The 55,767-nt window shown below is 68.3% G+C and carries 59 protein-coding genes and 1 pseudogene (1 of these 60 only partly in view); 27 read left to right on the top strand and 33 right to left on the bottom strand.

Annotated elements, in window-relative coordinates; all coding sequences use genetic code 11:
• The 5 genes and pseudogenes from AB0F17_RS62440 to AB0F17_RS62420 all read right to left on the bottom strand — a co-directional run.
• On the bottom strand, positions 1-902 hold the 5' portion of the coding sequence (locus tag AB0F17_RS62440; RefSeq protein WP_358045812.1) for a site-specific integrase. It extends 1,729 nt beyond the left edge of the window; the window shows 902 of its 2,631 coding nt (coding positions 1-902); its start codon is at positions 900-902; its stop codon lies off the left edge, out of view.
• Positions 899-2,050 carry a tyrosine-type recombinase/integrase gene (locus AB0F17_RS62435; RefSeq protein ID WP_358045809.1) on the bottom strand — a complete coding sequence of 384 codons (1,152 nt, stop codon included), beginning with the start codon at positions 2,048-2,050 and terminating at the stop codon, positions 899-901. The genes AB0F17_RS62440 and AB0F17_RS62435 overlap by 4 nt, the downstream gene beginning before the upstream one ends.
• A gap of 120 nt (positions 2,051-2,170) precedes the next feature.
• Complete coding sequence (locus tag AB0F17_RS62430) at positions 2,171-3,520, bottom strand: transposase family protein (protein WP_358045806.1); 1,350 nt, start codon at positions 3,518-3,520, stop codon at positions 2,171-2,173.
• Positions 3,517-4,139, bottom strand: a pseudogene (locus AB0F17_RS62425) (TnsA-like heteromeric transposase endonuclease subunit). The gene AB0F17_RS62430 and the pseudogene AB0F17_RS62425 overlap by 4 nt, the downstream one beginning before the upstream one ends.
• A 428-nt stretch (positions 4,140-4,567) precedes the next feature.
• Positions 4,568-5,320 (bottom strand): hypothetical protein, encoded by a 753-nt coding sequence (locus AB0F17_RS62420; protein WP_358045803.1) that lies wholly within the window; start codon positions 5,318-5,320, stop codon positions 4,568-4,570.
• A gap of 506 nt (positions 5,321-5,826) precedes the next feature.
• On the opposite strand from AB0F17_RS62420, the gene AB0F17_RS62415 reads away from it, so the two are divergent.
• Positions 5,827-6,762, top strand: coding sequence for a hypothetical protein (locus tag AB0F17_RS62415; protein WP_358045801.1), 936 nt, complete (start codon positions 5,827-5,829; stop codon positions 6,760-6,762).
• 939 nt (positions 6,763-7,701) lie between these two features.
• Here AB0F17_RS62415 and ligA read toward each other — a convergent pair.
• Entirely contained in the window at positions 7,702-9,777 is a 2,076-nt protein-coding gene (gene ligA / locus AB0F17_RS62410; protein WP_358045798.1) for an NAD-dependent DNA ligase LigA, read from the bottom strand.
• A 172-nt stretch (positions 9,778-9,949) separates the two neighbouring features.
• On the opposite strand from ligA, the gene AB0F17_RS62405 reads away from it, so the two are divergent.
• Positions 9,950-10,321: a hypothetical protein gene (locus tag AB0F17_RS62405; protein WP_358045795.1), complete on the top strand. Its 372-nt coding sequence runs from the start codon at positions 9,950-9,952 to the stop codon at positions 10,319-10,321.
• A 138-nt stretch (positions 10,322-10,459) separates the two neighbouring features.
• Positions 10,460-10,873, top strand: a complete 414-nt coding sequence (locus tag AB0F17_RS62400) for a hypothetical protein (protein WP_358045792.1) — start codon at positions 10,460-10,462, stop codon at positions 10,871-10,873.
• A gap of 111 nt (positions 10,874-10,984) precedes the next feature.
• Here the strand turns inward: AB0F17_RS62400 and AB0F17_RS62395 are convergent, their stop codons facing one another.
• The gene (locus tag AB0F17_RS62395) at positions 10,985-12,466 is read right to left on the bottom strand and encodes a UDP-N-acetylmuramoyl-L-alanyl-D-glutamate--2,6-diaminopimelate ligase (RefSeq protein ID WP_358045789.1); all 1,482 of its coding nucleotides are present in this window, start codon (positions 12,464-12,466) and stop codon (positions 10,985-10,987) included.
• An 806-nt stretch (positions 12,467-13,272) separates the two neighbouring features.
• Between AB0F17_RS62395 and AB0F17_RS62390 the strand changes: the two genes are divergently transcribed.
• The 11 genes from AB0F17_RS62390 to AB0F17_RS62340 all read left to right on the top strand — a co-directional run bounded on the left by AB0F17_RS62390 (position 13,273) and on the right by AB0F17_RS62340 (position 20,009).
• Positions 13,273-13,677, top strand: a complete 405-nt coding sequence (locus AB0F17_RS62390) for a hypothetical protein (RefSeq protein WP_358045786.1) — start codon at positions 13,273-13,275, stop codon at positions 13,675-13,677.
• A gap of 26 nt (positions 13,678-13,703) precedes the next feature.
• Entirely contained in the window at positions 13,704-13,964 is a 261-nt protein-coding gene (locus tag AB0F17_RS62385; RefSeq protein ID WP_358045783.1) for a hypothetical protein, read from the top strand.
• A gap of 5 nt (positions 13,965-13,969) precedes the next feature.
• Positions 13,970-14,224 (top strand): hypothetical protein, encoded by a 255-nt coding sequence (locus tag AB0F17_RS62380; RefSeq protein WP_358045780.1) that lies wholly within the window; start codon positions 13,970-13,972, stop codon positions 14,222-14,224.
• A 121-nt stretch (positions 14,225-14,345) separates the two neighbouring features.
• Positions 14,346-14,933, top strand: a complete 588-nt coding sequence (locus AB0F17_RS62375) for a hypothetical protein (RefSeq protein ID WP_358045777.1) — start codon at positions 14,346-14,348, stop codon at positions 14,931-14,933.
• A gap of 124 nt (positions 14,934-15,057) precedes the next feature.
• Positions 15,058-15,228, top strand: a complete 171-nt coding sequence (locus tag AB0F17_RS62370) for a hypothetical protein (protein ID WP_358045774.1) — start codon at positions 15,058-15,060, stop codon at positions 15,226-15,228.
• Positions 15,225-15,389 carry a hypothetical protein gene (locus AB0F17_RS62365; protein WP_358045772.1) on the top strand — a complete coding sequence of 55 codons (165 nt, stop codon included), beginning with the start codon at positions 15,225-15,227 and terminating at the stop codon, positions 15,387-15,389. The genes AB0F17_RS62370 and AB0F17_RS62365 overlap by 4 nt, the downstream gene beginning before the upstream one ends.
• 88 nt (positions 15,390-15,477) lie before the next feature.
• The gene (locus tag AB0F17_RS62360; protein ID WP_358045769.1) at positions 15,478-16,236 is read left to right on the top strand and encodes a hypothetical protein; all 759 of its coding nucleotides are present in this window, start codon (positions 15,478-15,480) and stop codon (positions 16,234-16,236) included.
• Between the two features lie 565 nt (positions 16,237-16,801).
• The gene (locus AB0F17_RS62355; protein WP_358045767.1) at positions 16,802-17,314 is read left to right on the top strand and encodes a hypothetical protein; all 513 of its coding nucleotides are present in this window, start codon (positions 16,802-16,804) and stop codon (positions 17,312-17,314) included.
• Positions 17,311-18,000 carry a DUF6221 family protein gene (locus AB0F17_RS62350; protein ID WP_358045765.1) on the top strand — a complete coding sequence of 230 codons (690 nt, stop codon included), beginning with the start codon at positions 17,311-17,313 and terminating at the stop codon, positions 17,998-18,000. The genes AB0F17_RS62355 and AB0F17_RS62350 overlap by 4 nt, the downstream gene beginning before the upstream one ends.
• Positions 18,001-18,066: 66 nt before the next feature.
• Positions 18,067-18,969 (top strand): hypothetical protein, encoded by a 903-nt coding sequence (locus AB0F17_RS62345; protein WP_358045762.1) that lies wholly within the window; start codon positions 18,067-18,069, stop codon positions 18,967-18,969.
• Between the two features lie 221 nt (positions 18,970-19,190).
• Positions 19,191-20,009, top strand: a complete 819-nt coding sequence (locus AB0F17_RS62340) for a DUF5677 domain-containing protein (RefSeq protein ID WP_358045759.1) — start codon at positions 19,191-19,193, stop codon at positions 20,007-20,009.
• Between the two features lie 130 nt (positions 20,010-20,139).
• Here AB0F17_RS62340 and AB0F17_RS62335 read toward each other — a convergent pair whose 3' ends face one another.
• Together AB0F17_RS62335 and AB0F17_RS62330 are read right to left on the bottom strand one after the other, a co-directional pair.
• A complete protein-coding gene (locus tag AB0F17_RS62335) occupies positions 20,140-20,625 on the bottom strand; it encodes a hypothetical protein (protein ID WP_358045756.1) in 486 nt (161 codons plus the stop codon).
• Between the two features lie 220 nt (positions 20,626-20,845).
• A complete protein-coding gene (locus AB0F17_RS62330) occupies positions 20,846-22,087 on the bottom strand; it encodes an IS110 family transposase (RefSeq protein WP_358045753.1) in 1,242 nt (413 codons plus the stop codon).
• Between the two features lie 260 nt (positions 22,088-22,347).
• On the opposite strand from AB0F17_RS62330, the gene AB0F17_RS62325 reads away from it, so the two are divergent.
• Positions 22,348-22,599: a helix-turn-helix transcriptional regulator gene (locus AB0F17_RS62325; protein WP_358045751.1), complete on the top strand. Its 252-nt coding sequence runs from the start codon at positions 22,348-22,350 to the stop codon at positions 22,597-22,599.
• 202 nt (positions 22,600-22,801) lie between these two features.
• On the opposite strand, the gene AB0F17_RS62320 is transcribed toward AB0F17_RS62325, so the two are convergent.
• The gene (locus AB0F17_RS62320; protein ID WP_358045748.1) at positions 22,802-24,085 is read right to left on the bottom strand and encodes a hypothetical protein; all 1,284 of its coding nucleotides are present in this window, start codon (positions 24,083-24,085) and stop codon (positions 22,802-22,804) included.
• A 315-nt stretch (positions 24,086-24,400) separates the two neighbouring features.
• On the opposite strand from AB0F17_RS62320, the gene AB0F17_RS62315 reads away from it, so the two are divergent.
• Positions 24,401-24,688, top strand: coding sequence for a hypothetical protein (locus AB0F17_RS62315; RefSeq protein WP_358045745.1), 288 nt, complete (start codon positions 24,401-24,403; stop codon positions 24,686-24,688).
• Here the strand turns inward: AB0F17_RS62315 and AB0F17_RS62310 are convergent.
• Positions 24,685-25,113, bottom strand: coding sequence for a hypothetical protein (locus AB0F17_RS62310; protein ID WP_358045742.1), 429 nt, complete (start codon positions 25,111-25,113; stop codon positions 24,685-24,687). The two genes, AB0F17_RS62315 and AB0F17_RS62310, sit on opposite strands and share 4 nt — an antisense overlap.
• 84 nt (positions 25,114-25,197) lie before the next feature.
• Positions 25,198-25,599 (bottom strand): hypothetical protein, encoded by a 402-nt coding sequence (locus AB0F17_RS62305; protein WP_358045739.1) that lies wholly within the window; start codon positions 25,597-25,599, stop codon positions 25,198-25,200.
• A 159-nt stretch (positions 25,600-25,758) separates the two neighbouring features.
• Between AB0F17_RS62305 and AB0F17_RS62300 the strand changes: the two genes are divergently transcribed.
• The 4 genes from AB0F17_RS62300 (at position 25,759) to AB0F17_RS62285 (ending at position 29,532) form a co-directional block, all read left to right on the top strand.
• Positions 25,759-26,280, top strand: coding sequence for a DUF6624 domain-containing protein (locus AB0F17_RS62300; protein WP_358045736.1), 522 nt, complete (start codon positions 25,759-25,761; stop codon positions 26,278-26,280).
• Between the two features lie 172 nt (positions 26,281-26,452).
• Positions 26,453-27,703, top strand: coding sequence for a hypothetical protein (locus tag AB0F17_RS62295; protein ID WP_358045733.1), 1,251 nt, complete (start codon positions 26,453-26,455; stop codon positions 27,701-27,703).
• Positions 27,690-28,193, top strand: coding sequence for a hypothetical protein (locus tag AB0F17_RS62290; protein WP_358045730.1), 504 nt, complete (start codon positions 27,690-27,692; stop codon positions 28,191-28,193). Before AB0F17_RS62295 ends, AB0F17_RS62290 begins: the two co-directional genes overlap by 14 nt.
• A 274-nt stretch (positions 28,194-28,467) precedes the next feature.
• Positions 28,468-29,532 carry a phosphotransferase gene (locus AB0F17_RS62285; RefSeq protein ID WP_358045727.1) on the top strand — a complete coding sequence of 355 codons (1,065 nt, stop codon included), beginning with the start codon at positions 28,468-28,470 and terminating at the stop codon, positions 29,530-29,532.
• Positions 29,533-29,565: 33 nt separating this feature from the next.
• Here AB0F17_RS62285 and AB0F17_RS62280 read toward each other — a convergent pair whose 3' ends face one another.
• From AB0F17_RS62280 to AB0F17_RS62230, 11 genes are read right to left on the bottom strand one after another with little or no spacing between them, the layout of a single operon-like run.
• Complete coding sequence (locus tag AB0F17_RS62280; RefSeq protein WP_358045724.1) at positions 29,566-30,657, bottom strand: zinc-binding dehydrogenase; 1,092 nt, start codon at positions 30,655-30,657, stop codon at positions 29,566-29,568.
• A 17-nt stretch (positions 30,658-30,674) separates the two neighbouring features.
• On the bottom strand, positions 30,675-31,865 hold the full coding sequence (locus tag AB0F17_RS62275) for a DegT/DnrJ/EryC1/StrS family aminotransferase (RefSeq protein WP_358045721.1): 1,191 nt from the start codon (positions 31,863-31,865) through the stop codon (positions 30,675-30,677).
• A complete protein-coding gene (locus tag AB0F17_RS62270) occupies positions 31,865-32,251 on the bottom strand; it encodes a cupin domain-containing protein (protein ID WP_358045718.1) in 387 nt (128 codons plus the stop codon). The genes AB0F17_RS62275 and AB0F17_RS62270 overlap by 1 nt, the downstream gene beginning before the upstream one ends.
• Before the next feature lie 10 nt (positions 32,252-32,261).
• A complete protein-coding gene (locus tag AB0F17_RS62265) occupies positions 32,262-33,212 on the bottom strand; it encodes an aminoglycoside phosphotransferase family protein (protein WP_358045716.1) in 951 nt (316 codons plus the stop codon).
• Positions 33,209-34,189 carry a Gfo/Idh/MocA family oxidoreductase gene (locus AB0F17_RS62260; protein ID WP_358045713.1) on the bottom strand — a complete coding sequence of 327 codons (981 nt, stop codon included), beginning with the start codon at positions 34,187-34,189 and terminating at the stop codon, positions 33,209-33,211. Before AB0F17_RS62260 ends, AB0F17_RS62265 begins: the two co-directional genes overlap by 4 nt.
• On the bottom strand, positions 34,186-34,794 hold the full coding sequence (locus tag AB0F17_RS62255; protein WP_358045710.1) for a hypothetical protein: 609 nt from the start codon (positions 34,792-34,794) through the stop codon (positions 34,186-34,188). Before AB0F17_RS62255 ends, AB0F17_RS62260 begins: the two co-directional genes overlap by 4 nt.
• Positions 34,791-36,299 carry a hypothetical protein gene (locus AB0F17_RS62250; RefSeq protein ID WP_358045707.1) on the bottom strand — a complete coding sequence of 503 codons (1,509 nt, stop codon included), beginning with the start codon at positions 36,297-36,299 and terminating at the stop codon, positions 34,791-34,793. Before AB0F17_RS62250 ends, AB0F17_RS62255 begins: the two co-directional genes overlap by 4 nt.
• Entirely contained in the window at positions 36,286-37,161 is an 876-nt protein-coding gene (locus AB0F17_RS62245) for a glycosyltransferase family 8 protein (protein ID WP_358045704.1), read from the bottom strand. Before AB0F17_RS62245 ends, AB0F17_RS62250 begins: the two co-directional genes overlap by 14 nt.
• Positions 37,158-38,129, bottom strand: coding sequence for an NAD-dependent epimerase/dehydratase family protein (locus AB0F17_RS62240; RefSeq protein WP_358045701.1), 972 nt, complete (start codon positions 38,127-38,129; stop codon positions 37,158-37,160). Before AB0F17_RS62240 ends, AB0F17_RS62245 begins: the two co-directional genes overlap by 4 nt.
• The gene (locus AB0F17_RS62235) at positions 38,126-39,784 is read right to left on the bottom strand and encodes an adenosylhomocysteinase (RefSeq protein WP_358045699.1); all 1,659 of its coding nucleotides are present in this window, start codon (positions 39,782-39,784) and stop codon (positions 38,126-38,128) included. The genes AB0F17_RS62240 and AB0F17_RS62235 overlap by 4 nt, the downstream gene beginning before the upstream one ends.
• A 56-nt stretch (positions 39,785-39,840) precedes the next feature.
• The gene (locus AB0F17_RS62230; RefSeq protein WP_358045696.1) at positions 39,841-41,091 is read right to left on the bottom strand and encodes a helix-turn-helix transcriptional regulator; all 1,251 of its coding nucleotides are present in this window, start codon (positions 41,089-41,091) and stop codon (positions 39,841-39,843) included.
• Between the two features lie 223 nt (positions 41,092-41,314).
• On the opposite strand from AB0F17_RS62230, the gene AB0F17_RS62225 reads away from it, so the two are divergent.
• Positions 41,315-41,881, top strand: a complete 567-nt coding sequence (locus AB0F17_RS62225; RefSeq protein WP_358045693.1) for a hypothetical protein — start codon at positions 41,315-41,317, stop codon at positions 41,879-41,881.
• A 137-nt stretch (positions 41,882-42,018) separates the two neighbouring features.
• Complete coding sequence (locus AB0F17_RS62220) at positions 42,019-42,615, top strand: NUDIX hydrolase (RefSeq protein ID WP_358045690.1); 597 nt, start codon at positions 42,019-42,021, stop codon at positions 42,613-42,615.
• 175 nt (positions 42,616-42,790) lie between these two features.
• Here the strand turns inward: AB0F17_RS62220 and AB0F17_RS62215 are convergent, their stop codons facing one another.
• On the bottom strand, positions 42,791-43,390 hold the full coding sequence (locus AB0F17_RS62215; protein ID WP_358045687.1) for an NUDIX domain-containing protein: 600 nt from the start codon (positions 43,388-43,390) through the stop codon (positions 42,791-42,793).
• A 217-nt stretch (positions 43,391-43,607) separates the two neighbouring features.
• On the opposite strand from AB0F17_RS62215, the gene AB0F17_RS62210 reads away from it, so the two are divergent.
• A complete protein-coding gene (locus tag AB0F17_RS62210; protein WP_358045685.1) occupies positions 43,608-43,748 on the top strand; it encodes a hypothetical protein in 141 nt (46 codons plus the stop codon).
• Positions 43,749-43,796: 48 nt separating this feature from the next.
• Here AB0F17_RS62210 and AB0F17_RS62205 read toward each other — a convergent pair whose 3' ends face one another.
• The 3 genes from AB0F17_RS62205 to AB0F17_RS62195 form a co-directional block, all read right to left on the bottom strand.
• Positions 43,797-44,429 (bottom strand): 3'-5' exonuclease, encoded by a 633-nt coding sequence (locus AB0F17_RS62205; protein ID WP_358045682.1) that lies wholly within the window; start codon positions 44,427-44,429, stop codon positions 43,797-43,799.
• Positions 44,405-44,731 (bottom strand): hypothetical protein, encoded by a 327-nt coding sequence (locus AB0F17_RS62200; protein ID WP_358045679.1) that lies wholly within the window; start codon positions 44,729-44,731, stop codon positions 44,405-44,407. Before AB0F17_RS62200 ends, AB0F17_RS62205 begins: the two co-directional genes overlap by 25 nt.
• Positions 44,732-45,051: 320 nt before the next feature.
• Positions 45,052-45,213 carry a hypothetical protein gene (locus AB0F17_RS62195; protein WP_358045830.1) on the bottom strand — a complete coding sequence of 54 codons (162 nt, stop codon included), beginning with the start codon at positions 45,211-45,213 and terminating at the stop codon, positions 45,052-45,054.
• A gap of 12 nt (positions 45,214-45,225) precedes the next feature.
• Between AB0F17_RS62195 and AB0F17_RS62190 the strand changes: the two genes are divergently transcribed.
• Positions 45,226-45,717, top strand: a complete 492-nt coding sequence (locus AB0F17_RS62190; protein WP_358045827.1) for an NUDIX domain-containing protein — start codon at positions 45,226-45,228, stop codon at positions 45,715-45,717.
• 544 nt (positions 45,718-46,261) lie between these two features.
• Here the strand turns inward: AB0F17_RS62190 and AB0F17_RS62185 are convergent.
• Complete coding sequence (locus AB0F17_RS62185; protein ID WP_358045676.1) at positions 46,262-48,757, bottom strand: hypothetical protein; 2,496 nt, start codon at positions 48,755-48,757, stop codon at positions 46,262-46,264.
• A 310-nt stretch (positions 48,758-49,067) separates the two neighbouring features.
• Between AB0F17_RS62185 and AB0F17_RS62180 the strand changes: the two genes are divergently transcribed.
• The 3 genes from AB0F17_RS62180 (at position 49,068) to AB0F17_RS62170 (ending at position 52,222) form a co-directional block, all read left to right on the top strand.
• Positions 49,068-50,039: a hypothetical protein gene (locus AB0F17_RS62180; RefSeq protein ID WP_358045673.1), complete on the top strand. Its 972-nt coding sequence runs from the start codon at positions 49,068-49,070 to the stop codon at positions 50,037-50,039.
• Positions 50,040-50,225: 186 nt separating this feature from the next.
• Positions 50,226-50,963, top strand: a complete 738-nt coding sequence (locus AB0F17_RS62175; protein WP_358045670.1) for a TnsA-like heteromeric transposase endonuclease subunit — start codon at positions 50,226-50,228, stop codon at positions 50,961-50,963.
• Positions 50,960-52,222, top strand: coding sequence for a hypothetical protein (locus AB0F17_RS62170; RefSeq protein ID WP_358045667.1), 1,263 nt, complete (start codon positions 50,960-50,962; stop codon positions 52,220-52,222). Before AB0F17_RS62175 ends, AB0F17_RS62170 begins: the two co-directional genes overlap by 4 nt.
• On the opposite strand, the gene AB0F17_RS62165 is transcribed toward AB0F17_RS62170, so the two are convergent.
• The 5 genes from AB0F17_RS62165 to AB0F17_RS62145 form a co-directional block, all read right to left on the bottom strand.
• Entirely contained in the window at positions 52,199-54,313 is a 2,115-nt protein-coding gene (locus AB0F17_RS62165; protein ID WP_358045664.1) for a recombinase family protein, read from the bottom strand. The two genes, AB0F17_RS62170 and AB0F17_RS62165, sit on opposite strands and share 24 nt — an antisense overlap.
• A 28-nt stretch (positions 54,314-54,341) precedes the next feature.
• Positions 54,342-54,554, bottom strand: a complete 213-nt coding sequence (locus tag AB0F17_RS62160) for a hypothetical protein (RefSeq protein ID WP_358045661.1) — start codon at positions 54,552-54,554, stop codon at positions 54,342-54,344.
• Positions 54,555-54,618: 64 nt separating this feature from the next.
• Positions 54,619-55,122, bottom strand: coding sequence for a helix-turn-helix domain containing protein (locus AB0F17_RS62155; protein ID WP_358045658.1), 504 nt, complete (start codon positions 55,120-55,122; stop codon positions 54,619-54,621).
• Positions 55,123-55,308: 186 nt separating this feature from the next.
• Entirely contained in the window at positions 55,309-55,563 is a 255-nt protein-coding gene (locus AB0F17_RS62150; protein WP_358045656.1) for a DUF5372 family protein, read from the bottom strand.
• Positions 55,560-55,767, bottom strand: a 208-nt coding sequence (locus AB0F17_RS62145) for a hypothetical protein (RefSeq protein ID WP_358045653.1), incomplete at its 5' end; no start/stop codon positions are given. The genes AB0F17_RS62145 and AB0F17_RS62150, both read right to left, overlap by 4 nt.

Genomic DNA, 55,767 nt, shown 5'->3' with positions numbered 1-55,767 from the left:
GCCTCGCGGCTGACCGCCTTCTGCAGAAGCCGTTCCTCCTCGGGGCCCGCGTCCGTCAGCGACCGGAGGCCGTGCTCGCGGGCAAAGTTCGCCAAGCCCTGCCAGGTGACCAGTTCCCAGCGGCCGTGTGCCTTCTGGGTATAGGCGAACATTCCCCACTTGATCTCGGCCCGCAGCAGCGGATGCAGTCCCCGCAGGTTGACCTGCGCGGGTCGGAGCACCGCCACGGCACTCGCGCACCAGCGCTCGAAGGCGTGCTCGTCCTCATAGCTGACCGGCGCGACCAGCCCGCGGCGTCCATAGCGAGTGCCCCACTGCGACGGCAGGGCCGCTCCTCCTGGCCTGCCATGCCTGCGGTAGCGGCGCTCGTGCCGGAAACACAGCCCGAGCGGGGAGTCCGCCAGTTCCGGGCAGACCTGGACCCGGCAACTGCCGAAGCCAGGGAGCGGGTGCTGGTCGAGGAGCCAGGCATCAAAGTCGGCATCGCCGTCACGGCGGCCGCGATGGTTGTACCAGCGGAACTCGTGATAGTGGCAGAGTTCCAGCGTGAGGTGTCGGGCGGGGCGCTCGGGGCAGATCCCGCAGGTCCGTTGCTCCACGCCATCCCCAAGGCCGACGGACGGCGCGGTGCGGAGGAACTCGGCTCGCGTTCCTCCCCAGGTGCGGTGGTCGCGCCAGAGCATCTCGTGGGATGAGCACAGATCGCCGTGGCCCATCGTGGACCGCTCGCAGTCAACGCAGAGGCAATTCCACCGGTAAACGGGATGGTTCGGTGGGACCTTGATGATGTCCGGGCGGAACAGCGGGTCGAACGACGGGGTACTGATCAGTGCGGTGAGGATCTCCAGCCGGTCCCGGCCGGTGCGGATGTCCGGCTGCGGCAGCAGGGTTGTCACGGTCACTTCGGCTCACCCCAGACCGTGCGCAGGGCGGCGTCGAACGTGGAGTCATGGAGGTCGACGTGGCCGTAGACCTCGTCGACCGTAGCGGCCGAGGCCCAGCCGCCAGCGTCCCGGGCTATCAGCAGATTGCCGTCGGAGGCATCGAGGACCGCGGAAGTGAACGTGTGCCGGAACGCATGGGGTTTCACCAGCCCGAGCCCGGCGCGTTTCCCGGCCCGACCGAGCATCCGACGGGCCCCGACCGGCGCCCATGGCTGCCCGACGCGGGCGCCGTGCAGCTGGACCAGGAGCATGCCGTGTCCGGCTCCGCGCGGGTACTCGCTGGTGAGGTACTCGAAGTAGGTGTGCACCATCTCCGGGCTGACCCGCTTGATCAGCCCGCCGGTGACCGTGCCGTGTTCGACCCGCCAGGAGTGCTTGGTCTTGGCCTCGGCCCGGTTGGGATTCTCCGGCCGGTGGCAGACATGCAGATGAGGGCTGCGGCACTCGTTGCAGGCCGCGTTCTCCCGCAGATGCAGGTCGACCATGTGCAGCCCGCACAACTCTCCGATCCGCAGCCCGCCATCAGCCAGCCAGGTCACCACCATCCGGTCCCGGGCCGAGTTCACCGCCTCCAGCAGCCTCTCCCTCGCCCCGTCGGGCAGCATCTTCGGGTGCCTGCGGTGCGGCCCCTTCGGCGCGAGCGGGTTCGCCGGCATCACAGATTTCACGTGCCCGAGGAACGAGCGGCGACGGTCCACCCGTGACGGCAGCCGCGTGCCGTCGAGCTTCTCACCGAGGTCGACGTTGACGCCGAGGGAGGCTTGGTGCAGGTAGAAGCCCTTCAGGCAGGACGCCGCGATGGACAGCGCGGACCGGCCGTAGGGGCGCTTGCCCACCCGCCACGGCTCCCCGAGCGGCATATGGACCTCGGCGCCGACGATGCCCATGTACCGTTCCAGGTCACGCAGTTGGACCGTGTCGAAAGCCAGGCACTCGCGCTCCAGCCACCGCAGATGATCCACCAGGTAGTACGCGTACGTCTTCTGCGTGCCTGAGCCGTCATGGACGCGCAGGAACCGGTCCGCCTCGGCGTGGAGGGTGCCCTCCGGCCAGACGATGGTCCACGACCTCCATCCGCCCTTCCGCTCGATCCGCTGGACCCTCAAGTCCCCAACAACAAGCTGCCGTACCACTCGTCCTCCGTACCGACTCCAGAACATGACGAACGTCCTGAACCCGGTCGGTAAACAAGCCCATGACGTCCACGCCACAGGCTCGAACGGACATCACGAACAGCACAAATCACGGTCGGTAAAGTCCGCGACAATCCACTCATCCAGCATCTCCTGGAGCTCCAGCATCGACCAGACCGCCTCGGTCTCGGCGTTCTCGCCGCGGTTCTCCACGCTATTGCCGACGAAACCCGCGACGTACTGGGCGAACAGGGTGTCGACCGAGTCAAAACTCTTCTCGACGGTTCCCTTCTCCCAGGGCGAGCCCTTGTGGGTCGGCTGGTGGTTGATGCCCATTGCCCGGCAGGCGTTCCGGAACGTCTGGGAAGTGAACGCGTTGCCGTGGTCGAGCACGATCGTCTCCGGGACGATCACCGGCCGGGCCGCCGCGTGCTCCAGCCGCTCGTCGATCGCCGTCAACCGGCGGTGCGGCAACACCGACCGGGACATCCGCAGCGCGTCCGTCCAGCCCGGCCGCATCGGCTCCGGCGTCAACGACCGTGCCAACAGCACCGCGGCGTCAACCGCCTTCGTCGTCGGCCGCAGCACCGCCGCCGGGATCGTCCGGGTCGCCAGATCGATGATCCACGTGAGTTCGACCTTGTCTTCCAGCCCGTTGTCCAGCACCACCCGGACGTTGAACGGCGTGGAGTCGATCTGCATCCACTCGCCTGGCCGCAACGCGCTCACCCCGCCGAACAGACGATCCGGCGCCTTAGCCGCCGACCTGCGAGTGCGAGCCGACCCGAACGTGTGCTTGCCCGCAGAGATCCGCTCGACCAGCCGGTAGAACGTCGTGCGCGGCGGGATCAGCGTCGTGATCTCCTCCTGGGAGAGCCCGTGATGGTCGGCCAGACGCTGCCGGACCCGGCGTTGCAGCCGCCCGACCGTCCCCGTCGACCGGTCGGTCTCCTGGCCCACTGCGAAGCCGATGGCCTCCACTAGCCGTTCATCGGTGTTCACCGGCCGGGCGCGGGTCAGCCTGCCATCCAACAGGCCCACCAGACCCTCGGACTCGTAGCTTTGCCGCATCCTCTGGAGCTTCCGCAACGTCACCACGCGGCCCAACTCCTCCAGCTCGGCGACCTTCGCCAGCTCGCGCTGCCGCAAGCTTCCCGAGCCGTCCAAGACCTCCAGCACGTGCCGCTCCCACCAACAGGCCTCCTCCACCGCATCGGCGGGGACCCGGGCCAGCAATCCTTGGTCGGGAAGCGGTGCGCGGAACCCGCTCACCACCGCGAACCCCGGAGTGACGAAGAGCGCCGAACGCTCCATCACGACCTCGTGGCCGGTCACATCCGTCAACGAGATCGACGACCCGGAGACGTTCGTGATCGTGTGCTCTGCGTCGCCGAGCCGGATCTCGTCCCCGGCCCGCAGGCCCGGCGGCCGTGACACGCTCATCCTTCACCTCCGCGAACACCCACCAGCGTCGTGCCGGCCAGCCGCTCCCCGCTCAGATCAGCGGTCAACGTCCCCGTCCAGAGCAAATGGAACACCGTCGGCAGAACCGCGATCCGGTCCCCGACCCGCTCCGCGGTCGCCAGCAGCGGCCCCGGCCGAGCAAACGCCCGCAGCAACGCGAAGGAATAGTCGGGATTCAAGCAACGCGGATGCCGATACCCAGCCAGCCAGCGCAGATTCGCCGCCAGCACAGGCTCCAACGCACCCACCCGCCGATACGACCAACCCACCGCCTCACACGCCGTCCGAGTGGCTCGAATACCTCCGCGTCAGCCTCATCGATCCGGTCGTCAGGCCGGACGTCGATCACTATCCCCGACCCGTCGACCAGCCGCACGAAGTAGTCCGGAGCGTGCTTCCTCGGCCTACCATCCCGCCAGGCCAACCAGAACGGCTGAGACGAGAACGCCACCACGTTAGGAGAGAAGTCCAGGTGCATGACTTGATCGCGTTCCAGCCACGACTCGAACCCCACCAGCTCGCCCAACGTGGCCGACCACCACTCACCCGGAAAGTTCCGCTGGCCTCGGTAGGAGGGGAACCTGCGTACCGGCGCCATCCGCTCGAACCGAACACCAGCCGCCGCCGTCAGGGGCAACCGCCGCTCCCGGACCTCCGTACCCGTCGCGTCCAGAAACCACAGGAAGAACCCCGAAGCCGCAGACTCCCAGGGCTCGCCAGCACTCGCCTGTCGACCAACCTCCATAGATCGACAACGTAGCGATCATGCGTCAGGTAAGGCGGGACATTCGACGAATACGTCAGGAAAGCCGGGACTGCGTCAACTTAGGTGGGACGCAACATTAGGCATGCGAACAAAAATGACAAAAGAGCTAAACGGGGCAGTAAACGTCTTCTGTACCGTATAGCACCTTTTATGCTCTTTGTCCTGTGAAAGGGAGTGTCGGATCGGCAGCAGCCACGTTGCCAGTGGAGCAACGCGGATGCGGTCGGTGACGTGACTGGCGCCTGCCGGGTGGGGCTGAACTATTCGCTTGGGCTGCTGAACCGTGGCATGAATTTTTCTACCTGCCCCCGACGGCACTTCGACGTGTCCGGCCCGAGTTGTGAGCCGGGCTCGCGGGTCTCCCGCCAGGCCCAGTAGACGAACCGGTACCAGCCCTTCTTTCCCAGGGACATGTTCGCCAGTGCCAGCAGGAAACTGTGCGCGGCGTCGTCCAGGGGGATCCCATCCGCCAGCAGGCGGCACACCCCCCACGCGACTCGGTGTGCTGTTGCGGCGAGTCGGTTCCCCGACAGGTGGGGCCCGTTGTCCCCCGGCTGGCAGTCCACCCGGAAGCGTCGGCTCGTGCCCTCCTGGCGGGCCGCATCCAGCAGTGGCGAGTACAGGTTGGGCCGCTTCACGCACTGGTCGTACGGCTCCCCTCTGGACAGTCGTACGGCCAGCGCCCCCGCCGCGTAGCTGTCGGTGATCACGGTGATCTCTGCTGGAGCATCGGCCCCGCAGGGGTAGCGGGACAGCGCATGCCTGATGGCGTTCAATTCGGCGATGTCGTTGATGGTGGCGATCGCTTCATACCAGCCGTATTGTGCGCGTCCGTCTCCAGCGACGGTGGCCCACACGGCGTAGCCGCCAAGGTGCCCGCCGTGGCCGCCTTCTTCCACAGGTACGGTGACGGAGGCGTCGCAGCCGATCATCGTGGCCGGCGCGTCGATGCCGACAACGAGCCCGGGTAAGTCGTAGGGGCCGTGCTCTTGCACGGGGATGGTGAAGTCCACCCGCGAATCATGCCGGACTGGCACGGGTCCTGCGGGCGTTCCGTTGATCGAGGGCGGACGGGGCTGAGAGCGCCGGAGAGGAGCTTGGGGTGCGGTGAGGCCCCTATGGTCAGGTTGGGCGCGTTCGCTCGCTCTTGGCCACCCTGGGCGGCCAAGGGTAACTGTCCTGGATGGTGCTGTTGGTTTTATCGGGGGCAGCAGTTCGGTGCTGTGTTCGATTGTGAGCGTGGCGGTGCATTCACCCCCGCCTCGCTGGGTCGCCTTGCCGTCCACGGAGTCCCGAGTCTGGCACGGTGTGGCGACGCCGCTGCATGTGGCGGGCACGGCGGGGCGAGTTTGGATCGCACAGCAACATCGTAAATTAACTATCCTGCATCTATTTCTAGTAAGGTTTGGGGAGTGGTTGGCGCTCGCAACCTTCCCGCCAGCATCCGCTGCAATGACCCGCCAGTGGCGCGGGCGCCTGCACGACAACTGCCCTACTCACTCCTTCTTCAGGACGATCAATGCTGATTGCACGACTTCGCGATGTCTACAGACTGGGCGACCTCACGACTAACAGACTGAACAGGCTTGTCGGCGATGACGTCGATGCCTTCCACTGGCTAGTGGTGGCCGAGGCGGTCATGCCGTCGGCGCCGCCGAATGTCACCGCCTGGCTTCACCGTCCTGACCTCCTCCCCGCCTGGTTGGAGGCCCTGATCATCTACGAGGGAAGGCATCAGGTGGCGTGGTGGACGCGCCGGCTGGAACTCGGGAATGACGCCCTTGAGACGATGACCGCCCGGCAGGCATCGGAAGCGCTCCAGAGCCGCCTCGAGCAGGTGCGTCGCCTCCTCGACATCGACACGAATTTTCCCCAGGCCAATCCGGCTCAGGCCCAGGCGCTGACACGGCTCCGGGAGGCTCACGCTGAGGAGTACGACGAGATCGTCGCGCGCTTACGGCATGAGCATGGATTCGATGAGGCGGAGCAGCTTCCTGAGGCAGTGCAACGGCTCCTGGATCTACCCGACCAGGCGTTCTTGGATCTGGTGGCCGACGACGTGTCGGACCGAGCCGACGTGGAGGGACTGGATCACCATGCCGTCAACCGGAGGTGGAAGGCGACCCTGCGAAAGCTGGGTAACGTCAATCTGGTGGCGCTGGGGCAGCCGCCCGCGCCTGGCGGCGGCAACGTTGCCAGCTTCCGCGTGGCCGACAAGGCGTTGCCCGCCACGGTGCCGCCTGCCAGACGGGACGCGATTGTGCGAAAGTTGCTCTTCCTGACCTTTTTGCGGGTGCGCCTGCAGGAGGCCGTCTACCTCGGACAGAGGCGGCGGCGGGCACGCAACGAGCTGGTCACTTTCCCCGCCGACGAGCAGTTGCGCAACACCTACTTCCCGGAGTATGCGCGCTATCGGCTCGGCTGTGAGGAGCTGGTGGGCGCGACCAAGTCGTAGATGGTGACGGGAACGCCGCGCTGGAGAAGGTGCCTGTGGATCAGCGGTTCGGCCTGATCCCAGGTACCACCAGCGAGGTCGCACCCCACGCGCGGCCCATGAACGCTGGCGCCTCGTTCGGCGGCCTGGCGGCCGAGCTCGGCGAGGCAGCGGTCGACGGCGTCGTAGCGGATGATGTACTGGGCGCGCGCTGCCTAACGGTTGCCCACGCGAGGTCTGACGTTCCAGTACTTTGCCTTGACTGGACCTTTCGACTGGTCCCACAGGATTTCGTCGTGCAGGATCAGTGCCCATCCGCGATGAGGGATCTGGCAGAGATCCCCGACGCCGAGCTGCCCGAGCATCCGGACTACCAGTTCGGGCCACTCATTGTTGTGGAGTCCTACGAAGGGAGACGGACACATGAAGATCTTCAGCCGGCCGTACCCCCGCCAGTTGGTGTGGGTGTAGTCGACCGATTGTGCGGCCCACGCGGTGAAGTCGGCAGTCGTGCCGGGGTCAGGCAGTTTGAACTCCAGGCCGAAAGCGGGCTCGGGTCCTTCCAGAGTGACGCATCACGGGGACGCAGGACGGCATCGATTCGAAGGCTACGCCCCGAGCAGTGCACGCCCAGGACCTCGCGCTGGATGTTGAACCACTGGCCGAGTTCGCCTAGTGCCCATTCGGCCAATTCTGCTTCCCTGGCCAGCCAGGGATGGTCGAGGGGGAGCCTAGGACGAAGCAAGATCATTTTCCTTTTGCGGTAGCACTTCCGAGATTGGGCGCGAGCCCACCTGCACGGCTCGCGCCGAGCACACAAGTCAGGATCGAAGATGACCCGGCCCCTTCGGCGCGTCGCGAGGTCGGATCGCGACGGATCATCGGACCGCCTCCCCGGCACCGACGATTCAGGTTCGGAGCCGCCGGAGAGCGGGCACGGGCCGATCGTTGGAGGTTGCTCTACAGGAACGCCTCGACCTGGGTGGCGAAGTCGTCCGGGCTGATGACCTTCACGCCGAACGATTCGGCCTTGGCGCGCTTGGATCCTGCCTTCTCCCCCGCGACCAGCAGGCTCGTCTTCGCCGAAACTGAGCTGGACGCCCGGCCGCCGGCGCGTTCGATGAGCTCGTTCATCTCGTTGCGCGACAGTGAGGCGAGCGCGCCCGTCATGGTGCCGGTGACGACCACCGACATGCCACTCAGCGGAAGGGCGGAGGTTGGTGCATCGCCGTCTGAACTGTCGGCGGGGACCGCGCCCGGCTCGCTCATGTTGACGCTGGCGGCCTTCAGCTTGTCGATGAGCGGAAGCAGAGCCAGCAGCTCCGTCACCATGAGGGCGGCCTTCTCCGTGCCCATGCCGTCCACGGCCTGGATCGCCTCGGCGTCGGCCGCGAGCACGGCGTCCATCGTGCCGAAGTGTCGGGCGATGCGGCGGGACATTGACCTGCCGGTGCCTCTCACGCCCAACGCGCAAAAGACGCGGCTGAGGGGCTGGGACTTGGCGGCCTCGATCGCGGCGAGCAGCTTGGTGGTGCTGCTCTCCCCCATGCGGTCCAGCCCGATGATCTGCTTGTGAGTGAGGGTGAACAGGTCGCCGAAGTCGGCGATGAGGCCGGCGGCGAGCATCTGTTCGATGCGGCTCTTGGCCAGACCTTCGATGTCGAGCTGGTCGCGGCCCGCCGCGTAGACGACGGATGCCAGGACATAGCAGTTGCGCCCTTGGACGCACCGCCACCGTTCCTGTGATTTGTCGATGTCGCTGTCGCAGTTCGGGCACACGTCCGGGATGGCGATCGGCGTCTCGGCGCCGGTGCGCAGGTGAACGACAGGAGCCTCGATCCGCGGGATGACGTCGCCGGCCTTATAAACGGTGACGGAATCGAATAGGTGGAAGTCCCGGCCGACGATGAACGCGGCGTTATGCAGCGTCGCATAAGTGATCTTGCTGCCGTCGAGGATGACAGGCTCGAGGACACCGCGCGGCGCGATGATGCCGGTCCGGCCGACCGCCCATTCGACGTCGATGAGCTTCCCGATGACCTCGGTTGCGGGGAGCTTGTACGCGATCGCCCAACGGGGCGCTCGGGAGCTGAACCCGGCCTCGGCCTGGTCGGCGGCCAGGTCCGCGCGCACGACGATGCCGTCGATCCCGAACGGCAGATCGGCGCGGGCCACGGCGATCTCGCCGACACGCTCCTGGATGGCGGTCACGGTGGTGGCGACGACCCCGGCGACCGGAGTGGCTGCGGCCGTCTGCACACCGAGGCCCGCGACCATGGCCATGAGCTCGCTGTGCGGCAGGTCGCGGAGGCGTTCGGCGGCGTCGCCGGTGTCCTGCGGGGGCAGCGGGAGGGCGCCGTAGCAGAAGAACGTGAGTTCGCACGTGTACGGCCGGTCCTGGGCGCGGAGGGTACCGGCGGCGGCGCTGCGCGCGTTGGCGAACGCGGCGCCTTCGTGGGCGAGCCGCTTGGCGCACGCGTCGTCGAACTGGACCGTCGTCATCATGACTTCGCCGCGGACTTCCAGCGTGACCGGCTCCGCCAGCGTGGCCGGGAGGCCGACGATGGTTCCGATCGCGTGGCTGACGTCCTCGCCGGCGGTTCCGTTGCCGCGGGTGACGAGCTGGGCCAGGCGGCCGTCTCGGTAGCGGGCGGAGATCGCCAGGCCGTCAAACTTCGGCTCGACCGACCAGGCGGTGACGGGTCGGCCGAGACGGCGTTCCAGCCCGGCGGCCCAGCTGGCGAGGGTGTCCGGGGAGAACACGTTGTCGAGGCTGAGCATGGGGACGGTGTGCGGGACGTCGCCGATCGCAGCGCCGGCGGCGACCTTGTCGGTCGGCGAGGCGTCGTCGATCTGGTCGGGGTGTGCAGCCTCGTACTGGGCGATGCCGCGGGCCAGGGCGTCGTAGGTGGCGTCGTCGATCGGGCTGGTCCCGTCGGCGTAGTAGGCGGCGGCGGCCTCGCGAACGATCTGGACGGCGGCGAGGTAGCTGGCCTGGTCGGCGAGGTGGGTGTACGGGGGTGCGTCCGTGGTCATGAGGGTCATCGTGCCGGGCGTGACCGACAAACCGATAATCGCCTGTGCTCGCGGGGCCGGTTTCCGCTGTTGACGGCGGATGGCGGGTGCATGGAAGGGGCAAACTTGCCATTGAATTAACGCGCCTGTACTATTTTAAATGTAAGTAAGGGGAGAGTGAAGGGGAAGCATCATGACAAACCTGCTGGGGCACGCCCGCAACCTGCTAACCGCGATCGCCCGCCCGATCAAGGAGGCCGCCGACGCCCGCGCTGACTACGTCAAGGCGATCGCCGACCTGCGCGACGCTGTTATCGCCCACGCCGCACGGGAAGGCGTCACGGTTGAGGCGACCTGGCGCGGCGACATGGAGGTCCTACGTCTGGGCGGTGTAGAGGTCGCGCTGGCCAGCATCGCGGGTATCGCTCCGCCGCCGCCGATCGCGGTGCAGGTCAGCCTCGCCGACGGTCCGAAGGCCAACTGGAACCTCTACCCGCCCGCCGCCGACGACCTCCTGCCCGTCGTTGCCTACCTTCGCTCGGCCGCTGAGCGCCGACGCGGCTGAGCCCGCGCCGAAGGCGCGCCCTCACGGGGCGCGCCGTCGCGGCCATCTTCCGTACCTGCTTGTCCTGCCCCACGCTGGGCGCGACGCACTCAGGTCCGATCATGCGAATCCCCGCCTCGCACCAGCGAAAGAGTCACGATGACCGACGCCCGCCCGACCCCCCTGGCGGCAGGCATTTACGCCTTCCAGGTGCTGCTGCTCAACGCCGCAATCCACGAGGTGTTCAACTACCTTATCGCCAGCCCCCGCTGGGCAGACAAGCCAACCGGGGCCTTCCTCGACGGTCAGTTCGTCGGCTTCACCTTCGACTATGCCGAAGCCTCGGGCGCGAACGCGCTGCGCGTGCTGTGCCCCGTCTACAACAAGAGCGAGCCGTGGGAGCAGGTCAACGCCAAGCTCGTGAACGCCATCGTTCAGATCGCCGTCGAGGAGGTCGTACGGGACACCCGCGCCACCGACCGCGGTTGGGCCGCGCTGATCACCTACCTGGCTGGTATCACCGACTACCACCGCCCCACCGTCCGGAAGCTGCGCGCCGAGGCGGGATCATGACCCTTGCCGACGCCGTCCCCATCCTTTGGGCGACCGAGCCATCCCCTACCTGCCGGCCGGATGGTGGTCAGCGCTGGTGGAGGGACGACGCCTGTGAGTAGCGTCTTCCCGCTACGAGGACTGCGCCGAGCTGGCCAGCTCGCGGACCGTCTCCATGTCGTCGAAGTGCAGCTTACGGTCGCCGACGATCTGGGTCTTTTCAGCACCCTTGCCGGCGATCAGGATGACGTCATCCCGTGCGGCTACGGCGAGCGCTCGGGCGATGGCCTCGCGGCGGTCGGGGATCCGCTCGTAGGCGGTGCCCGTTGAGGCGAGGCCGGGGATGATCTGGTCGATGATGGCCTCGGGGTCCTCGAAGCGCGGGTTGTCGCTGGTGACGATCGCGTAATCCGAGATTTTGCCCACGACCTCGCCCATCGGGGCGCGCTTGATCGTGTCGCGGTCACCACCGGCGCCGAATACCGTGATGATGCGACCGGTGGAGAAGCCTCTGATCGTCATCAACACCTTCTCCAAAGAGTCGGTGGAGTGCGCGTAGTCCACGATCGCCGACACTCCGGCCGGGGTCTGGTAGGCCTGGAACCGCCCCGGGATTGGCGGCAACTCCGCCAGTGCTCCCAGGACAGCCTCCAGGTCGTGGCCGAGGAGGTGGCAGGTGGCGATCGTGGCCAGCGAGTTGTAGACGGCGAACCGGCCCGGGATCGGTACCCGCGCCTCGTGCTCGCGGTCGGCGTGGTGCAGGACGAACCGGGTGCCGGTGGAGTCCACCACCAGGTCGGTTGCCCGGAAGTCGGCGCTGGCGTCGTCGAGGCCGTACGTGGTCGTCGCGCCAGGCATGAGAGCGACGATGTCCGCGGTGACCGGATCGTCGGCGTTGGCCACCGCCTGCCTGCATAGGCCCCGGAAGAGCAGCAGCTTGGCGGCGGCGTACGCCTCCATGCTGCCGTGGCTTTCCAAGTGGTCCGGCGTCAGGTTCGTGAAGACACCGACATCGATATCGGCGCAGTCGACGCGGTGCCGGGTGAGGGCAATGGACGATGCCTCCATGACGACCGTGCCCGCGCCCCGGTCCCGCATGCACCGCATGATGTGTTGCAGGTCGATGCTCTCGGGGGTGGTTGGGGTGGTCTTGTCGACCTGGATCGGCTCGTGCGCGACCCGGTAGCCGTCGGTGCCGATGACACCGACCCGCTGCTTGGCCCCGATGCGCAGCACCGCCTCGATCATATAGCTGATCGAAGTCTTGCCGTTCGTCCCGGTGATGGCGGCGATGTCCATCTCCTGGCCGGGCTCCCCGTAGTACCTGGACGCCATAGTGGGAACCGCCGCACGCGTGTCGGCCACCTGCACCACGCACACGTGCGCGGGTACAGGCTCGACCGGGCGTTCCACCAGGACCGCGACCGCGCCGCGCTCGATGGCGTCCTGCACGTGCTCGTGCCCATCGCTATGGGTACCTCGCATGGCGATGTACATGGATCCGGCGGTCATCTTCCGCGAGTCGTAGGCGATGCCGGCCCGAACATCGGCCTTCTCTGGATCGCCCTGGATCACCTGGTGGTCGTATCCGAATATCAGGTCGGTGAGTTTCATCCACTCTCCCTTCGTTGGGGCTAGCCTGCCTTCGCAGGTCGACCTGTGTCCGAGCAACGCGCCGTCTCGACGGGCGGGCTATGTGACCTCAGAGTGCTGCGCCGTGGCCGCCCGGACGACGGGCGCGCCCATGCCGCAGGCGGGTAATTCCCGACGAGGGATGCAATCCTCGTGTGCGTTCGGCAAGGAAGCTTCCCTGTGGTCCTGCCGAACGTAGCGTGTCGCCGATGGCCGTCACCCCGGCCGAGGGGCGAGCCGATGACACGAGCGGTCGTGAACCACGAACTCGAAACACTGCTCGCCGAGTCCGGCCTGGCTCACGCCGCACTCGCCCGCCAGGTCGTCCACCTGGGGCGAACCGAGTATGGGCTGCGACTTGCCTACGATTACCGCTCGGTAGGCCGTTGGCGCGGTCTTCACGTGTCACCGTGATCTCCCTTGGTGTCGATAGCCCTGCTGGTACACGTGGTCGCAGTACCAGAGTCCACGTCTGTGACGATCTCCTTCTGTTCAGGACCTCGACATTGACCATGACAGCTCTCATCAGCCTGGCGACTCTTCTAATGGATTGGCTGATGAAGGGCGATCGGTAGGCCGCGATCCCTGCTGCCCGACCACCTTCCGTGTGGGGTGGCCAGGCAGGTGACGCGTCGGAGTGTCCGTGGGGGTAAGGCGCCGATCTCGGACGCCCCCGTGGCATCTCATGGCCACCTCGACTCTTAATTAATGATCCTGTACTATTGATAACGTAATTCAGGGGGGTGCCCGTTGCCTCCCTCTCTCCCGCCCGACCGTAGGAGATCGCTGTGAGCACGAAGTCGTTCGTTCCGTTCGACGCCGACCGCGAGACGTTGGCCATCTACTTGGAGCACAGCCCTGATTGGGAGCAGGCGGGCACCGCATTTGCTGGGGCTGTCCGCCTGTACGACACGGTTGCCGAGCGCCACCTGATGCACGCCGACCTGGTCGCTATCCCGTCCGTCCGCGTCCGCACGCCTCGCGATACCGAGCAGATCGAGTGGGAGCGCAAGATGTGCGCCAAGGCGGCGCACCGCATCAACGCGCACCTGCTCGGCCTGCCGTATAAAACTCCGCGCAAGGCGGTGCGGCGTCTGGCGCAGGTCATCCAACGGGCGCAGACCGACGACACGTTCCGCCCCTTCGCCGACATTGCGGCGGGGCGGTTGGACGAGCGCGCGGGATCAGTGTGAGGCGTCCCGTAAACAGATTCCGGGAGGTGTTCGACCGCCTCCCGGAACTGCCCGAGGTCGACCTGGCCGTTGACCCGCTGTACTTCGTCGGGTGGACGTGGTGCGTGTGCGGGATCCGCCTGACGTGGTCAAACACGCTTCAGACTCCGGTCGAGGACCGGGACCCGTGCGACAGCGTCGTGGCCATGGGCCACGTCGCCGCGCTGGTGACGTGCTCGCAGACGTCTACGAGGCTGCACGAGGCCGACTACTCCCCCTCCGTCGACGACTTCTACGCCTGGGGATGAGCGGCATGAAGCAGCCACGGCCGAGCGGCTCCCACGTGATCGGAGCCGCCGCCTTGGAGGTGCTGTTCGCCGAAGCGCGTCGGGCTCGCCCGACAGCCCGGGCGGTGGCCCTGATGCAGCGCATCGGTGACCTCGAAGTCGCGATCTTGAAGGGGCTGGCCGACGCCGCCGAGATCGCCGAGTACGTCGCCCTGGCCGCCGCACTGCACGCGTGGCGGCAGGTGGCGTGGGCGGCGGCGCGTCCGCCTGGCCAATTCTGAATATGAAGAAAGGACCCATGCATGAAGCGCCTTCACCGAGTCGTCCGCCAACTCTGGGCGTGGCGACAGGCCCGGTGCGAATATCGCGTTCTGCGACCAGGGCCGTGCCGCGCATGTCCAGGTGCACATTCGGATTCACCCCGAGGATGACGAGTGGACCGGCCTCGACGGGGTTACAGGGATCAAGACCGTCGTCCCGATCACCCCCGCAGGGAAGCGCTACGTGCGGCGTCTCCTCGCCGACATCGAGAGGGCGTGCATCCGCGCGGTGCTTGCCGCTCGCCAAGAAGAGACCGAGGTGCGGATCACCGACATATCCCACAGGGCGGCCGTGATGCGGTGGCGTAGGACGCCGATGCGAGAGCTCGCCAAGCTGGCCACCGTTCTCGCCCGTTCCGATATGCGGCGCCGTACGCACTGGCGGCTCCTTGCGGGCTGCGACTGGTGGGCGGTGCTCCTGCTCACGCGGGGGCGCGAAGGGCAGCGGGCCGAGTATCCGGGCGCGGCGCCGATTCGGCTGGGCCGCGCGTGGCTGGAGAAGACCGGCGACGGTCTAGCGGGCGAGGACCTGCTGTACCTGCGGATCGCCGAGCGGCTGCTTGCCCACCATGCCCACGGCGGCCTGACCGCCGAGGCGGCGGCTTCCATCGCCGCCAGCGTGGCGGCTGAGCTGGTCCGTGACGGCCTGGACCTGACGGCCCAGCAGTGAACGTCGCCTTGTACTGGGTGCGAGGCGACGTTAACTCCACTTTGTGTTCTACTCCGTTCCCTCCTCCCAAAGGCAGATGCCCTTGAACGACTCCGCCCCAGCGGGCCGCTCGCACTCTCAAACGATGATCGACCGCCTGATGACCGTCTTCCTGCGCGAGGTGGAAACCGGGCGGGACCGGCCATACACGCTTGCGCCCGGTGAGTTCCCCAGCAAGATCGGGGTGTTCTGCGACGAGTCGGGAGACCGGTGCCTCGCCTGCAGGAGCGCCTCCCAGCCGCTGGCGGTGTCGTGAAGAACCCGCAAGCCGCCGCCGAGCAGGCCATCCGCGACTTCCCGTTCTGCGACTACGGTCTCAACGGCGTGAGTCCCGAGAGTGAGCACGCCGAATGGGTGCCTGACCTGGCCAAGGCGGTCACCGCTGCGATCGACCGGCAGGCCGGGGAGGCGCCGTGATCGGTGAACGGATCGTCTGCGTACGCTGCGCTGCCCGACGTCGGCCAGGCCGCTCCGGCGTCGGTGGCTCGTCACGTCGGGAGCCACGATGAGTGTCGAGGTGCGCCGGGTGCCGCTCAACTTCGACGCGGCGCTCGGCAAGGTGTGGAACGGATACATGCTGCCAGAGGAACTGCGGCTGCTGCCCTGCCCAGCCTGCCGCCGGGGATACACGGCAGCCCGGGAATGGGTGGACGCGCTGGCCTTCCTGCTGCTGATGCTGCCGGATGAGACGCCGGCGGCCGCCGTGCGCAAGCGCGCACGCGGAAGGTCGGCGGCCATGCACCCATTCGTTGCCTCGCTGATGGAACGGCCCAGCGAGCGACCTGACGACGGTATCGAGGAGCTGACCGCTGGCTTGGCAGGCAGGCCACCGCGAGATGGCGATCATGACGACCTCGACGTGATGAAGGCCAGCCGTGCGATCGTGGCAGCGGCCGGGCTGGACCCGGACGTGTGGGGTGTCTGCAACCGCTGCGGCGGCAGGGCTCAGATCGAGGCATACCCGGGACAGCGGGACCAGGCCGGCGCGTGGGAGCCCACTCCCCCGCCTTCCGGTGAGGGATGGCAGCTGTGGAACACGGCCGGCGATCCGGCCCCGGTGACGCCGGTGTTCGCCAATGCCGACGAGCTCGTCGACCACCTGGTGCGCCACGACGGCTACCGGGAGGCCGCCGCCCGCCAGGTGGTGGCCGACGGGGGAAGCGTCGGGTCGCTGTGGATGATCGGCGGGCGGAAGCTCCATGCGGCTCGCGACGCGGATCAGCTCGCGGCGCTCAAGCGGCCGGCGCCGGAACGTGATGGCTGATCATCTGGTGGCGCTGCTGCTTGCTGTCGTGTGGGTGATCGTATGCCGACGGATAAAGCGTTCGCGGCGAGACCCGTGGTTGACGGTGGATGTGGCGGTGCGGCGTGCGGAGGCGGCCGCGGATCGCGCCGAAGCCGCGGCGACGCGGGCCGTGTTGGCCGCCCGCGTCGAAGGGGCGGCTGTGTGGCGCGGCCCGGGACGTACGCCGTGACGGGACGGGTGGCAGAGCACTGGGCGTCCGACGCACGGACGTCGGCGTGCCCGTCGTGGCGGCACGCTGTCGAAGACGTGTGGGCGGCCTATGGCGGCCCCATGCAGCTTGGCCCCGGCCAGGAGGTGGAACGGCACACTCGCTTGTGGGTGTCCTTCCACGCTCGCCTGGCGGACGGCCGCGACATCGTCACTGGCCGGCGCCATCTGCCGCCTGAGGGAGTTGCCGCTGCCTGATGGGGCGTGACGGGCGAGCGGCGCGCCGCTCGCCCGGGCGTCCGGCCGCGGGGGCTGCCGGACTGGGAAGACAAGGCGGCGCGCCCGCAGACCGGGCCGCCGCGGTGAGGGGGTTGGGTTGGCGCTGCTCGACATGGCCGCCCGGCACGTGCCGGCGGGCACGAGACCGGATCGGTACTCCTATGTGGTGGTCCGGGCCGGGCTTCTTGAGCGGTCAATCAGTGACGTACGTCGCCAGTTGGAGCGCGAGCTCGGCGAACCCTTCGTCGTCGTCACCTACCAGGCGAACGCGCTGGAGGCGGACGAGCGTCCGCCTATGCTCGACCGGTTGGATTCGACCACCGCGTGGCTGGTGGCGTTCGGGTTCACCTATCGGGCGATCCCTGGGAAGACGAAGTGGGTCGTGATCCGCGCAGCTCGCGATCTGCCGACCGGGTTGATGCCGCCGACGTGGGAGGGGCGGCTGATCCCTCGCGCGAAGGTGCCCTCTGCTGGGGTGCCGGTGATGCTTCACATGTCTGGCACCGAGCTTGAGGCGGTGTTCGCCGCGGCGGTGGCCAAGGCGACGGGAGAGGTGGAGATGCACGGCGACCGCGTTGCCGAGGTGTACGAAGTGGCGCGGCCATCATGAGCACGGAGCCGGATGAGGTGGAGCGTCTGCTGCGGCGCCTGGACGACGATGAGCGGGCCGCAGCCGCCGCCGGCAGCGGCGAGTGGGTGCTCGGCACGGACCACCAGGAGCTGTTCGTGGCCTCAACGGCGCACGGCGGCGGGCACGCGCCACCCGGCTGCCGGGTGGCGGAGTGGACGTACGTGGTCAACCCGGGCCGCCCGAAGGACTGGCTCGGCTGCGACATGAGCGGGCCCGCGCACGTGGCGCGTCACCACCCGGCACGGGTGCTGGCCGAGGCCGCAGCGCTGCGGCGCATCCTGGCTAGGCATCAGCCGCATCGTGTGGTGCTGACGAACGTGGACGGCGACGACCGCGAGTACATCGAATGTGCGCACGACGGCGACGACTGGCCCTGCCGGGACGTACGTGACCTCGCAGGATCGGGCAGCGTGGACGGCGGCCCGCCGATGGTCAACCCGCCGAGAACGGTGTGGCTGCTGCTGTCGGACACCGGGCCCGGCTCACGCGGCGACCTCGAGGAGTACGTCCGTGCGGTCATCGGGCAGCGGACCACGCCCAACAGCGACATCACGGTGGACCGGCTTGCCCACGGCCTGGTGTACTCGATCCTGCATCGGCTGGGCGGCTACCCGGTGTGGGAGGACTCGCGCGGCGCGGCCGTGCTGGAGGAGCAGCCGCGCTGACGTGCGCATGTACGTCCAGTGGCGGCCGGCATCGGCGGAGGGCGTTGTGATGATCAGGGTGTGGGTGTGCCAGCGGTGAGCCGCATCTACTTCACTGCGCTCGCGGGGCGGGCCGAGTTGATGGGCAGCGAGAACGTCCACCTGGGCTGGCTGTGCCGCCGGATCGCGGGTGATCTGCTTACTGCCGACGGGTCTGAGCTGCTTGAGCGGCTGCGGTCGCTGACGCCGCCGGATCACTACCTGGCTCGTGATGACGGGACGCGGGGCTGGGCGTCTGCCTACCGGGCGTGCTTTGGCTACGACGACAGGCCGCTCCTTGTGTACGACGGTCACACGCTGTCCACGTTCGAGATGGCGTTCAACACGGCGCTGCAGCTGGGTTCCGACGCCGTCCGGCTGGCCGCCCGCGTGTATGCCCAGTCGGAACTGCACGCCTTCGTGGAGGGTGGCAACCGGGCATGGCTGGCCGGTCTGATCGACGCGGGGCTGGCCGAGGACGTGCTGCGGTGGACCCTCCCGCGGCAGGGGCGGCCCAGTCGGGATCCGAGCGGCTGGGCACAGGTGGCCTCGTTCCTCCGTGAACGTGACGACGAGCCGGTCGTGCTGTCGTCCACGCTGGCCGGCTCATGGTTTCCGTCCGCGGAGGTGGCCGGATGGCGACCCCCCGCAGATGCGGACCTGACGCCGCAGAGCTGGCGCGGTGGGCCGGAGTGGGACGAGCTCGATGACAGCGTCCGCGCCGAATATGAGCACATGACGATCGAGGAGCTGTTCGACGAGCTGCCCGACGTTGTGCAGCATCGGCTCGGCATGCAGGAGCTGCGCCGGCGCTCCGACGGCGGCATGCTGCTGGAGTTGGAACCGGCCGGGTGGGAGACGTTCCGGTTCGGGCATTGCCTGTCGCTGCTGGACGTGGCGGCCGCCGATTGGCGTGAGCGCATCGAGGCCCAGCTCGGCGCCGCAGTCTGACAGTGTGGGACATGTCGCGTTATCAACGCCTGCGCCTGCTGCCGTACCGTTGATCATGGAGGCCGGTCAAGGCTTCCGCGGCCCCCAGACGGCGCCCCCTTTCTGCACGCTGTCCAGGCCGACGAAGACTGCGGTCGCGCCGCAGCCTCGTCGGCCGCAGCTGGCGAGGGGTCCTCCAGAGCGGACCGGGGCCGCCCCCTTTCTTTTCACAGGAGTTGCACGTGACGTACGCGCTGAACCAACCGCAGGCCGTCTTCCGCCGCGCCAAGCACTTCGGCGAGAAGCTGCTCGCCGCCGGCGACCAGATCGTCGCCGCTGGCGAGGCGCCGGTGCTGGAGCCGTACTGGCCGATCTTTCCCACGATGTATGGCTGGTGGCGGTTCATCAACCACAGCGCCCGCCTGCTGTGGCAGGCGACCAATGCGGGCTTCTCCGTGGAAGTGATCGCGTTGACGCGCAACATCACCGAGCACGCGTACGCAATGGCCTGGCTGGCCGACGTGGGCGAGCCCGGCCTGGCCGCGCTGGAAGGCGCCCAGCACTTCGCGCATAGCAAGATCCTCGAAGAGGCGAAGAACGCCAACTGGCCGCTGCCCGCCGATGAGGAGCCGCTGTCCGCTTCGCACGTGCCCGCCGACCCCGTGGAGGCCAAGCGGCACCGGTCCATCATGGGCGAGATCTCCCATTTCCAAACGCTGGCGGCCAAGTTCGGCCCCGACGAAGGGCCGGGAAACAGCATGTACGTTGTCTACCGGCACCTGTCCGACTACACCCACGCCGGTGTGGCGACCGCTGGCCGGTACGCCGAGTCCATCGGGAACGGCATGTTCCAGCTGACGGATCGGGCCGTGACGCCGGGCCCAGCGAACGCCATCTGGGCGACGGTCAGCCTCATCCAGGCGGGCGCCATCTTCTCGCCGATGTTGGTCGGCGATCCGATGCGTGACCTGTTGGAGAAGGCGGCCAACGACATGGGACTGGGGTCGCCTGAACGCATCGTTCCCCGCCGCAAGGCGAAGGCAGGCGAGGAGACGGTTTAGCGGCGTGGGTGGCCCGAGGAGCGAGACGAGGAAAGCTCCTGCTTCGTCGGGGCTGCCTGCTGATGGAGGGCGACGAGCGGTCGAGGCCGACGGTGCACCGTCGGGCGTCCGCCCGCCCATGAAATCGCCTCTATTGCGACGGATTGGGTACGACGGTCAGGCCAACCTGGGCGAAGCCTTCCACGCTGGCATCCACGCCCAGGTCCCACCAGCGGGTGATCGCATCCAGGAGCGCGTGGTCAGCGGCCGGGGACTGCGTGCCCAGGTAGGTGAGCAGGGCCTGTTCGTCGATGCCCCACTTCGTGCCGAAGTAGCCGGGCGGGTAGCCGCCAGCGCTGCCGAATGCGTCGCGGCAGTCGGCGTAGACCAGGCCGACCTTGAAGCCGAGGCCGGGAGCCATCAAGTGGCCGTTCAGGACATCGGTGAGACATCTGGCCTGGCCGAGTGTGAGCCGGATGCGGCTCAGCTCGATGGCTAGCGCATCACGCCACAGCCCCAGCTCGATCGTGGCCTGCATATCGGTGAAGCCGGTCCTCATGGTGCTGGCGCGCTGGCCCAGCCAGGCGGCGGTGTCCTTCGTCAGCTGCGGGTGTATGTCCAGGTGGGTGCTTGTCATGCCAGTCTCCTTGGATGGTGGGCGGGTAGAGAGGCGGCCGGGCACCGTTCCCGCGTAAGAGCTCTTGGCTCGGGGTGGGGTCCAAGGTGTTCCTCCCGGCCGCCCGTCTGCTCGTCCACAGTCGGGCGGGAGTGAAAAGGGGAGGGGCAGCCGGGCGCCGCTCTGGAAGGGAGGGCTCAAGGCCCGGGGTGATGAAGGGTTTCATCCCGGCTGCCCTGGTCTACCCGTCCACGACCGTAGGCGGAAAGGCGATCTCCTCGGAGTAGAGGACGTCATTCTGAAGGCAGTAGTGCAGGCAGCTCAGCAGCCGCCCCGCCAGGTTCCGGAGTGCAGCGGACCAGCGGTCGCCGACTTCGCGCCGCCGGTCGTAGTGCGCCCGAGCCCCGGGGGAGCGGGTCAGGCTGGAGAACGCCCACTGGTGGCAGGTCCCCTTCAGGAACTTGTTGGCGACCCGTCGATGAGTGACGGAGCGGCTGCCGCCGCTGGACCAGGTGAGCGGGGCAACCCCCGCGTAGGCCTTCAGACCGCGCGGGCTGGCGAACCGTTTCGGGTCGTCTCCAATCTCGGCGAGCAGCCGAGAACCCATCACAGAGCCGACGCCCGGGAACGACAGGTAGATCTTGGCCTGAGGGTGGGCCAGGAACGCCTCGGTGGCTTCGGCATCGAGGGCGTGGACCAAGCGGTCGGCGTGATCGAGGAAGTCGAGGGTTGCGAGCATCGCGGTTCCCATGGTCTCCTCCACCGCTGGCGGCTGGTGTAGCTGCCGCTGCCGGAACACCTCGTAGAGCCGATCGGCCTGCTGGTTCACGAGCCTGATGCGGCCGGCGGCCGTCAAGGTGTCGGCGATCTGCCTGCGGGTGAGTTTCGCGGCCTTGGCCGGGGTGGGTGCGAGGTGGAGCAGCGCGCGTGCTTCAGCGCGCAGGATCTTCTTAGGCAGGTCTGCCCACGCCTGAACTGCGGCGGGGTAGAAGACGCGTAGTTGGCTGCGCAGGCGGCGGACGTAATACTGCTGTTCGCGTACCGCGTGACGGTGGGCGCGGGACAATTCGGTGAGGGCGAAGGCCTGCTCGCTGCTGGCCGGCAGCGCCCGGTGGAGGTGGCCGTCGGTGCGGATGATGTTGGCCAGGAGCCGGGCGTCGCTGCGGTCGCTCTTGCGCTTCTTGGCCGGGCTCACGCGGCCGCGGTAGCGGGCGACGATGGTGGGGTTGATGGCGATCACCGTCAACCCGGCCTTGCGCAACTCGGCGACCAGGAGGGAACGGCCGGTCTCGATCGCGATGGGTACCTGCTTGCGGGAGTGCCTGTGGGAGGTAGAGAGCCCGGACAGTAGGCGGAGAAGTTCTTTGAGCCCTTCGGGCGTCTCCATGATTTGCGCCTCGGCGACCGCGACGCCCTCGCGGTCGATCACTGCCACGTCGTGCCGAGTCTCAGACCAGTCGATGCCACACCAGAACTGTGGCACGTTCGCGCTCCCTTCGCCGAGGTGGAGGGCGGGCCGGGCCGCTCGTTCTCGGCATCAGAACTCATGCTCTCTGCATCGCAAAAGGCGTTCACCCGGCCCGCTGAGCAGGACCCTACACTGATCAGCCATATATGACTGAAAGTTGGGTGAAATGATGAGCCGACGTACCGGGACGGTGGCGCAACCACGGGTGGGAGGGGTGGTCGGTGAGGAACGACCAAGTCCCGAACGCGTACATCGGTGCTGGCGGCGGGTGGCCCATGGCTGATCTCGCGCCCGACGCCCCGCCCGGCGCGCACTACGCGCAGGAGATTGCCCGCCGCGTGAGGACGGCGATGACGGAACGCGGTCTGTCCCAGCAGGAACTCGCGGACGCAGCCGGTGTGGGGCAGCGGACGGTCAGCAGAGTCCTACTGGGCGATGTGTACTGCGATGTGGCGACGCTCGCCCGCCTGGAGCAGGCGTTGCGCGTGAGTCTCTACCCGGCGGACTGGTTCACTCGAGAGCTGTAGCGACGCAGGTACCGCGCTGCATATGGGGCTGCCGCCGGTGACGACAGCCGGCGCGACAGATGCCCCCGATGTTCGAGCGCGGCGGTGCTCACTCGTTCGGGCGACCCCGGAGTCGGATGTCCGTCGCAGAGGCGCAAGGGCGTACATTGGCGCAGGTGAGCGACTCTATGCCGCGCGAGCGGCTCGGCCTGGCCCATGTCGTTCACCATCCTTGGTGGTATTTCAGGGCGTGCGGCCCGTGGTCGTCGGCGAGGCCGTCGTAGCAGTTGGGGCAGGCTCTTCCGGTGGAGGCCATCATCCATCCACCTGGGGCGTAGCGGGTGCCGCAGCCGTCGCAGTGCGGCACGCCGGGCCCTGGGCAGTCGCCGTCGGTGTGACGTCTGGAGTTGGGTCTGGGGGCGGGGGTCCACTGCAGGGAGCGGTAGGCGTGGCGGGCGTCTTCCAGGCGTGTGTACGGGGTGGACTGGCCGGGGTCGTAGTCCTCGCCGTTCCATCCGTTGCCGGTGCCGCCGACGGTGATACCCCATCGGATGGTGGTGGTGTCGTCTTGGAGGGTGTCGCTGTATTCCAGCAGGCGCGCGCGGACACCGGGGCCGATGTTCTTACTGAAGAGTTCCTGCTCTGCGCGGGAGATCGTCTGCAGGCCTTCGACGCGTGCCTGCTCGGCCTCATAGGCGGCCTGCTCGGCGGCCTTCTTGGTGGCGCGGGCGTCGGCTGCCTTGCGGCGCTGGGCTTCGAGGCGCTGCTTCTGCGCGCGTTCGGTGGCCTGCTCGGCTTCGGTGCGTTCCTGGTACTCCTCCCACGTTTCCATCGGAGTGGTGGTGCACCGCGTGGATGCGGTGTGGCGGATTTCCCACCGGCCTTCGTCTTCGCGGACCAGGACGGATTCGGTGGACCCGAGGCGGGCGACGACGGTGCGGCCGCACAACGCGCACACGTCCCCGTTGCGGGCGGGCCGGGAGGGGCACCGGCGGAAGTGCTCAACCTCGGCGGCTTCGCCGCGGCCGACAAGGTGGCCGGCGCCCTTCGGCAGGCGGAGACCGCACCAACGGCAGTCGCCTGGCTTGTGGTTGGCTCGCTGAGCCTCCTCGACGACGACGACCTCCGCGGACGGGGCGGGGTGGGCCTCCAGCAGCGCGGCGATGCGCTTTATCGTGGTGGGGCCGAAGGCGCTCTTAGCGTGCTTGTAGTGGCGTGACCACTGCGTCGTCAGGCCCTCGTTCGTGGCGAGGTGGATGGTGATGGTGGCGTCCTCGATCGCGTAGCGCTCTCCGCTGCGGTAGCCGACGTCCCAGCCGAGCGTCTTCTTGTCTACGGCCAAGACCAGCGTGCCCGGGGGAAGTTCGACGACGTCCGCAGCTTGCAGCCACTCGCCGGCCACCTGGGCTCCGCCGCGCTGGTCGTAGTTCAGGTGACGAATCGTCTTGCGCCAGCACGCCGCGGTGTTGAGCCCTTCGGGGACTGGGGGCACGGTGATGATGATCACGGTGGTGCTCTCCTTGGGGGATCCCGCCTGCGGCGGGCGCCTTGACGTGTCCCATGGTGCTCCACGTCCCCGACGAAATCGGCAGAACGATCTGCGCTTTCCGGGGGAAGGCGCTAGCCCAGCGGAGAGCTGTCGAGGCATCCACGCTGGGCCAGCGTCCCTCAGCTTCCCACGGACCGGATGTGGGGCAGCCCGGCGGGCCTGCCGAGCGGACCGTGGACAAGTCGAGGGCGCCGGCGTCCAAGGGGTCGGCGAAGCGGGTCAGGGAATCGGATGTCCGCCTCATTGCGGGCGTAGGGGGATACATTGGCGCAGGTGAGTGACGATATGCCGCCTGGTCGGCTTCCGGCCGCCGAGGAGGAGCGTTGCGCGTGTGTACGCCGCCCCGCCGGTGATGAGCCTGGTCCGCGTTGCGCGTGGGCGGCCACCCGCGAGGATGGCCGATGCGACGGATGCCGTAGGTTCTGCGCTGGGCTGCTGCCGCTGATGTTCGAGCCGAACGTCGATGCGTGGATGCGCATCCTGGACGGCGACACCAGCGGAGTTCCCGCCGTTCACCTGGTCCCGCTGGGCGAGGACATCGGCGGAGCGGCTCTTTCCTAGCTGCCGCCGTTGGTCGTGGGCGGGTTCCGGGGGCAGGCGGCCGCGAGCGCGATGTCGAGCGCGTCGGCGACGAGAGGCATGTGCTCGGCGGGGATGACGGTGGGCTGCTTGTGGTGAGGCGTCGTCAGGTCGGGCAGGAACGCGCCCTTCATTGAGATGCCCACGGTGCCGTTGGCGGGGTTGGGGGCGACGATGAGGCGGTGGCCCGCTTCGAGGTAGACGGTGCCGCGCTGGTCGGGCTTCTGGAGCAGCTCGCGCAGCCGGCGGGCTTGGGCTTCGGATAGGGCGGCGTGCCAGGTGACGAAGTCGAGGACGACTTGGCGGGTTTCGCGGCTGGCGCCGATGACGAAGAAGGCGTGGGTCGCGAGGATGTCGAACACGGTCACGTCGGAGCCGTCAGCGCGTTCCCAGCGAACGTCCTGCATGGGCTTCTCCTCATGGCTGGTGGAGTGTAGAGGGCGGCATGCTGGAGCGCTCGCAGGTTCTCTGCGGGCGCTCCAGCACGCGGGTTAGTGGGAGGCGGCGAGCGCGGCGTCGAAGGCGTCGATTACCAAGGGGATGCCGTGGGAGGGGATGGTGACGCCGCAGCCGACGGGGTCGAGCCGTACATCTGAAGCGCTGTGGCCCACGTATACCTTGTTCAGGTCCAAGGCCATGCCGCCGCCGTCGGGGACGATCGTGAGGGCGTAGCCCTGGCCGAGGTAGGCGGTGTCGGGGTAGCCCAGGGACGGCTTCTGGCCCTGCAGCAGCATCTTGATCCGCGATAGCCGTACCTTCTTGACGGTCACTCCCCAGTCTCCGAGGTCGAGGAACACGCTCTGTTGTCCTGGCGTCGGGCTGATGGTGAAGTACGCGTCGGTGTCGTCGAAGGAGAAGTCGAAGTGGCCGCTGTCGGTCGTCTGCATGGTCATGTCTGCCGTCCTCAATCTCATGATCTTACAGGGGCGTCCCCTTTGATGCGTAAATATTAGTACAGCAGAGTTATTTTAACAATGTTGGGGGGGCGGACGCTCAGTACTTCACGCGGGCGGGTATACGAGCAACGCTCGAAGGAACGAGATAGAGGGGGAATGCGCATCGTGACTGATGCCGGTGTACGCGACGAACTGCTGCGACGGATGCAATGTGACCAGCAGGTGCGGCTGAGTCTGCCCAAGAGCGGACCTGTGTCCGACGGCCTGATGGAGGAGTGGAGGCGCGTGGACACCGACAACACCGCGTACCTCAAGCAGGTGATCGACGAGCACGGCTGGCCAGGCCATGACCTGGTCGGAGAGGAAGGGGCGCAGGCAGCATGGCTCCTGGCGCAGCATGCCGACCACGACCTGGTCTTTCAGCAACGGTGTCTGACGCTCCTGCAGGACGCCGTAGCCCGGGGCCAAGCGGCACCCCGTAACCTCGCGTACCTGGTTGACCGCGTTCGCGTCAACGAGGGACGGCCGCAGGTGTACGGCACCCAGTACCACTCCCCCGACGATGTTCTCCAGCCGCGGCCGATCGAAGATCGTGAACGGTTGGACGAGCGCCGAGCTGAGGCCGGGTTGGAACCGCACGCCGACTACGACAGCTCCATGCGGCAGCAGTACGGGTGAAGAACGTATCGAGAGGCGGACCTGTCGCCCGCGGTGGCTCGGTTCGCCGCCGGGAGCACCGGGCGGGGGCCGGTGCCCGGCTACTCACGATCTTTCGCAGCACGGCCACGACGTGGGAACAGGTCGCCGCGACCATACGTCGGCAGAGCTGATGTTGTCCTCGCTGGCGGGCATGCCCATCGTCCCTGCCGAGGTGCTCGCCACCGCCCGCTTGACCGTGATCAACGCGCACAACGGCGCACTGCCGACCAGGTGTGGGGTCGGCGTTCTCCGCGGCTCTGATCTACCAGTACCTGCAAGGGGCGAGCTTGCCGGCGATGATCCGGTTCGCCTGCGCTGCCGGAAGCCTGTGGTGCAGCCGGACCTTCGATGGGCCGCTCCCCACCGCGTGGTGACGTCGGCGGTCACCGGCATGCGCAACAGCGAGCTCGCCGAGATCGTGGTGGGCTCACGGAGGGACCCCGTTCCAACCGTGGGCGGCGGTCTGCGCTTCCGGTTGGCCAGCCGCGTCATCAAGGGCCGCGAGTTCGGCGGTGACGCTGACGAGTGGGTGGTCCTCCCCGAGGCCGACCGGGCGGTAGCGCTCGCCGAACGCTTCACCCTGGCTCGGCCGTCCCGTGCTCGCGGTAATCACGTCTTCCCAGCCTGGAATACCGAGCTCTACCGGCGCCTGCGCGCGTGGGTGAACGGTCCCGGCGGTCAACGGTTCGGTCTCGAACCCATCCCCGACGGTCCCTGCACCCCAAGGATGCTCCGCCGCAAACTCGCCCAGGAGATCGCCCGCCGACCAGGTGGGCTCCTGGCCGCCAAGGTGGCGCTAAAGCATGTCTCTGTGGTCACGACCGAGGGGTATTGCCATCGTCCAGGCGGTTCCCAGGCCGCGTTCCTCGCCGAGGTCGAACAGGCACAGGGAGAACACCACCTACGCCTGACCGCCGGCATCTACCGGGACTACACCAACGGCATCATGCCGTCCGGGCCCGGCGCCCGTCACCTCGTCGAGGCTTTCGGCCACATCGACAACGTGCTGAAGGAGATCAGTCAGACCGCGCCCGTCGTCATGGACACCGAGCGAAGAATCGAGAACATGCTGCGCACCATGGCAGGCACCCTCCACATCAGAGTGGCGAACTACTGCTGGTTTCGCGATCCCACCCAGGCGCTCTGTCTCCGGATGGCCGGGGCCACCGGCGCGTCCAAGCGGCTGGCCGGGCTCTGTGACTCCAGCCGGTGCCCGCAAGCCACCCATCACCCCTGCCACCGGCCAACTTGGCAAGACCGGGCCATCACCTACGAGGTGTTCCTGGGCAACCCCAGATTTCCTGCCGGCGAGAAGAAGCGGCTGCGCCCCGAATACGAGCGGACCCTCAAGGTCCTGACCTTGATCGACGCCGCGGAGGGACCGAACGATGAGACTCAGTGACGAGCAGCGGCAACTCATCGAGGCGAGGATCCGCGCAGCCATGGATCGGTTGCTCTCCGGGGACCTTCCGGCGGGCGGAAAGTGCGACATCAAGACCCTGGCTGCTGAGGCCGGGATCTCACGCAACTCCCTCTATACGACGTATGAGCACCTCAAGATCGAGTTCGAGGAACGCAAGGAACGACTCCAGACGGAAGGGCAGATCACCGACCCGCGGGAAGCTCAGATCGACCGGCTCAAGCTGGCAGTGGAGCGGCTCAAAGAGCGGCTGGAGGAGAAGGACGCCGAGCTGTCCCAGCTGCGTGCCTTCAAGACCCAGGCCATCTCGGCGATCGCCGCCCAGTACGACGAACTCGAACGCCTCCGACGGCAACTATCCCGACCGACCAAGGTCACATCGCTACAAACCGTCCAGCACGAAAGGCCTCATCGGACCCTGCTGACGTCTCAGCCGATGAGGCCTTTTTTCGAGCTGGTTGCGGCGTTGTGAGGCGAGGCGGCCGCCGAACACTTCTTCCCTCGATGAGCGCCTGCGTCGCGAAGTCGTTGATCCTGGAGGTCACCGTGGGAGTGGCGATGCCGAGGTCCGCATACTGCACGGCGGGCGGTGGCCAATGTGTGACGGAACTGCGGATCGGGCGGGTTCGCGGGCCGATGTGATTCACCGGGTCTCGATGATCACTATCCCGTGACGTGAGAGATCCGTTCATCTTGTCCGCCGGTTGCGCATGCGGAAGTCGCCCCCGCTCACTACGGTCGTGGGTGTGACGACGGATGGGGTGGCAGCGACCGGTGAGGCGTCGAAGAACGGGCCAGACCTCGCTGACTTGAGGCGTGTGCAGGAGATGTTCGGGCTGGGCGAGGTCCAGGCGGTGTCGTTCCTCGCCGCCGGTCTGATGAACCGGAATTGGCGTGTCGACACCGCGACCGGAACGTACGCGCTGAAGCTTCTGCAGGACGTCCCGGTGGAGGCAGCGCGCCGAAGCGCGGCGGTGCTGAGTGCCTTGGCTGCGGCGGGCCTGCCGGTGTGTGCGCCCGTGACCACCCGCGACGAAGCTGAGCCCGTGTTGCAGATCGGGCCGCGCAGCTACCTCGTATCCCCGTGGGCAGAGGGCACCCACGTCGAAGGAGTGGCCCTTCCCTTGGACGAGGTCACAGCCTTCGGCTCCACGGTCGCCACGATCCATCAGGCTCTCAGCGACACGGCCAGGGTTGCGCTGCCAGCGCCGGACGCCCGGCCGCGCGCGAAGGTGACCAGTCCGGGAACGGCCATCGAGAAGGCCGACCGGCTCATGGCCGCAATCGACAAGATCCCCGGACCGAGCGACTTCGACCGTCTCGCGCGGAGGCTGCTCGAGGAACGCAGGGTTCTGCTCGACAAACACCATGTTTCCGCCCCCTCGGCCGGCGAAGCGCCGGGGCCGTTCGGCTGGACCCACGGAGATCTCCAGTTCCGGAACGTTCTCCACCATGACGGCCGGATCGTCGCCGTTCTCGACTGGGACAGAATCGCGATCAAGCCCCTCGGCGAGGAGGTCGCACGGACCGCTCAAGTTCAGTTCGGCGGGGAGCACGGGCTGCTGGACCTGGAGCGGATCGCGGCATTTGTCGCTGGCTATCGCACGGTGATGCCGTTGTCGCGGGAGGACCTGGCGGACGCGGTGGATCGGTTGTGGTGGAAGCGCATGTCCGACTACTGGGTATTCGAGTTCCACTACTACCGAGACGATCACGGCCCGGACTCGCTGATGGAGCCCAGCGAGCGGCTTCTGTTGTTGTGGACCGACCGGCGCGAGGACGTCCAGCAGGCGTTCGCGGCTGGTTCCTGATTCACCGGTCGGCCCTCGGTCGGTCGCCGTGACTCAGAATTCGATCATCGTGCGGATACCGCGTCGTGCGGACGCGTGGTCGAGGGCGTCGTTGATCTCACTGAGCGGCCATCGGTGGGTTGCCAGCTCGTCGGCGGTCAGCTGACCGCCGACGACCATACGCACGTAGGCGGGGATGTCGTGGAGGGTGCGGACTTCGCCCATCACCGATCCGACCAGGCTTCTGCCGTGGCGGAGCAGTCCAGCCGAGACCTTGATCTCGCTGTCTGAGGGCATCATCCCGACGATGACGGCGCGGCCTCCGGGAGCAAGAGCCGCAAACGCGACTTCGGCGAGGCCGGGGTCACCGACCGCTTCGACGGCGACGTCGACACCGAACTGCCCGGTGATCGTAGCGACCGCCGCGGGCAGATCCTCGCTGGTGGGGTCGATGATGTCGGTCGCGCCGAGGGACAGGGCGGCCTGGCGGCGGTGGGCTTCGGGGTCGGCGGCGATGATGCAGGATGCACCCGTGGCCTTGGCGGCTTGGACAGCGCCGAGGCCGACGCCACCGCACCCCATCACGAGGACCGATTGTCCGGGCCGTGCGGCGGCGGTGTTGAAGATGGTCGCCGCGCCGGTGGTCAGGCAGCAACCCAGGAGCGCGCCCGCCTCGAAGCTGATCTGTTCGGGGATGGGGATGACCGCGGCGGCGTCCAGGAGCATCCGTTCGGCGAGGGCGGAGACGCCGAGGTACTGGCGGAAGGGATCGCCGTCCAGGCTGAGCCGTGACCGTTGGCGTTGCTTACGGCCGGTGTCGGTGCAGTAGACCATTCGCCCCGACAGGCAGGATCCGCACTGGCCGCACGGGATCTGGTCGCAGACCAGAACTCGGTCACCGACCTGGACCCTGGTGACGCCGGGCCCGCGGTGTTCGACGACACCGCTGGCCTCGTGTCCGAGGACGGTCGGGACGGGGAAGGGGAACAGGCCGCGGGCGAAATGCAGGTCGGTACCGCAGATCCCCACGCTGGCGGTCTTGACGATGACTTCCCCGTGACCGGGTTCCCGTAGTTCGATCTGTTCGATGGTCATCGGCTTACCGGGCTCGTGCAGTACGGCCGCCCGGGCGGTGATCGGGGCCATCACGGTCTCCATTCGTGTCAGAAGGACTGGCGGGTGATCGTCAGAGCTGCGGCGACCTGGTCGATGTAGTCGCGGGCAGGGACGTCGGGGATCTTGAGGATGAGGGTCTGCCGCCGGAACCGCTGGTAGACGGGGAAGTCGTCGGTGTTGGGCGGGGTCCAGCGGCCACGCAGGTGCGGCCAGTACCGCTCCAGCAGGGCGGGCTGCTGGAGCAGCGGCGCCGACAGCCAGTCGGGGTACAGCGCCCGGACCGGGATGCCTCGCTGCTTGCAGGCGGTGAACAGAGCGGCCGGGTCAGTGACCGGTATCGAGAGGGTGAAGGCCGCTCCGTACCAGCCGCGGACCGACCCGTCAGGGAGCGCGACTGGCCGTAGGGGCAGGCCCTCCTCCTCGATGGCGTCGATGAGGTGGGTGAGGTTGGCCTCAGCGGCTTTCATCCGGTCAGCGAGCGTCTTGAGCTGTTCGCGGGCGATCACTGCGGAGAGAGCGGGGATCCGGTACTTGTAGGAGGCTCCGGCGTGGGCGAGGGGGGTGAGGTCGGGGTCGGTGAGTTCGGTGGCGAGCCGGAACGGGTGGTGGCCGACGGTCAAAGCGCGTTCGTAGACGGCCCGGTCCGAGGTGGTCAGGACGCCGCCCTCACCGCCGGAGACCGCTTTGGACTCCTGGAGGCTGAAGCAGCCGACCGCCCCCCATGACCCGACCGGTCGTCCCTGGTAGAGCGCGCCGTGGGCGTGCGAGCAGTCCTCGACGACCGGCACGGCCAGGCCGGCGAACCCCTCCATGTCGGCGGGAACGCCCCAGGCATGCGTGACCAGCGCCGCCGAGCAGGCTCCGTCGTCGATCTGGGCGGGGTCCAGGTTCGGGGAGCCCGGGGCGAGGTCGGCGAAGACGGGGAAGCTGCCCGCGTGGAACGCTGCGGTGATCGCGGAGATCCAGGTCATCGGCGACATGGCGACACCGTGGTCGGGGTGTGCGCCGACGGCGTGCAGGGCGGCGTGCAGTGAGGCGGTCCCGGAGTTGAACGACAGCGCGTGGGCGGTGCCGGTCAGTTCGCGGAAGGCGTCCTCCAGGCTCGCGGAGGCGGGGCCTCGCCCGATCTCCGACAGCGATCCGGTGGTGAGGAGTTCGGTCACTGCCGCGATCTCGGCGTCGCCGTACTTGGGGCGTCGCGGGAAGGGCTGGGTGACGCGGGGCAGGTCGTCGTCCATCACGCCGCCCGGCCGGGAACGGGGTGTTTGACGGCGTCGTCGGGCGTGCGGTGGAGGTGCTCGCCGGTGGCTCCCTCGGGGAGCGCCCAGGACAGCCAGAACACCTCCAGGTTGGTGTCGCTGGTGACGGCCAGGACGTCGTGGGTGACGCCCGCGGCGGTGAAGACGATGTCGCCGGGCTGGACGTCCATGGTCTCCTCTCCGACCAGGAGGGTGCCGTGTCCTGCGGCGACGAACCAGAACTCGTCGAAGTCGTGGAAGTGCCGGTCGAAGCGGCTGGTGCCGTCGGCGCGCAGCCGGAACCGTCCAGCGGAGTGGGCGGGCAGGTCCGGCGGCCGGTTTTCGGCGGTCCACCGTTCGGACGACGCGGTGCGAAGCAGGTTCACAGGGGGCTCCTCAGGTGAAGGCGTCGGGGAGGGGGGTCGGGGTCTCGGTCGTGATCGCTTTGAGGTCGGCGGACAGGATGTCGGCGATCCGCTGGGCGACGTCGTGTTCGTCGCGGTGGGTGTGGAACTGCAGCAGGAAGCTGCTGATCCTGGCCCGGTGCAGCGTCAACGCCCACGACTGGTCGACGCTGGGCCCGTCGGGGAAGTAGCCGTCCAGGAGTGCCTGGGCGACCTGGGGATGCTCTCGGACGCTGAAACCGGCGACATCGGCGTGGGGATCTCCGCCACGCGCGCTTTCGAGGTCAATGAATCCGGTCACTGTCCCGGTGGCGGGGTCGGCGAAAATGTGTCGGGCCGCGCAGTCACCGAGCAGCAGACGAGGGCCCCGGTCACGCAGCCGCCACAGGTTGTCAGCCAGCAGACGCCGCGCGGCCGAGGCGAGGCCGCTGGTCTCCTCCGATCGCGAGGCTCGGCCGACTCCGTGAAGAAGAGACTCGGCGAGCGAGCCGGCCTGCCCTACGCCCAGCGCGTTGAGCTTGCCGAAGCCCCGGACCGCGATGTCGTGCGCGCGGCGCAGCAGGGCGCCTGCGCCTTCGACCGCACGGATCACCAAGGGGTGGGGCGTGTCCCCGGAGGTGTCGAGCCGGTCGGCGGAGCCGGTGAGCGGAACGCCGGGGCAGAGCGTCTCGACGCAGGCAGCCTCGTCGCACCACAGCACCTGCGGGGCCGGGATCTGTTCGCGGGCCAGGGCACGTCCGGCCCACGCTGCCGTTCCGTAGCGGGCGGGCTGACGTAGCGGCGTCTTGACAACCAGCGCTCGGCCGTCGATCGTGCGGGCGGCGAAGACCAGGTTGTCGGCGCCCTGGCTGAGCGGGGTGAGGCCGGTCTGGTCCAGCGGGATTCCGGCGCTGGTGAGCCGGTGCGTGAGTTGCGCGGCGACCGCTCCGCGCTCGGCCGTCACCGCTGAACCTGCCCTACAGAGGTGACCGAGCCGGTGCGGGCCGCGTGAAGGGCCGCGTCCAGCAGCGCGATCGAGTCGAGCCCATCGGGGAGCTTGGGGCCGCCGTGGACCGCGTCGACCATCGCGGTGATCCGGGGTGCGTGCCCGTCGGAGGCGGGAAGCGGGATGACGTCCGGCTCGTCGGGGTGGGTGTCGCGGATGACGACGGCGGTATTGGCGCCGTCCCACCGCAGTCCGCCGTCAGGAGTGTCGATGCGCCAGTACCCGTCGGCACTGGTCCGTTGCCCGGTTCCGCAGTAGCCGCCCCGGAAGGTGAACACCGACCCGTCGGCGAACTGGATCGTCGCGCAGGCGACCGATCGGTGGCTGCCGAGGGCGGGCAGCGGCGTCTCCACGCAGGTCACGGTGAGCGGATCGGCACGGATCAGCTGGCCGATCTGGTCGAAGGCGTGGACGGCGAGGTCAGCGACGGCGGGCAGATCGAGCCGCGAGCGGAATCCCGGGTGCGGCAGCCGGACGAACACCTCGGCGTTGACCGCGTACGGTCCGTCGCTGGTGGCGTGCAGCAGGTCCCGGAAGGTCAGGAACCGGGTGTCGTGGCCGCGGTTGCTCATCACCGCGAGGACCAGGCCGCAGGAGCGCGCTTCCCGTACCAGCGCTTCGGCTTCCTGCAAGGTGACCGCCAGCGGTTTCTCGGTGAACACGTGCATCCCCCAGCCCAGGGCTTGCCGGCTGGCGGCGGCGTGGACGTCTGGCGGCAGCAGATTGACGACGATCCGCGCGTCGGGCGTGGCCTTGTACGCCGCGGCCAGGTCGGGGAAGGCGGGAATGTCGTCCAGGCCGCACCGCCGCAGCACGGCGTCCGCCGCGTCCGGGTTGCTGTCGACGAGCCCGGCGACGGTGACGCGAGGGTCGGCGGTCAGGGCGCGGATCCACCGGCCGCTGATCAGACCGCAGCCCAGGATGATCACGTTCATGAGGGGCCGTCCAGGTAGGGCGTGAGGAGCCGGCAGACGACGTCCAGGACCTGCTCGGCGGGAAGGGAGGCGTCCACGGGCACGACCCGCGGGGTGATCGGGTTGACGAAGTGGGTGAGGAATCCAGTGGTGAAGGCGGGGTCGTAGTAGATCGGCGGCATCCCGACGCGGGAGCGAGCCCGCCCGGCGACCGTCGCGTCATCAGCGCGCAGAAGCAGCGTCACGGAGGGCACCACAGCCCGTTGGCTGGCGATGTGATCCTCGACCATCGTGCGGGCCTCGTGGTTCGCGTCCAATCCGGCCATGACGCCGACCGCCCGCAGATGCGCCAGCAGGGTGTCGACCGTGCGGTCGAGAACGACCCCGTGTCCCCGGCGGAGTGCGGTGTGGGCCCGCTCCCAGCGCAGTTCCTCGATGTCCAGGTGGACGGCGAGGGAATGGAGCTGGTCGGCTTCGCTGGTCACGGCCGGGTCCGGGATGATCGAGGGGTCGGGGGCGGCGTGGTAGTAGCAGGGGATGACGGTGCTGGCCCCGAGCCGTTCGGCCAGCGCTCGGGCGAGGGTGGTTTTGCCCGTGCACGACACCCCCTCCAAACCGATGATCATGTGGTGTCTCCGCGGTGGTGGGTCTTGGGTGACGGCGCGTCGGCGACGGTAGGGTGCTGTCCGCGCAGAGCGTCGGCGACGGCCAGCCAGGGTCCAATGCTCCGTGTCAGGTAGGCGAGGAGTAGATCGGTCGAGTCCCGGGCAACGACGGTCGGATGTAGTGGCCGGCCCCGGATGGTGGCGGTCATGACGACCGGAGCGATGGCCGCGAGGACCAGACCCGTGATCGCCGTGGTCCGCAGGCCTCGCCCGGAGCGCGGTGCAACCGCGGCGCCGATGGCGAGGGCCGTGACCGGGCTCGCTGCCAGCCAGGACGCCCCCCGGTACAGGGCGATCGTGCCGATCAGCCGCCGGCGTGCGGGAGTCCCCTGGCCGTCGTGGGCGGCGGCGCGCAGCATCCGCGGGTAGTCGAGGTAGGAGCAGAACCAGCGGCGGCCCTGGGCGATCGCTTCGGCAACGGTGCGCGCGGCGGGCACCTCGGTCAGGTGGGGCACGCTGAGCGTGGGAATGCGGAGCAGGGCGAGCGGCACGCCGGTCGGGACGTCGTCGAGGACGGCGGTCTCAGGCAGCCCGTCGAGGTCGGCCAGGACGTCGTGCCGCAGGAACAGCCCGTGCCCGACGGGCTGGGACAGGCCCGCCCGTAGTCCCGCGACAATCCCTGAACGGCAGGTGAAACGCTGGTGGCGGCGGGCGTAGGGGATCTCGCGGCGCACCGTCCACACGGTTTGCAACAATGCCGTTCCGCTGACCAGCCTCCGCTGGAGCGAAGACCCGCCCGCGCCGCCATCACTCGCGCTCAGGGGTAGGGAGTGCAGGGCATGCTGCTGGACGATCGGTGGCCGCCCCGCGCTCAGGACGGATCGGATCGCGGTCAGGGCGGCGCGATCCGGCCGGGAGTCGATGTCGTAGATCGCGACGTAGCCGCCGTCGGGAAGCCCTCGCGCCGCGTAGTTGACCTGGGCGGCCTTGCGGCCCGCGCCGAGATAGGTCACATGTCGGACCTGGGGGTGATCCCCGGTAGCCAGGAGAGCGTCCACGACCTGCTGGGTCAGCGGCGTCTCGCTGAGGATGCGGAGGGCGGCCTCGACCGGTACCCGTTTGCCCTCTCCTGGTCGCACACGGTCGAGCTCGGCCACAACCTCGGCGGGGATCTGCGGGAAGTCCGCCGCGCTGAGCCTGTCGCACGAGGAGATCTCCACCGCGAGACTCTCGCGTTCCCGTTCCTCGCGGGCGGTGGTCACGAACGTCAACGACATGCCGGGGAACGCCGCCAGGTGGGGTTCCCACCAGGTCAGCGCCGCGGCGATGTGCGCCTGCTCACGCAGGACTGGGACGATCACGTGAATGTCCTGCGGTGATCGCTCGGACCCCTGATCGCGGTGTTCGTGCCCCTCCCGGAGCCAGACGAGAGTCCGGGCGAGCTGCCAGGTTCCGGCCAGGTGCCGGGCGGCCAGGAGACAGGAGGCCGTCCACGCGGCCGCTCGTGCGAGATCACCAGCAGCCATCGGATTCCGCCTTCTCCACGGCGCGCAGGAAGCGCTGGTAGACGGATTTGAGGGCGCTGTCGGGGTAGTCGTCCTTCCAGGGTTTCGCCGGTCCAGCGAAGTGCAGGATGGATGCTCCGGGCTCGTCGGCCAGGAGCATCCCCAGCGGCGAGTACGGTTCGGCGTCGATGTGCCGGTAGTCCGGGGCTGCGGCGAGCGGCGAGAGCGCGAAGGTGTTCCAGCGGCGGTCAAGGCGCTTCCACCGGTCGGCGGCGGCCACGTTGAGCGCGTCCTGGTCCCAAAGGACGACCTGGTCGGGGTGATCGGCGAGGAAATGGCGGGCCTCGGTGAACAGGTCCTGCTCGGCGCAGGCCGGAAGGTCCAGGAGCATGACGCCGGAGTTGAAGTAGTCGCGGCCGAACGGCAGGTCGAGGTCCGCCCAGCCGGGCAGCGCGATCCCCGCTCCAATCACCGGGTTCTGCGGGTCGCGGACCGCCGCCACGGCGGCGCCCTCCAACGGGGTCAGCAGCAGCGGCCGAAGATCGTCCAGGACGAGCGTGTCGGCGTCCAGGTACAGGATCCGGTCGTACCGGTCGGCGAGGGCGTCGCCGATCTCCAACCGCAGGTAGACCGCGTCCGACACCCACCCCGACACCGGCCCCTCCGAAGCGGCCCTGACCTGGTGCGTCAGCAGGTCGAGGTCAAGCCGATCAGCATGCCGGGCCAGCTGGTCCCGGCTGGCCCGCGTAAGCCCTGCGTGGACCACCACGAGCCGCAGACCGGCGTGCTGGCCGATGGCGGCGAGCGACTCCATCAGCACCGACAGCGGCCGGACGTAGCCGTCGTCGACGCAGCACACGATCGGGGGGTGGGACGGGCTCACAGGGCCACCGCCTGGGCCGGGGTGCGGTCGCGCTGGCAGGCGATCGTGCGGGCCAGTCCTTCGGGAAGACCGGTCTTCGGCGTCCAGCCGAGAATCGTCCTGGCGGTCGTGATGTCGGGTCGGCGGCGATGTGGATCGTCCTGCGGGAGGTCGACGAAGATGACCGGCGAGGACGATCCGCACGCCCGGCGGATCAGGTGGGCGAGGTCCAGCACCGTGACCTCGGTGGTTCCGCCGATGTTGACCGGCGCGGTGTGCCCGGAGGTGAGCAGCCGGACCAGACCGTCGACGGTGTCATCGACGAAGCACAGGGACCGTGTCTGGGAGCCGTCTCCGGCGACCGTGAGCGGCAGGCCCAGGCAGGCTTGCCGGATGAACGTCGGCACCACGCGGCTGTCGCGCTCGGACATGCGCGGCCCGTAGGTGTTGAAGATCCGGGCGATCGCGGTCTTCACACCGTCCCGACCGGCCTGGGCGGTGACCGCCTCGGCGAACCGTTTGGCCTCGTCGTAGACGCTGCGCGGCCCGATCGGATTGACGTTGCCCAGGTAGGACTCGGTCTGGGGGTGTTCGAGCGGGTCGCCGTACACCTCGGAGGTGGAGGCCAGCAGCAGCGTCGCGTCCTTCACGCGGGCGGTCTCGGCCATGTTCAGCGTGCCCACCGACCCCGCGCGCAGCGTCGCCAGCGGCTGGGCAAGGTAGTCGCCGGGTGCGGCGGGCGACGCCAGGTGCAGGATCGCGTCGAGCCGGCCGGGGAACCGGAACGGCATCGTCACGTCGCGGTGCTCGAAGTCGAACGAGCCGTGGTCGGCGAGTCCGCGGAGATTGTCCATCCGGCCGGTGGACAGGTTGTCGACGCCGACGACTGCGGCACCGGCGGCGATGAGCCGTTCGCACAGGTGTGAGCCGACGAAGCCGGCGGCGCCGGTGACCAGCACTCTGGCACCGGCGAGATCGAAGCTGGTCACAGATACCTCCCAGAACGTGAGCCGAACGCATCGACCCAGGCGGCGGCGATGGACGCGCGATACGGCGGGGACACCTCGTAGAAGCCGGGTGCGTGCTGTTCTTCGGCCAGCAGCGCGGCCGCGACGGTCATCTCGGCTTTGACGAGGTGGATCGCCGACCCCATCGCCGAGGTGTGCAGGAAGTTGACGGCGTTGCCGTTGCCGAGCAGGAAGAACGAACGGCCCTCATCCGACCGGATCCGGGAGACACCGGGGATCAGCTCGGCGCGGACGTAACCGCTGTCAGGAGCACTCAGGGCACTCAGGTCGAACTCGTCGTCTCGGGACGTCGCCCCCGCCAGGAACGCCCCTTCCCTCAGCAACGGGAGATGCTTGATAGCCAGCGCGCGACTGCCGGTCGCGGAGAACACCAGATCGCACGAGGACAGCGCCTCGGCGAGCTCGGCCGACCCGTACCCGACCGACAGCGCTTGAGCCTGGCGGACCGGGTCGATGTCCAAGACGAGGACCCGCACATGCCGGGAGTGCAGAGCCGCGGCGATCCCTGCGCCGATCTTCCCGTAGCCCAGAACGCACGCCTGTCGGCCTTGGAGGACATCGCCGAGGTGACGCAGCAGCGTTTCCACCGAGAAGACGATCGCCTCACCGACCAGCCGGTCCTCCGGCTCCTTCAGCGGGCTGCGGGCCACGCTGTACACCGGACACGGCAGTTCCGGCAGCGCCTCGTAGCGGCGGTGGCCGTTCTCGGTGTCCTCGACGACCCCCGCGATCTGGCCAGGAAGGCGAGCGCACAGCTCTGCCAAGGCTGGGGCGAAGTAGCCGCCGATGTCGGTCAGCACCACCCGGCCGCCCGCGGCTCGATCCCGGACGTAGCCGGTCAGCCAGTCCGGATCGGCGAACCGGGCCCGCTCGAGCTCGTCGCACCGAAACCGTGAGGCGGTCTGTTCCACGACGAAGTCGTTGGCCGACTTCGGCTTCGGCAACACCGCAGCGATCTTGGTGGCGTGGCCGAGCGCGTTCAGGAAGTCCATCTGGCCGGGCAGCATGTGCGTGATGACCAGGGACGCCGCCGAGGTGATCGGCAGAGTCGAGGCCAGCCAGGTGAAGAACGCGGCGGGCGCGGTGGCACCCCAAGCGGCGTGCGAGCCAAGTGGTCCGGCGTCCAGCCCCCGGATCTCGGCCAGCAGATCCGTCAGTGGAGGCAGGGCGTCCGAACCGGGTCCGTCGGTCAGGTACTCGGCCGGCCCGGGCAGCGGCGGAAGGTGGTCGCGGATCTGGGTTGCCAGATGACGGGCCTGGGTTTCGGTGACGACGAGCGAGCAGTCCTCGACGCTGCCGTCCTCATGATGAAGCCGGATCGGCCACGCCCAGTGCCGGCCGGGCCGGTGGTGGACCATGCCTTCGCCACTCGTGGCATGGGTGACGGGCGAGGGGACCGGCCGTAGGGTCGAGGCGTCAGCGGCGGCTGACCATTCAGGGCCGCCGTCGCAAGGATGAAGGTGGTAGGTCAGCCAGTCCGAGCCGTCTTCACCGGGCACCCCGATGATCACGCCGACGCGGTCGCCGTGGGCGGTGTCCAGGGCCAGATCCCCCAGCCGGGGCCAGGAGCGTGGCGTTGCGCTCGCCGCTGTCGACTTGCCGCGCGTGGCGGTCATGCCCAGGACGGTAGATTTTTACCGATCCCCGAATATGACTCAGAGGAATATCACGGTCATCCGTCCAGGTGGAACCGGTCGGACATGCTTCGCAGCCGTTCTCGCGTGCTCGCCCGTTCGGCGTAGACGATCGACCTGAGCGTCGAGCGTGCGATCGGATGGTTACGGACGAGCTGAGGAGCCAGCTGTTCCGCCCGCTCCAGCTCGGCCAGCGACTTGTCCCGGTTTCCGTCCCACAGCCAGGCCCGTGCCAGGTCGAGATGGTGGTAGCCCTGCCGGGAGTTCGGCAGAACGGTCACGACGCTCGGGTCCATGCGCGCGTTCAGGTCCAGGGCACGCCGCTGGTCACCGACCTCAAGTGCCACCGACACCGCGTGGATCGCGACGTTCCCGCTGGAGAAGGTAAGGGAGTGCCGGTCATAGACCAGCGGGCCGGTCTCCTCGTCCATTCGGTCGCCAGCCATCTTGGCGTGGGCGATCCGGTCATTCGAGGCGTCCGGCTTGCCGGCGCGAGCCGCTGAGACCGCCGCCCGCAGGTGCAGGGAGCCCCAGGCCCGTACGGCGAGCGGATCCCCTTGGTCATAGTACCGCTCCAGACCGAGGAGTGCCTTGTCCAGGACCGCCAGGGAGTCGTCCCAGTCCGCGGTGGCCCACATGTCCCAGGCGCGCATCCAGTCCGCCACCGCCGCCAGCACCGGGTCGGCCGACAGCCGCCCGGCCCACGCCGCCCGCTCGCACGCCATCGCCGCCAGCTCCGGATGGCCGAGCGAATGAGCGGCGGTGTGGGCGAACTTGCACATCACCCCGTAGAGCGCGAATGCCTCCTCCCGCTCACGGCCAGCCGAGACCTCCGCCAGAGCCCTCGCCTCGCGCAACATGTCCGGGAGGGAACGAAGGATCGCGACGTTGGCCGCCGCGTCCCGCAGCCGGTGAAGCCGAGTCATCTCGCCCCAGAGCACTCGGGAGCGTCGGGGTGTCCCGTCGAAGACCGGAACCAGGTCGAACCGCCGCAGCTCCCGCACGATCGCCGATGCCGCGGTCTGCCACTGGTTCTCCGCCACCGAACTGGAGTACGGGCGGCCGATCAGGTCGTTCGGATGGATGTGCAGCTCGGCCGCGAGCTTGTTCAGGAGCCCGACCCGATCCAACTCGATCAAGCCGCGTTCCATCTTGGAGACCCAGCCCTGCGTCCGGCCCATCTCAGCAGCAAGATCAGCCTGCGTCTTCCCCAGCCGAAGCCGAGCACGCTTGGCACGGCGACCGATCTCCTCGGCTTCCTCCAGCATCAGCACACCCCAGGCATCCATCCGATCAGGCACGATACCCACACGGTACAGACACGGCCTCGACTTGGCTCGGGCACCAATGCCTCGGCCCGTCCTGCCGACTCAACCGGCCGCATACACGGTGAATGGAACCCAACCTGGCCATGGTCCAGCTCGGCCAGCCCGACGGGTGCGACGCCGCAGGCCATCGGGATACGGTGGCCTGTCGGTCGGATTCACACATACCGCATACGAGGATCAGCTCTTGGACGGTAAGACCTGGAACGCGCTCGTCGGAATCGCGAAGGACACCCACACCGAGCTGATGCGACAGACGGGTACCGTCATCCCGCCGACGCTGTTCGCCCTGAAGGACGGGCAGCTACTCGGCTACGTGCGACTCCGGGGCGTCTACGTCGGCGAAGACGCCCGCGGCGGCATCGCGGAAATGTCGACGTTCGCCGCCGCGGCGGCAGCCGACGAGATCGTGGTGGCCTGGGAGACCCAGGACATCGCTGTGGCCTGTGACCTCGTGCCGCTCCACCCGGACAGCGCCGTCAACGTCCTGGCCGCCAGCCGCCGCCGACATTGGGTGTACCGCTACCCCTACGCCGAACAGCAGCTCCCCGGCCGGACCGAACACGGCCAGATCCCATGCCAGCCGCGCTGGCTCCCCGAACCCCCGCCTGTCGACCGGGGCGAGCTTGAGCCGTCCATCGAAGCCCTCATGAAGTTCAGCTTCGAGCCGTTCGACGGAGCCTCCGACCGCGAGAGCGCCGCGTACTGGCTCGAAGAACACGGCTACACCGTGCGGCTAACCAACCCAGAGTGACGACCATCTGACCCGAGGCAGTGGCGGTTTTCCAAGCCTCACATGTCTCCGCCCCAAACGTTGATCGACATGGCAAGCTGAGAACGTTCGAAGGACTGTTGTCCGGTCCATCCTCACGGGACTTCTTGGGGTCGGCGATGCCGCTGCTGGAACAAGATCCTCGCGGCGTGGTCCGCGGCCTGGTCGCAAATGTGGTCCCCCACGATGAACAAGAGGCCGAGCACCAAGCATGGATACTCAATTGGGTGGATTCAGGGGCACAGCTCTTTCGCCTGAGGAAACCGATAACGCCGCCTCAACACCTTGCCGTGTACGCAGTGCTGCTCGACGAGGCCAGCCGCTCGATCATGCTTGTCGCTCACATCCTCGCCAAGGCCTGGCTAATGCCGGGCGGCCACGTCGACGATGGCGAAGATCCCCGAGCAACGGTCGTTCGTGAACTGCAGGAGGAGCTCCAGATCGCTCCGCCGTTTCACCCGGACTTTGGCGACGACCCCTTCTTCCTCACTGTCACCTGGACCACCCCGCCGTTCACACATCAAGACGCGACCTTCTGGTTCATCTTCTCAGCTGATCGCAACGAACCGATCACGCCCGATCCCCGCGAATTCAGCGACGTTCGCTGGTTCTCCCTCGACGACCCAGACGCCTTCACGGGTGGCAGCTTCGACCCTGGCTTCCACCGCTTTCTGGACAAACTCACCGCGCAGATCGACTCGAAGACTCTCGCATGAAGCCGCACGGACTCATCTCGAGCATGATCAACAGCGGTGCCTCAGCACTTGCCAGTCGCGTGATCTGCATCACACGATGCGGAGCGGAATCAGGACACAGGCGCGATCTTCATGGCAGGTACTGTGCGTACTCGCTTGCATCGCTGACCTGGACACTCAACTAAATAGACACGGCCTATGCCGCGACAAAGAGCGTCACGTCGGTGTGCGAATCCGCACCGCGGGTCTGCGTCACGGTGAGGAAGAACGGAGCGGAATCGCACACGGGGTGGAAGCGCGGCGAGATGCCGAGCTCTTCATCGGCTTCACGCAGCACCGTCCGGCACGGGTTTTCTCCAGGATCGGCGTGCCCGCCAGGAAGTAGCCACGCCTTCGCCTTGACGTGGTGGACAAGCATGACCGATTCGCGCTGCTCGTCCACGAGGGCGGCGTACACCGCGAGATGTTGCGGAGGCGTCGCTGGCTTGGCCAGGCGGAACAATGGCGCGCCGGAGTCCACCCAGTCCAGCATCCACTGACGATCTCTGGCCTCCAGGGCATCGTGGGGGGAGACTCCTTCGACCAAGGCGCGGACGACCAAGCGTGGTTGATCTATGACAGACAGCATCACGAGTCCTCCGGAGAACAACCGCACCATCAGCATCAATGCGACGCCAGCCTCACCAGTTCCGCACAGGCACCCTGTCGGCGGACCGAGGGGCCTATCTGGGAGGTCGCTCAGGTACATCATCCGCGCCAGGGGGAAGCTCTGCCAGCTCTGGAGGTCAACGAGCATCCAGCCGAGGCGGCCGTGCGGGTGATCGTGGAGGAGACCGGGTACGCTGCGCACCAGCTTCCAGGGCCGGCGCTGGCGCTGCCTGCCGGATTCCCGCACAAGGCCGTCGCGGCGCTGTGGTGGATTGTCGAGATGAGGGCCGGGGCGGACAAACCACACGCCAGAGCGGCATGTCCACGTCGACCACGTGTTCTTCGCCTGGGCCCTTGGGGACCCTGTGTGGAAGCCGGCCCACCAGGTGCGGTGGCTCATCGCGGTGGAGCTGGTCGAGGAGCCCGGCATTGCCGAGGATTCCCGCCTGCAGGCCAAGCAGCTGATGGAGCTGATCGCTCCCCGACAGGTGTCACTGCCGGCGTGAGCATGGCGCTGCGGGTGGGGCTGGCCCGCTGGTGGCGGGCAGGAGAGGTCAAAACAGTTCCTCCTGGTCTCCTGCCGGCGTGGGCAGCTTCTTGGGCGGGAGACCGGCGGTGGCCTCCAGACAGTGCAGAGTTCGCCATCCGGTTTCCTGACCGTCGGCCAAAAGACGGCGAAACAGCTGCGCGGTCGCTTCTACATCGGGCATCGCCCGATGCCGGTTGATCGGCCGCGGGATGTGCAGGAACCGCAGCAGTGCGTCGAGGTTGTGCGAGCTCAGCTCTGGATAGAGGGCGCGTGCCAGCCGCACGGTATCCAGCAGCGGGGTTGCGGCCAGGACGGGGCAGTGGGTTCGCTGGTGGGCGATCAGCCCTGCTTCGGTGGGCGCATGCTGAGCGACGAGCCGATACGGTGGCGTGTCCAAGAGCGCGTCCAGCCGGGCCATGACCTCGTCGGGCTGGTCGGCGCCGGCCAGCAGGTGGGGGGTTAGTCCGGTCTGGCGGGTGTCGAAGAGGGTGACGGGTACGTCGGGTGGCGGTGCCATCAGCGCCTCGAATCGCCAGAGCTCCGTCAGGTCGCCGTTCTTGACGGTGAGCGCCAGCGCGGCCACTTCGACCGGGACGGCGGGTCGGCCGGCCGGGGTGAGTGCCTCGAAGTCGATCACGACGTAGGTGTGCCGGGACACATCGGGGTCGTTGAGGAGGTCGCCGGCGGGTGAGGATGCGTGGGGTGGCTGCCCGGTGGTTCCCATGTGGTCGCCTCTCGCTGGATGATCTCGGCGCGTGCGCGCAGGTCCTGTTCGGTGTCGATGGACAGCAGCGGCACAGCCAGCAGGCGGTCGACGGCATGCTCGGCGGTGGGACACGCGGCCGGGTTCATCTCAAGGCAGGCCGGGTGAGCCGAGGCGGCGCGTAGCCCGAAGGTGCCGACGCTGTTCGGCACCCCAGCTTGGTGCAGGTGGGCGGCGAATGCCCGGGGTTCGGGCAACGTGATTTGCTAGACGGCGCTGTAGCCGTTGGCTTCGTCGCCGTCGGCCGGGACGATACGGCGCAGGCCGGGCGTTTCGCTGACGAGGTCGGCCAGGAGCGCGGCTTGGGCGCGGCGGCGGGCGAGCGCAGCGAGCCGACTGATAGCACGCTGATCGACGCGGCAGTGCGCTTCTCTGAACTAGCAAACGATCATGACGTGGTGTCGCCGAGGGCCGCTTTAGCAGGCTCAGTTGGCGATGAGGAGTAGACAGGCGTGTTCCGCGGTGCTGCCCTGGCACTTACCTGGTTGGATCGACGCCTGGTCCATCTACTGGTGTTCTAGAGAAGGGGCCTGCCGTGGCGGTTGCGATGCAGGAAGTGCAGGAAACGCTCCTGGCCTATCTTGCTGCCCATCCTGATGAGCTGCACGACCTTGAGGCCGCTGTCCGCGCGATCCTCGATGGCGCGGACATCACCCCTCGTTCCCGCCTTCAAGGTCATGTCACGTGCAGTGTGGCGGCCATCAACTCAAGCGGGCTAATGCTGGAGGTCCATCACCGGTTCCTCGAGCTGTGGTTGCCGCCTGGAGGTCATCTGGACCCTTGCGACGAGTCCCTGCTCGACGCTGGTCTGAGGGAACTGTGTGAGGAGACTGGTATTCGCCGCACCGATACCTCCCCGGCCTCGGCTGGCCCGGTCGAGGTGATACTAGGGGACGTCCCCGCTCGGCCCAGCCGAGGCGAGCCTGCACATTGGCATCTGGACTTCGCCTTCGCCGTTCACGTCGACGCTGCCCCGACCCTGCGGCCAGACATCAGCGAAATCCATGACTACCGGTGGACGCCTGTGCATGCGGCGGAGGCTGGAAAACGGCTGTCCAGCAGACTCGCGGCCCTACTCGGCTACTCGGATCCGGGTGTGACAGTAGTCGGCGGCGCTGGGGTCAGTGGCGCGGAAGGACCGCGTCGGCCACGAGCTGGGCGTGATGGCGGTCGATGCCGGTGAGGGCTTCGGGGGACGAGCCGGATCACGATTACCTCGACATCGGGTACTCCTTCGTGACAGCGCATGCGGACGTGGGACGCATCCAGGAGTCCGAGGTGAGGGGTGCCGCCTGGTACCCGCTCGCCGTGGCCGAGCGTCTTGTCGGGGGCACCGCATTGCGCGAGCGGTCAGCGCACCGGGCCGGATCGGTTGACCGGACCCGTCGAACGCTTCCGGTCGGCAGCGGCACCGGATCACGATGCGCACAGGTCGAGGCTCCGCGGTTGGCGTCACACGGTCAGTCGAGGAATCCGCCGCCGCAGCCGCCACGATTCACCGCCGCCGAGCACGACAACGACCGCTTCGCCGGCGCGGCAGTGGGCGCGCCGGTACGCCCGCCGCGTGCCCGGGGCGCCCCACCAGGGGCGGGGACGGCAGGGTGAGCGCCTGCGGCTCCTCGCGGCGGTCGGGCGCCATACGACACCTCTTATGCTTCCTCAGACGGTGACGGGCATGGTGCGCGGGCGGTGCCCGGCCGATCGTTTCGACCGCGCGCGGGCAGGGGCTAGCGGGCCTGTCGTGCTGGTGACCTCTGCTCGAGCTCGGCGGCTACCTCTGGCGGCAGTGACGGCCAGGCGTAGTCGGGAGCACCGGTTTCGGTCTGGCTGATGCCGTCCGGTCCGCTGGTGATCACGACGCGGCGGATCTCGGTCTCCTGGAAGTCGCGCACCTTCCAGGCGGCGTAGCCGGAGGTGACCGCGTCGGGAGCGGCGAAGTCCATCCAGTTGACGCGCATGAATCCGCCGTACAGGGCGAGGGCGGTGTACATCCAGGTGCAGGTCTGAGGGTCCTTCGACGCCGCCCACGCGTCGCCGTGCGGGTGGGTAGTGAACGTGAAGTAGGCCAGTCCTCTGGTGCGAGCGAACTCCGGCAGGGGTCCGGAGGCCACCTGCCCGCCATCGCCTGTGCCGTCGCCGGTCAGGTACATGGTGCGGGCCTGGCAGGATGGGTCGTCGCAGTCGACCTCGGTGTCGGTCAGCCGCAGCCACAGCTGAACGGTGACGTCCTGGCCATGTTCGGTGGGCAATGTCCACAAGCGTTCGCGGCATTTGGAGGCCAGGTGGTCCAGGGCCCGCCACGACCGAGGGTGATCGTGGGCGAGCTGGTGGATTTTGTGGCCGACCAGCCGCCACGCCTGCTCGGCGGTTGGGTCGATCACGTACGCGGTGTCGTACCGGGTGCCGTCTTCGTTGTCCGCGAGCGCGGATCCGGCGTTGATCGGGGCGGGTTCGGCGCGGCGAACCAGCGCGATGTCAGACAGCCGCATGCCGAACAGAGACTCACCACGGAGCACGTGCAGCCCCGGAACGTCTCCGATGCCGGTACCGCGTTCGTTGACCTCGATGACCTGCACGCCGATCCACATCGGCTCGGAAAGAGCGCCGTCGTGCCCGCCCCACAGCACGTCGACGTGCGGCCGGTCTGCGAGGAAGTCGCGCGCCTGGCGAATTGCGTGGGCCCCGTCATCCGCTGGGATCCACAATCCGGCTCGAGCCCAGGCCTCATCGGCGATCATCGCGCTCGGCCCGGCGTCGTCGTACATCTGTCCAGCGACCTGGATGCGCGCCGCCTGGCGCGCCTCGTCGATGTCGCTATTGACCGGGCTGGTCGCGCCCAAAGGCGCGTCATCGTGAACTGGACAGGCGCTGCCATCCCAGATCACCTGCGCGTTCGGGACGCCCGGGATCTGGCCGAGCACAACGGCGACTTGGCTGGCCCGGTTGACCTCGTGCGTTACGCGCGCGTCCGACCGAGACCGCGCCGGGCGGTCGTCCTCGGGCTCGGCGCTGTAGACGCGGCGCGGCTCGGGCGGCGTGTCGCGCAGGCCGTGGCCCAGCAGCAGCGGGAACAGCAAGTATTCGAGGAGGACTTCGAGCCCGGCTTCGACGTTGCTCGCGTCGCCGGCGACCGCGAACGGCGAGCGGAGCTGGGACAGGCCGTCGCTGGTGGAGTCCACGACGTGAACGGGTTTACGGTGCCGGTCCCGTTCAGCGGCTTGGGCGGTGAAAGCCACCGCGTAGGCGACGGCTGCAGGCAACAGGGCGGGACGCCAGCGCACCTCCGCGTCCCGGCACAGCCGCTGAGCCTGCGTGCGCAAGGTGGGGTCGTGTCGCTCCAGCGCTTCGATGATCGCGGCCAGGCTCGCCCCGGCGCCTAGGCGCGCGAAGGCCGGGTGCCGCCTCTCGCGTGGCGGCAGCCAAATCCAGGACCGCTCCAGCGGCTGATTCCACCATTCCATGACCAGTGGGAAGCCGCCGCGCCGCTGCAATTCGCGCTCCAGCCGACGGCCCAGGTTCGCCCCGCATGTCAGGGCGAGAAGCGCGGCGACCGCGGCCCAGCCGGCCGGTGCGGACAGGTCCTCTCGCAGCAGCCGGTCGATCCGCACTGCCAGATACGGCAGGTCGGCCTTCCACCGCTGATCGGCGTCCCACACGCATGCAGGGCAGACCGCATCCCCCTCGGCGCTGGTGGCCAGCAGGTGGCGTACGGCATAGCGGTCGCCGCAGATGGGGCACGACGTCGTCGAATCCGGCTCCGCAGCCTGAACGAGCCGCAGGCGCGCCTGGGCGAGTTCGGCGTCCACGCGGGCGGCGATCTGTTGCGGCGTCTCGGCGCCGGCACGGGCTCCTGTCTCCAGGTCGTCGACGGTGGCCTCGTGCGGCGCGAGCACCCCCAGCCACAACGGCGCCTGCGCCCAACGGGGATCGTCGGGATCGGCGTCGTCCGCCTGGGCGTCGACGTCGTCGACGTCGCGGGCGACCTGCAGCTGCACCGGGCCGGGATAGGCATGGTACTGGCCGAATTCCAGATCGAGCGGAGAGCCGGGCCAGCCCAACTCCTGCAGGTGGGCCAGGACCGTCTGCAGCCAATCGTCTGCGCGCCATCTCTCGCTCTCGTCGGCCGAGGTGGCGAGCCCGTGCAAGATGTCGGTGTAGCGGCCGCCCTTCGCGGCTTGCAGCCGGCGGGCGCGCTGCGCAGCGGTGGGCTGGTTCTTGGGCATGATCGGCTCAGGTCCCCGGCGGCCCCCCACGCCGACCGCCGGATCGTCAGGTCCGAGTCCAGGCAGCATCAATCTGCGCGGGACTCGAAAGCCCTTGAAACCGGGAAGCGGTGTCGGTGAAGGCGTGGGACCTTACCGACGGCCCGGGGGCGTGCGCGGCTTGCCGACGCCCATCCTAGGGCTCAGCTCAAGCTGGGCAGCAGGGATACGGCCAAAACCCACGGCTTCATCGGGAGTTCGGGGTCGGCCGTGCCGAGTATGGCCGTAGGCTCGCTACCAGCAGCGGCTGCGCCGAAAGGAGAGCGGCTTCATGATCACAGCGGATGACCAGCTGATCGCCATGCTGGCCCAGCGCACAGGGCTTGACCACGACGCACTGTTCATGCACGTGGTGGGAGCACGCATCCAGAAGCGGTTCTCCTATCCCCTGCACGACGCGCAGGCCGAAGACGTCGTGGGCCGGATCACCGAGGACATGACCCGGGTCATCCCTGTCGGGTCTCCCGCTGAGGCCGATCCGGCGTCGCGGTATGTGTGGCTGCACGAGATGACGGCACACTACGCCTCGGCGGAGACGCGCGGGATCGTCATCCGTGTCAGCAGCGCCGGTGACATGCCCGCCCGGCGGTCGCCCGACGACAGCTACGACCCGCTGACCAACGGCTGGGACCTGGACCCAGCCGAGTATGACGCCGCCCTCGTCCGGGCAGCGAAGCGGTGGACCTGGTGGAAGCGTGTGAAGGCAGCTGGCGTGCGCGAGACCTGGCGGATGCCGGAGCCGTACGTCGGAGCGGACAGCAGCGTCCCGCTGGATCGGGCCTTGGACGAGCGCGGCCATACCGGCGACGAGGCCGCCTACCGGATGGCTCTGCAGCAGATCCGCAACGCGAACTACCGGGACATCGACGCCTGGGCGCACTCCGGCAACGAAGCGCTTGAGCGCGCGCAGGCCGTCACCGGAAGCTCCGCCGCGGCCAGGAGCCGACGCTCCGCCGCTCTCAGCGAGGCGTTGGGCTACTACCAGACCGGGGTCGCCGTGGGCGAGTTGAGCCTTCCAGACCGCTTCACGGACGTCCTGCCCTGGTCACCGATCGAGAACCGCCCCTTCCTGCGCGCCCGCCAGGGCCTCGCGTTCGCGTGGTGGCGACTGGGCGACTTCGACAACGCCGCGACGGTCCTGACGACAACCCTGTGGATTAACCCCGCGGACCATCAAGGACTGCGCGACCTGCTGCCGCCCGTCGAGGCACGTACTCCGTACGAGGAAGCCGCAATCGTGTAGGGTCCGCGTTTTGATGTCCCTTTCCGCGTTTCGATGTCCCCTGAGTGGCCCTTGGGACACTGTTCGCGGACTCGCAGGTCTACATGGTCGCACTTTCGAGTGATGTTCCTGGCATTGTCGTGACGGTTGGGCCATTCGAGCGTCATGGTGAGGGCATCTACCAGAGACCTCCGTGGGGGAGTCGAGGTGCCCGTGTCGGATGCCGATGTCGTAGCTTCGGCCGAGATTCACGCGAAGTCGCCGAATGGGACCGTGGCGGTGACGTGCCGGTTCGGCGATGCGCCCGTGGAGGAGATGCTCGCGGCCAAGCCGTGGCGCACGTTCCGCTGGCACCATGGCCAGAGGCACTATTCGGGTGCGTTCTGGTCCGCCACCGAGGGCTCACATGTGATCTACGAGTCCCGCCTTGAGCTGGCGCGCCTTCTGCTCGCCGACTTCGACCGGTCGGTCTCCCGGATCGTGGCACAGCCGTTTCTGATGACAGCCCAGGTGGAAGGTGCTGAGCGTCGGCACATCCCAGACTTCCTGCTGATGACCGAGTCCGGTCCGCTGGTGGTGGATGTGAAACCGGTGCGACGGCTGGCACGGCCGGAGGTCGCCTTCACCTTCGCGTGGAGCAGGCAGGTGATCGAGTCGCGTGGCTGGACCTTTGAGGTGTGGAGTGAGCCGGATCCGGTCGAGATCGAGAACATCCGGTTCCTCGCCGGGTATCGCAGGCCATGGTTGTTCTCACCCGCTCTCGTGGCCGCGTTGGAGTCGAGCGTGTCGGACGGGGCGACGCTGAGGGAGGCCTTCGCCGCAGTGTCGAGCTCCGATCCGAGGCTGGTCAGGGCGACCGTTCTCCACCTGCTTTGGATCGGACGGTTCAAGGTCGATCTGAGTGCTCGGCTGTGTGCCAGAAGCGTTCTACGGCGACTGGCGTGAACCGCGGCACGGTGCGGCTCGGTGTGGGGAGTCGGCTCGTCTACGACGGGGAAGCCGTCGAGGTCGTTGAGTTCGCAGCGACTGCCGCAGGCAACGAGGTGGTGCTCAAGGACGGTAGGGAGCGGCTGCTGCGTGTCGCCGTCAAGGAGTTGTTGTTCTCCGACCGGGCCGCGGTCATACCCGAGGAGCCCGGAGTCTCCGCTGAGGATCTCGAAGATGTCGCCTCAGTGGTGCTGTCGCGGCTCGACCGTGCTGAACAAGAGCGCATAGCGGACCTGATGGGGCATGTTCGGGAGGTGCGGTGCGGCTACCGGTCGGGAAATGCTGAACTGGCGGCGCCCGGTGAGCCGAGGCCTGAGTACGACCCTGGCTTGCCCAAGATGGTGAGATACGAGGCCAAGGCGTTGGAGCTGGGTGTTTCCGTGCGCACCATCAAGCGGTGGGTAGCCGCGGTTGAGGACCGTGGCGCAGCTGGCCTCGCACCCCGTGCCCGTGGGACGACGGTGCTCGACCGGTGTGACCCGCGGTGGGTCGAGACGGCGTTGGAGGTGATGGTCGAGTACACCGACCAGTCCAAACCGCAGCGCAACGAGGTGATCGACCGCACCCGGGCGCGCGTGGCGGTGCGCTTCGGCGAGGAGGCGGTGGATATCCCCGGCAAATCCAAGGCCTACGAGGCGCTGGAGGAGCTTGAGCGGCAGCACCCGACGTTTCGGTTGAGTACGAAGCGCAACCGGGACATTGCCGGGCGGCCGCGTGGGGTGTTCGGGCGGCTGCGCCCGACTCGCCCGGGTGAGTACCTGCTGATGGACACCACCCGGCTGGACGTATTCGGCCTGGATCCGCTGACGCTGCGGTGGATCAACTGCGAGTTGAGTGTCGCGATGGACTGGTACACCCGCTGCATCATGGGGATCCGGCTGACGCCGGTGTCTACGAAGGCGGTGGACGCCAGTTCGGTGTTGTTCCAGTCCTACCGGCCGCTGCCGGTGGCAGCGCATTGGCCGCGTGAGGCGGTCTGGCCCGAGCACGGCATCCCCCGGTCGGTGCTGATCGACCCACGCGTGATCGATGGCCCGATGGCCAGAGCCGGTGGGCCGGCGCTGGTTCCCGAGACCGTGGTGATCGATCACGGGAAGATTTACGTCTCGGAGCATCTGCGCAGCGTGTGTGCCCGGATGGGCATCTCGATCCAGCCGGTTCGGCTCCGGACGGGCCGGGATAAACCGTTGGCTTCATACTGCGCCTCCTCGGGTTGATCCGGTGGTTGTTATCGTGCGTGCTGGTCGCGGGCTGGGTGGTCGTCCGATCCGGGGGCGGACGAGGTCGGGGCCGGGTAGCTGGTAGAGGTACTCGCCTTTGTCGTTGGCCAGCTGGCCGGTCAGGAGCCCGGCATCGCGCCACTTGTTGACGGTCTTGGGATGGATGTTCAGGCGGCGGGCGATCTCGTTGAGGGGCAGCAAGCCCTGATCGATCAAGCGCTGGGGGTGACTGCGCAGGTTATAGGCGCGCCGGATGTTCCGGATGATCTTCGCGTGGAGCGGATGGCCGCTGCCGCTGAGATGGCCGCGGACCGTCAGCAGGGCGGCGATCTGGCCGTCGGTGTGCTCGTCGAGCAGAGTGTCGATCTCGGAGACCAGGTCGGGCGGGGTCTGGCGCAGTTGCCAGGAGGCCAGCGGGATCGGCAGGGTCAAGGTGCGTTCCTGGCCGCCGCGGAGCCGGACGTGGGCGGTGATCTGCTGGTCGCGGATTAAGGTGACGTCGGTGACCAGCAGCCTGACCAGGCGTTTGCGTTCACGCATCGGGGTCCGCGAGTCGTTCCATAGGGCTGGGAAGTCCCCGGCCAGGGCGGTGATCCGGGCCCGCTGGGCCTCATCCAGGAACCCGCGTTCGGCGGTGGTGGCGTTCTGGTAGGCCTCGCGGGCCTGGGCCAGGTCGCGCAGGGCGGCGTTCCAGTCGGCCTCCAGGCTGGAGGCCACCAGCCGGTTGTCGGGGTCGACCGCCAGGTAGCGGCGACGGGCCAGATCGACCTGGTACTCGGCGCGGGTAACGGCGGCTGCGCGCAGCCGGTCGGCCTGCTCGGCCCGGGCGGTCAGCTCATCGGCGACCGCCAAGGCTGCGGTCACCGCGTGCGGGGTTAGCTCGTCGACCAGCAGGTGGCCGACCGCCCGGTCGATGGCGGCGCCGGGGATGCGCTGGCAGAGCGGGCTGCCGTACTGGATGCCCATGGCCTGGCAGACGTACTCCGGTTCCAGGGCGGCTTTGCGCTGGTGGTAGCGCACCGTCATGCGGCGCCCGCAGATGGCGCAGACCACCATGCCCTGCAACAGGGCCGGGCCTTCGCGGGGCGGGCCCGCGCGCCGCTCCTGTCCGTGGCCGGTGGCGTTGGCGGCGAGTTTGGCCTGGTTGGTCTCGTATTGTTCGAAGGTGAGGTATCCCGGATGGGCGTCGGGGAACAGCGCGATCCAGCCCTGCCGGGGTTGCAACACCGGCCCCAGCTTGCCTTTGCCGGTGAGTTTGTGCTGGTGGCGGCCATAGACAAAGGCGCCGGCATAGCGCGGGTTGTGCAGCATCTGCAGCACGCGCGAGTGCGCGGCCGCCACCCAGACGACCGTGCCCTTGTCCGGGCCCGAGCACAGCCGGCGCGGCAGCCGCAGCCCATCGCGGTGGAACGCCTTGACCACAGCGGTGGCCGAGCCGACCGCGTCGAACAGCGTGAACACGGTGCGGATCGCCTGCTGGACGGCCAGGTCGGGGTCCAGGACGACCCTGCCGGCCGGGTCGTAGACCAGCCCGACCGGCAACGGCATGATCAGCTCGCCGCGGCGGGCCTTGGACAGCTGCCCGCCCCGCAACCTGGCCTTGAGCAGGTGTAATTCCGCTTCCGACATGGTCCCCTTCAGCCCGAGCAGCAGGCGGTCGTTGAAATCGCACGGGTCGTAGAGCCCGTCCTCGTCCAAGATCAGCGTGCCGGACATCGCGCAGATCTCCAGCAGCCGATGCCAGTCGGTGTTGTTACGCGCCAGCCGGGAGACCTCCAGCCCCAGCACGATCCCGGCCCGGCCCATGCCGACCTCGGCGACCAGGCGTTGGAAGCCCTCCCGGTCGGCGGCGCTGGCACCGGACTGGCCCTGGTCGGTGTCGATGATGTGGATCCGGTCACCCGGCCAGCCCAGTGCAAGCGCCCGTTCGGTGAGCCCGTACTGCCGCACCGCCGACTCGGTGTTGTTGAGCACCTGCTTGAGGCTGGATTGGCGCACATACAAGTACGCGTCCCGCGCCAGGTGCGTGGCGGTGACCTTGACCGCCGTCCCGAACACCCGCTCGTCCACTTCCCGCCCTCCTGTCATCGTCAACGTTCCTGGTGAACGCTCCTGATCACGGTGCTCGCGCGTGGGCCAGCACCATGCACGACCACACCCGGATGACCTCGGCGTCCATCCCCTCTGCAGAGGGGCCCGGTCGCGGCGGGGTGGGCGATGCCGGCGACCTCACCGGGCCGACCAGTGCCGCGGCCACCCGCAAGAACGCGACCATGCCCTTGGCCAGCAGCACGCCCAGCCCGGGCCGGCGGCCACCAGGAGTGGTCATCTCACGGAACCGCTCGTATGCGACGAGGCCGGCCGCCTGCCCAGCCGACCGGTGATCTGCCTGGTCAGGCTCGGGTTTTCGGCTCCTCGTCCTGCTCTGGTCCGCTGGGCCGTTCCCGGCGCCGGGCCAGCGCCCGCTCGATCGAGCGGGGATGGACGGTGAAGCCGAGCTCGGCGGTCACCTCGGCAGCCAGGTCACGGGCGGACAAGCCCGGCTCGGCCGCCCGCCAGCCGTCGATATGGTCCATGACCGCGTCGGTCAGTTTTCGCGGCCCCTTCGGGCCGGATTTGCCCGCCACCAGCGCGCTGGGTCCCCCGGCATCCAACACCGCGGCGATCTCGTAGAAGGTTTGACGGCAGTAGCCGAATGCGAGGGCCGCCTGGGCGACGGGCACGCTGTCCACCCGCACCCGCCGCACCATCTCGTACTTGACCTGCACCAGATCTCGAGGGTCGCAGAACGGGGAGGCCAGGAACGCCGGATCGGTGACCCGGTCCGGATGCGGATTGAGTGATCTGGCCTGCGCCAGGGCCGCTACCTTGGGGTCCGCCGCCATCATCACCCTCACGGCGTGTCACCTCCCGACTTCCCGCTGTGTCCTCAGGTTCATGCCGGGATCGGCGGCCGTCAAGACCTGAAGACACACATGCGGAGGTGAAGTAGCAGGTTGTAGCCACTATGGTTAGCCCGCCTGCACCGCTCACGGTCCAAGCTTCTCGGCCTACCCGGCGTTAACTGGCCGACAGCAGCGGCGTCATCCGTCCGACATGCCCTGCCGGAGCGTGTCGATCAGATCCGCCACGGCCAGCAGGTCCTGCACCCGGAACGGGCAGCGGCCCGCGGCCACCACGACGAACGGGTCGGGCGGATCGACGTCGGTCCACCCCGCTGGCAGCGAGACCACCTGCCCTCTCTCATCGGCGAGGGTGACCCGGTCCTGATCCCAGGCCAGCCGACGCTCCACGAAGACGAACTCCCGCCCGAACCAGGGATGGAACCGATGGGTCACCCGGACAACTCCGGGTCGATCGACTCGATCGAAAGCAGTTGACGACGTACTCCAAGGGGCCGGTCGAACGGTTCTTCAGGACGTTGCGAGAAGGGCTGCTGCACGCCCTGCTGTCGGCGTACTACTTGGAGTGCAGAGCTGAGTACGGGTAAACGTGCAGAGCTGTCAGCGCTGGTCGGTCGAGAGTGGTTCGGGTGGGTGGCG

The organism is Nonomuraea sp. NPDC026600 (genome assembly GCF_040638335.1).
Lineage (GTDB): Bacteria > Actinomycetota > Actinomycetes > Streptosporangiales > Streptosporangiaceae > Nonomuraea.
Note: the sequence above shows the minus strand (reverse complement) of the source record. Positions and strands in the feature narration are given on the sequence as shown.

Excerpts from the sequence above, each read along its gene's own strand:
- AB0F17_RS62310 (WP_358045742.1), bottom strand. The coding sequence starts at position 25,113 with ATGCAGGACGTTCGCTGGGAACGCGCTGACGGCTCCGACGTGACCGTG.
- AB0F17_RS62290 (WP_358045730.1), top strand. The coding sequence starts at position 27,690 with ATGAGACTCAGTGACGAGCAGCGGCAACTCATCGAGGCGAGGATCCGC.
- AB0F17_RS62400 (WP_358045792.1), top strand. The coding sequence starts at position 10,460 with ATGACCGACGCCCGCCCGACCCCCCTGGCGGCAGGCATTTACGCCTTC.
- AB0F17_RS62185 (WP_358045676.1), bottom strand. The coding sequence starts at position 48,757 with ATGCCCAAGAACCAGCCCACCGCTGCGCAGCGCGCCCGCCGGCTGCAA.
- AB0F17_RS62235 (WP_358045699.1), bottom strand. The coding sequence starts at position 39,784 with ATGACCGCCACGCGCGGCAAGTCGACAGCGGCGAGCGCAACGCCACGC.
- AB0F17_RS62255 (WP_358045710.1), bottom strand. The coding sequence starts at position 34,794 with ATGATCATCGGTTTGGAGGGGGTGTCGTGCACGGGCAAAACCACCCTC.
- AB0F17_RS62215 (WP_358045687.1), bottom strand. The coding sequence starts at position 43,390 with ATGCTCGTTGACCTCCAGAGCTGGCAGAGCTTCCCCCTGGCGCGGATG.
- ligA (WP_358045798.1), bottom strand. The coding sequence starts at position 9,777 with ATGACCACGGACGCACCCCCGTACACCCACCTCGCCGACCAGGCCAGC.
- AB0F17_RS62415 (WP_358045801.1), top strand. The coding sequence starts at position 5,827 with ATGCTGATTGCACGACTTCGCGATGTCTACAGACTGGGCGACCTCACG.
- AB0F17_RS62220 (WP_358045690.1), top strand. The coding sequence starts at position 42,019 with ATGCCGCTGCTGGAACAAGATCCTCGCGGCGTGGTCCGCGGCCTGGTC.
- AB0F17_RS62395 (WP_358045789.1), bottom strand. The coding sequence starts at position 12,466 with ATGAAACTCACCGACCTGATATTCGGATACGACCACCAGGTGATCCAG.
- AB0F17_RS62300 (WP_358045736.1), top strand. The coding sequence starts at position 25,759 with ATGCGCATCGTGACTGATGCCGGTGTACGCGACGAACTGCTGCGACGG.
- AB0F17_RS62180 (WP_358045673.1), top strand. The coding sequence starts at position 49,068 with ATGATCACAGCGGATGACCAGCTGATCGCCATGCTGGCCCAGCGCACA.
- AB0F17_RS62370 (WP_358045774.1), top strand. The coding sequence starts at position 15,058 with ATGATCGACCGCCTGATGACCGTCTTCCTGCGCGAGGTGGAAACCGGG.
- AB0F17_RS62335 (WP_358045756.1), bottom strand. The coding sequence starts at position 20,625 with ATGACAAGCACCCACCTGGACATACACCCGCAGCTGACGAAGGACACC.
- AB0F17_RS62360 (WP_358045769.1), top strand. The coding sequence starts at position 15,478 with ATGAGTGTCGAGGTGCGCCGGGTGCCGCTCAACTTCGACGCGGCGCTC.
- AB0F17_RS62305 (WP_358045739.1), bottom strand. The coding sequence starts at position 25,599 with ATGACCATGCAGACGACCGACAGCGGCCACTTCGACTTCTCCTTCGAC.
- AB0F17_RS62165 (WP_358045664.1), bottom strand. The coding sequence starts at position 54,313 with ATGACAGGAGGGCGGGAAGTGGACGAGCGGGTGTTCGGGACGGCGGTC.
- AB0F17_RS62325 (WP_358045751.1), top strand. The coding sequence starts at position 22,348 with ATGGCTGATCTCGCGCCCGACGCCCCGCCCGGCGCGCACTACGCGCAG.
- AB0F17_RS62280 (WP_358045724.1), bottom strand. The coding sequence starts at position 30,657 with ATGGCCCCGATCACCGCCCGGGCGGCCGTACTGCACGAGCCCGGTAAG.
- AB0F17_RS62230 (WP_358045696.1), bottom strand. The coding sequence starts at position 41,091 with ATGGATGCCTGGGGTGTGCTGATGCTGGAGGAAGCCGAGGAGATCGGT.
- AB0F17_RS62260 (WP_358045713.1), bottom strand. The coding sequence starts at position 34,189 with ATGAACGTGATCATCCTGGGCTGCGGTCTGATCAGCGGCCGGTGGATC.
- AB0F17_RS62160 (WP_358045661.1), bottom strand. The coding sequence starts at position 54,554 with ATGACCACTCCTGGTGGCCGCCGGCCCGGGCTGGGCGTGCTGCTGGCC.
- AB0F17_RS62380 (WP_358045780.1), top strand. The coding sequence starts at position 13,970 with ATGAAGCAGCCACGGCCGAGCGGCTCCCACGTGATCGGAGCCGCCGCC.
- AB0F17_RS62295 (WP_358045733.1), top strand. The coding sequence starts at position 26,453 with ATGCCCATCGTCCCTGCCGAGGTGCTCGCCACCGCCCGCTTGACCGTG.
- AB0F17_RS62250 (WP_358045707.1), bottom strand. The coding sequence starts at position 36,299 with ATGGCTGCTGGTGATCTCGCACGAGCGGCCGCGTGGACGGCCTCCTGT.
- AB0F17_RS62405 (WP_358045795.1), top strand. The coding sequence starts at position 9,950 with ATGACAAACCTGCTGGGGCACGCCCGCAACCTGCTAACCGCGATCGCC.
- AB0F17_RS62350 (WP_358045765.1), top strand. The coding sequence starts at position 17,311 with ATGAGCACGGAGCCGGATGAGGTGGAGCGTCTGCTGCGGCGCCTGGAC.
- AB0F17_RS62195 (WP_358045830.1), bottom strand. The coding sequence starts at position 45,213 with ATGACCTTGAAGGCGGGAACGAGGGGTGATGTCCGCGCCATCGAGGAT.
- AB0F17_RS62275 (WP_358045721.1), bottom strand. The coding sequence starts at position 31,865 with ATGGACGACGACCTGCCCCGCGTCACCCAGCCCTTCCCGCGACGCCCC.
- AB0F17_RS62430 (WP_358045806.1), bottom strand. The coding sequence starts at position 3,520 with ATGAGCGTGTCACGGCCGCCGGGCCTGCGGGCCGGGGACGAGATCCGG.